51 protein-coding genes, 1 tRNA gene and 1 pseudogene (2 of these 53 running past the window's edge) are annotated in these 57,355 nt (G+C 64.2%); 28 read left to right on the forward strand and 25 right to left on the reverse strand.

Translation table 11 applies throughout. The features are described 5' to 3' along the window. The 7 genes from PZ895_RS17365 to PZ895_RS17395 form a co-directional block, all read left to right on the forward strand. Positions 1–857, forward strand: partial view of a glutaminase gene (locus tag PZ895_RS17365; RefSeq protein ID WP_275840236.1) — the 3' portion only. The gene continues 115 nt to the left of window position 1, outside the view; only the last 857 of its 972 coding nucleotides appear in the window; the start codon falls outside the window, past its left edge; the stop codon is at positions 855–857. A gap of 6 nt (positions 858–863) precedes the next feature. Next, positions 864–1,610 carry a class I SAM-dependent methyltransferase gene (locus tag PZ895_RS17370; RefSeq protein ID WP_275840237.1) on the forward strand — a complete coding sequence of 249 codons (747 nt, stop codon included), beginning with the start codon at positions 864–866 and terminating at the stop codon, positions 1,608–1,610. 113 nt (positions 1,611–1,723) lie between these two features. Then, positions 1,724–3,184, forward strand: a complete 1,461-nt coding sequence (locus PZ895_RS17375) for a deoxyribodipyrimidine photo-lyase (RefSeq protein ID WP_275840238.1) — start codon at positions 1,724–1,726, stop codon at positions 3,182–3,184. Beyond that, entirely contained in the window at positions 3,181–4,521 is a 1,341-nt protein-coding gene (locus PZ895_RS17380; protein ID WP_275840239.1) for an FAD-dependent oxidoreductase, read from the forward strand. Before PZ895_RS17375 ends, PZ895_RS17380 begins: the two co-directional genes overlap by 4 nt. A 9-nt stretch (positions 4,522–4,530) precedes the next feature. Beyond that, entirely contained in the window at positions 4,531–5,379 is an 849-nt protein-coding gene (locus PZ895_RS17385) for a DUF1365 domain-containing protein (RefSeq protein WP_275840240.1), read from the forward strand. Positions 5,380–5,405: 26 nt separating this feature from the next. Continuing rightward, a complete protein-coding gene (locus PZ895_RS17390; RefSeq protein WP_275840241.1) occupies positions 5,406–6,659 on the forward strand; it encodes a cyclopropane-fatty-acyl-phospholipid synthase family protein in 1,254 nt (417 codons plus the stop codon). 72 nt (positions 6,660–6,731) lie between these two features. Further along, positions 6,732–8,117, forward strand: a complete 1,386-nt coding sequence (locus PZ895_RS17395) for a cytochrome P450 (protein WP_275840242.1) — start codon at positions 6,732–6,734, stop codon at positions 8,115–8,117. Between the two features lie 12 nt (positions 8,118–8,129). Here the strand turns inward: PZ895_RS17395 and PZ895_RS17400 are convergent, their stop codons facing one another. After that, positions 8,130–10,106, reverse strand: a complete 1,977-nt coding sequence (locus PZ895_RS17400) for a bifunctional 2',3'-cyclic-nucleotide 2'-phosphodiesterase/3'-nucleotidase (RefSeq protein ID WP_275840243.1) — start codon at positions 10,104–10,106, stop codon at positions 8,130–8,132. 120 nt (positions 10,107–10,226) lie between these two features. Continuing rightward, entirely contained in the window at positions 10,227–10,700 is a 474-nt protein-coding gene (locus PZ895_RS17405; protein WP_275840290.1) for an Lrp/AsnC family transcriptional regulator, read from the reverse strand. 142 nt (positions 10,701–10,842) lie between these two features. On the opposite strand from PZ895_RS17405, the gene ald reads away from it, so the two are divergent. Continuing rightward, entirely contained in the window at positions 10,843–11,958 is a 1,116-nt protein-coding gene (gene ald / locus PZ895_RS17410) for an alanine dehydrogenase (RefSeq protein ID WP_275840244.1), read from the forward strand. A 130-nt stretch (positions 11,959–12,088) separates the two neighbouring features. Here the strand turns inward: ald and PZ895_RS17415 are convergent, their stop codons facing one another. From PZ895_RS17415 to PZ895_RS17435, 5 genes are all read right to left on the reverse strand, one after another. Then, on the reverse strand, positions 12,089–12,655 hold the full coding sequence (locus tag PZ895_RS17415; protein ID WP_275840245.1) for an OmpA family protein: 567 nt from the start codon (positions 12,653–12,655) through the stop codon (positions 12,089–12,091). A gap of 109 nt (positions 12,656–12,764) precedes the next feature. After that, positions 12,765–13,286 (reverse strand): GNAT family N-acetyltransferase, encoded by a 522-nt coding sequence (locus PZ895_RS17420; RefSeq protein ID WP_275840246.1) that lies wholly within the window; start codon positions 13,284–13,286, stop codon positions 12,765–12,767. Further along, complete coding sequence (gene sseA / locus PZ895_RS17425; protein ID WP_275840291.1) at positions 13,283–14,125, reverse strand: 3-mercaptopyruvate sulfurtransferase; 843 nt, start codon at positions 14,123–14,125, stop codon at positions 13,283–13,285. Before sseA ends, PZ895_RS17420 begins: the two co-directional genes overlap by 4 nt. 12 nt (positions 14,126–14,137) lie before the next feature. After that, a complete protein-coding gene (locus tag PZ895_RS17430) occupies positions 14,138–14,878 on the reverse strand; it encodes an alanyl-tRNA editing protein (protein WP_275840292.1) in 741 nt (246 codons plus the stop codon). Beyond that, on the reverse strand, positions 14,875–15,909 hold the full coding sequence (locus tag PZ895_RS17435; RefSeq protein WP_275840247.1) for a cysteine synthase A: 1,035 nt from the start codon (positions 15,907–15,909) through the stop codon (positions 14,875–14,877). The genes PZ895_RS17430 and PZ895_RS17435 overlap by 4 nt, the downstream gene beginning before the upstream one ends. Before the next feature lie 236 nt (positions 15,910–16,145). Between PZ895_RS17435 and PZ895_RS17440 the strand changes: the two genes are divergently transcribed. Further along, on the forward strand, positions 16,146–16,784 hold the full coding sequence (locus PZ895_RS17440) for a ChrR family anti-sigma-E factor (RefSeq protein WP_275840248.1): 639 nt from the start codon (positions 16,146–16,148) through the stop codon (positions 16,782–16,784). Positions 16,785–16,809: 25 nt separating this feature from the next. Next, the gene (locus tag PZ895_RS17445) at positions 16,810–17,640 is read left to right on the forward strand and encodes an SDR family NAD(P)-dependent oxidoreductase (protein ID WP_275840249.1); all 831 of its coding nucleotides are present in this window, start codon (positions 16,810–16,812) and stop codon (positions 17,638–17,640) included. Here the strand turns inward: PZ895_RS17445 and PZ895_RS17450 are convergent. Beyond that, positions 17,630–18,940, reverse strand: a complete 1,311-nt coding sequence (locus PZ895_RS17450; protein WP_275840250.1) for an MFS transporter — start codon at positions 18,938–18,940, stop codon at positions 17,630–17,632. The two genes, PZ895_RS17445 and PZ895_RS17450, sit on opposite strands and share 11 nt — an antisense overlap. 80 nt (positions 18,941–19,020) lie before the next feature. Between PZ895_RS17450 and PZ895_RS17455 the strand changes: the two genes are divergently transcribed. Next, positions 19,021–20,028 (forward strand): alpha/beta fold hydrolase, encoded by a 1,008-nt coding sequence (locus tag PZ895_RS17455; RefSeq protein WP_275840251.1) that lies wholly within the window; start codon positions 19,021–19,023, stop codon positions 20,026–20,028. Here the strand turns inward: PZ895_RS17455 and PZ895_RS17460 are convergent. From PZ895_RS17460 to ilvA, 3 genes are all read right to left on the reverse strand, one after another. Beyond that, positions 20,025–21,233 (reverse strand): MFS transporter, encoded by a 1,209-nt coding sequence (locus PZ895_RS17460; protein ID WP_275840252.1) that lies wholly within the window; start codon positions 21,231–21,233, stop codon positions 20,025–20,027. The two genes, PZ895_RS17455 and PZ895_RS17460, sit on opposite strands and share 4 nt — an antisense overlap. A gap of 80 nt (positions 21,234–21,313) precedes the next feature. Continuing rightward, positions 21,314–22,678: a DEAD/DEAH box helicase gene (locus tag PZ895_RS17465; protein WP_275840253.1), complete on the reverse strand. Its 1,365-nt coding sequence runs from the start codon at positions 22,676–22,678 to the stop codon at positions 21,314–21,316. A gap of 292 nt (positions 22,679–22,970) precedes the next feature. After that, positions 22,971–24,224, reverse strand: coding sequence for a threonine ammonia-lyase IlvA (gene ilvA, locus PZ895_RS17470; protein WP_275840254.1), 1,254 nt, complete (start codon positions 24,222–24,224; stop codon positions 22,971–22,973). Positions 24,225–24,337: 113 nt separating this feature from the next. Between ilvA and PZ895_RS17475 the strand changes: the two genes are divergently transcribed. Next, on the forward strand, positions 24,338–25,795 hold the full coding sequence (locus PZ895_RS17475; protein WP_275840255.1) for a TrkH family potassium uptake protein: 1,458 nt from the start codon (positions 24,338–24,340) through the stop codon (positions 25,793–25,795). A gap of 5 nt (positions 25,796–25,800) precedes the next feature. Here PZ895_RS17475 and PZ895_RS17480 read toward each other — a convergent pair whose 3' ends face one another. Both PZ895_RS17480 and PZ895_RS17485 read right to left on the reverse strand, forming a co-directional pair. Next, the gene (locus PZ895_RS17480) at positions 25,801–26,511 is read right to left on the reverse strand and encodes a hypothetical protein (protein WP_345803535.1); all 711 of its coding nucleotides are present in this window, start codon (positions 26,509–26,511) and stop codon (positions 25,801–25,803) included. Positions 26,512–26,603: 92 nt separating this feature from the next. After that, a complete protein-coding gene (locus PZ895_RS17485) occupies positions 26,604–28,178 on the reverse strand; it encodes a trimethylamine methyltransferase family protein (protein WP_275840256.1) in 1,575 nt (524 codons plus the stop codon). Between the two features lie 268 nt (positions 28,179–28,446). On the opposite strand from PZ895_RS17485, the gene PZ895_RS17490 reads away from it, so the two are divergent. Further along, entirely contained in the window at positions 28,447–29,145 is a 699-nt protein-coding gene (locus tag PZ895_RS17490; RefSeq protein ID WP_275840257.1) for a B12-binding domain-containing protein, read from the forward strand. Positions 29,146–29,195: 50 nt separating this feature from the next. Here the strand turns inward: PZ895_RS17490 and PZ895_RS17495 are convergent, their stop codons facing one another. Then, positions 29,196–29,351: an entericidin gene (locus PZ895_RS17495; RefSeq protein ID WP_275840258.1), complete on the reverse strand. Its 156-nt coding sequence runs from the start codon at positions 29,349–29,351 to the stop codon at positions 29,196–29,198. A gap of 26 nt (positions 29,352–29,377) precedes the next feature. Here PZ895_RS17495 and PZ895_RS17500 point away from each other — a divergent pair, with 26 nt between their 5' ends. The 7 genes and pseudogenes from PZ895_RS17500 to PZ895_RS17530 all read left to right on the forward strand — a co-directional run bounded on the left by PZ895_RS17500 (position 29,378) and on the right by PZ895_RS17530 (position 35,810). Further along, positions 29,378–30,022, forward strand: coding sequence for a DUF1638 domain-containing protein (locus tag PZ895_RS17500; RefSeq protein ID WP_275840259.1), 645 nt, complete (start codon positions 29,378–29,380; stop codon positions 30,020–30,022). Between the two features lie 19 nt (positions 30,023–30,041). Continuing rightward, on the forward strand, positions 30,042–30,620 hold the full coding sequence (locus tag PZ895_RS17505) for a DUF4893 domain-containing protein (protein ID WP_275840260.1): 579 nt from the start codon (positions 30,042–30,044) through the stop codon (positions 30,618–30,620). 97 nt (positions 30,621–30,717) lie between these two features. Then, on the forward strand, positions 30,718–31,365 hold the full coding sequence (locus PZ895_RS17510) for an exopolysaccharide biosynthesis protein (RefSeq protein WP_275840261.1): 648 nt from the start codon (positions 30,718–30,720) through the stop codon (positions 31,363–31,365). A 108-nt stretch (positions 31,366–31,473) separates the two neighbouring features. After that, positions 31,474–31,767: pseudogene (locus PZ895_RS17515) on the forward strand (virulence factor); the annotation flags it as partial. Positions 31,768–31,845: 78 nt separating this feature from the next. Further along, positions 31,846–32,712: a methylenetetrahydrofolate reductase gene (locus tag PZ895_RS17520; protein ID WP_275840262.1), complete on the forward strand. Its 867-nt coding sequence runs from the start codon at positions 31,846–31,848 to the stop codon at positions 32,710–32,712. A gap of 24 nt (positions 32,713–32,736) precedes the next feature. Next, a complete protein-coding gene (locus PZ895_RS17525; protein ID WP_275840263.1) occupies positions 32,737–33,705 on the forward strand; it encodes a methyltetrahydrofolate cobalamin methyltransferase in 969 nt (322 codons plus the stop codon). An 83-nt stretch (positions 33,706–33,788) separates the two neighbouring features. Beyond that, positions 33,789–35,810 (forward strand): ASKHA domain-containing protein, encoded by a 2,022-nt coding sequence (locus PZ895_RS17530; protein WP_275840294.1) that lies wholly within the window; start codon positions 33,789–33,791, stop codon positions 35,808–35,810. Between the two features lie 9 nt (positions 35,811–35,819). Here PZ895_RS17530 and ade read toward each other — a convergent pair whose 3' ends face one another. The 4 genes from ade to PZ895_RS17550 form a co-directional block, all read right to left on the reverse strand. Beyond that, entirely contained in the window at positions 35,820–37,640 is a 1,821-nt protein-coding gene (ade, locus tag PZ895_RS17535) for an adenine deaminase (RefSeq protein WP_275840264.1), read from the reverse strand. A 91-nt stretch (positions 37,641–37,731) separates the two neighbouring features. Then, positions 37,732–39,900: a TRAP transporter permease gene (locus PZ895_RS17540; protein WP_275840265.1), complete on the reverse strand. Its 2,169-nt coding sequence runs from the start codon at positions 39,898–39,900 to the stop codon at positions 37,732–37,734. A gap of 86 nt (positions 39,901–39,986) precedes the next feature. Further along, positions 39,987–40,967, reverse strand: coding sequence for a TAXI family TRAP transporter solute-binding subunit (locus PZ895_RS17545; protein WP_275840266.1), 981 nt, complete (start codon positions 40,965–40,967; stop codon positions 39,987–39,989). Positions 40,968–41,065: 98 nt separating this feature from the next. Then, positions 41,066–41,150: transfer RNA gene (locus PZ895_RS17550), tRNA-Leu, on the reverse strand. A gap of 105 nt (positions 41,151–41,255) precedes the next feature. On the opposite strand from PZ895_RS17550, the gene PZ895_RS17555 reads away from it, so the two are divergent. Next, positions 41,256–41,423, forward strand: a complete 168-nt coding sequence (locus PZ895_RS17555; RefSeq protein WP_275840267.1) for a hypothetical protein — start codon at positions 41,256–41,258, stop codon at positions 41,421–41,423. 6 nt (positions 41,424–41,429) lie between these two features. On the opposite strand, the gene PZ895_RS17560 is transcribed toward PZ895_RS17555, so the two are convergent. Both PZ895_RS17560 and PZ895_RS17565 read right to left on the reverse strand, forming a co-directional pair. Beyond that, positions 41,430–42,515 (reverse strand): histidine kinase dimerization/phosphoacceptor domain -containing protein, encoded by a 1,086-nt coding sequence (locus PZ895_RS17560; RefSeq protein ID WP_275840268.1) that lies wholly within the window; start codon positions 42,513–42,515, stop codon positions 41,430–41,432. 27 nt (positions 42,516–42,542) lie between these two features. After that, positions 42,543–43,535 carry an alpha/beta fold hydrolase gene (locus PZ895_RS17565; protein WP_275840269.1) on the reverse strand — a complete coding sequence of 331 codons (993 nt, stop codon included), beginning with the start codon at positions 43,533–43,535 and terminating at the stop codon, positions 42,543–42,545. Between the two features lie 138 nt (positions 43,536–43,673). Here PZ895_RS17565 and PZ895_RS17570 point away from each other — a divergent pair, with 138 nt between their 5' ends. Beyond that, positions 43,674–44,414, forward strand: a complete 741-nt coding sequence (locus tag PZ895_RS17570; protein WP_275840270.1) for a competence/damage-inducible protein A — start codon at positions 43,674–43,676, stop codon at positions 44,412–44,414. A 67-nt stretch (positions 44,415–44,481) separates the two neighbouring features. Next, positions 44,482–45,318 carry a universal stress protein gene (locus PZ895_RS17575; RefSeq protein ID WP_275840271.1) on the forward strand — a complete coding sequence of 279 codons (837 nt, stop codon included), beginning with the start codon at positions 44,482–44,484 and terminating at the stop codon, positions 45,316–45,318. Positions 45,319–45,327: 9 nt separating this feature from the next. Here PZ895_RS17575 and PZ895_RS17580 read toward each other — a convergent pair whose 3' ends face one another. Next, a complete protein-coding gene (locus PZ895_RS17580; protein WP_275840272.1) occupies positions 45,328–46,365 on the reverse strand; it encodes a phosphatidylglycerol lysyltransferase domain-containing protein in 1,038 nt (345 codons plus the stop codon). After that, a complete protein-coding gene (locus PZ895_RS17585) occupies positions 46,362–47,042 on the reverse strand; it encodes a class I SAM-dependent methyltransferase (RefSeq protein WP_275840273.1) in 681 nt (226 codons plus the stop codon). The genes PZ895_RS17580 and PZ895_RS17585 overlap by 4 nt, the downstream gene beginning before the upstream one ends. 241 nt (positions 47,043–47,283) lie before the next feature. On the opposite strand from PZ895_RS17585, the gene gpt reads away from it, so the two are divergent. The 5 genes from gpt (at position 47,284) to PZ895_RS17610 (ending at position 55,108) form a co-directional block, all read left to right on the forward strand. Continuing rightward, positions 47,284–47,781, forward strand: coding sequence for a xanthine phosphoribosyltransferase (gene gpt, locus PZ895_RS17590; RefSeq protein WP_275840274.1), 498 nt, complete (start codon positions 47,284–47,286; stop codon positions 47,779–47,781). Positions 47,782–47,947: 166 nt separating this feature from the next. Next, complete coding sequence (locus tag PZ895_RS17595) at positions 47,948–48,439, forward strand: NUDIX domain-containing protein (protein ID WP_275840275.1); 492 nt, start codon at positions 47,948–47,950, stop codon at positions 48,437–48,439. Positions 48,440–48,516: 77 nt separating this feature from the next. Continuing rightward, the gene (locus PZ895_RS17600) at positions 48,517–50,094 is read left to right on the forward strand and encodes an inorganic phosphate transporter (RefSeq protein WP_275840295.1); all 1,578 of its coding nucleotides are present in this window, start codon (positions 48,517–48,519) and stop codon (positions 50,092–50,094) included. Positions 50,095–50,653: 559 nt separating this feature from the next. Beyond that, positions 50,654–54,430: a vitamin B12-dependent ribonucleotide reductase gene (locus PZ895_RS17605; RefSeq protein ID WP_275840276.1), complete on the forward strand. Its 3,777-nt coding sequence runs from the start codon at positions 50,654–50,656 to the stop codon at positions 54,428–54,430. 66 nt (positions 54,431–54,496) lie between these two features. Next, positions 54,497–55,108, forward strand: coding sequence for an ImmA/IrrE family metallo-endopeptidase (locus tag PZ895_RS17610; RefSeq protein ID WP_275840277.1), 612 nt, complete (start codon positions 54,497–54,499; stop codon positions 55,106–55,108). A 225-nt stretch (positions 55,109–55,333) separates the two neighbouring features. Here PZ895_RS17610 and PZ895_RS17615 read toward each other — a convergent pair whose 3' ends face one another. The 3 genes from PZ895_RS17615 to PZ895_RS17625 all read right to left on the reverse strand — a co-directional run. Then, on the reverse strand, positions 55,334–55,705 hold the full coding sequence (locus PZ895_RS17615; RefSeq protein ID WP_275840278.1) for an endonuclease domain-containing protein: 372 nt from the start codon (positions 55,703–55,705) through the stop codon (positions 55,334–55,336). Positions 55,706–56,267: 562 nt separating this feature from the next. Beyond that, a complete protein-coding gene (locus tag PZ895_RS17620; protein WP_275840279.1) occupies positions 56,268–56,516 on the reverse strand; it encodes a ParB N-terminal domain-containing protein in 249 nt (82 codons plus the stop codon). Positions 56,517–56,624: 108 nt separating this feature from the next. Continuing rightward, positions 56,625–57,355: the 3' portion of an SDR family oxidoreductase gene (locus tag PZ895_RS17625; protein WP_275840280.1), read on the reverse strand. The gene runs 49 nt beyond the window's last position; only the last 731 of its 780 coding nucleotides appear in the window; its start codon lies off the right edge, out of view — the gene reads right to left on this strand; it ends in the stop codon at positions 56,625–56,627.

Raw genomic sequence — 57,355 nt, forward strand, 5'->3', positions numbered from 1 at the left:
CCGAACTCGCCAAGGTCGACATCAAGCAGTTCGGCATCGCCGTCCTGACGCGCGACGGCCAGATGATCGACGGAGGCGCGTCCGGGACGCAGTTCTCGATCCAGAGCATTTCCAAAGTCTTCGCGCTGACGCTTGCGCTGAAGCTTCATGGCGACAAGGTGTGGAAGCGCGTCGGCAAGGAGCCCTCGGGCGACCCCTACAACTCCATCGTCGACATGGAGCGCCACAAAGGCATCCCGCGCAATCCCTTCATCAATCCCGGCGCTCTGGTCGTCGACGACATGCTGCTCGACGGCCAGACCGGCGACGGCATTCCAGATACGGTGCGCGACTTCATCGCCGAGATGATCGGCGATGGCGAGATCGGCATCGACGAGGACGTCGTCAGATCCGAGCACACATCCGGCTATACCAACAGGGCGCTCGCCAATCTGGCGAAGTCCTTCGGCAATCTGCACCACGAAGTCGATGACGTGATGCACATCTATGTGCGCCAGTGCGCCGTTGCACTTTCCTGCCGGCAACTCGCGCGTGCCGGACGCTATCTGATGCTCGATCGCGAGGACATGGATTCCAGGGTCTCGAAGGCAGACGCCGAGCGCGCGCGCCGGATCAATGCGATCATGCTGACCTGCGGCCAGTATGACGGGTCGGGAGATTTCGCCTACCGCGTCGGCCTGCCCGCGAAAAGCGGCGTCGGCGGCGGCATTCTGGCGATCGTGCCGAACACGGCGTCGATTGCGGTCTGGTCGCCCGGCCTGGACGAGAACGGCAATTCGCTTCTCGGCACGCTGGCACTGGAACGCCTGTCGCAGCGCATGGACTGGTCCATCTTCGGCGCCATCCGCCGCGTCTGACCGGCCATGTCGCTGATCTTCGATCATATCGCCGGATTGAACTCGGCGCGCCCTTGGGGACGGGTGCTCGACGCGGGGACCGGCATCAACTCGCTGCGCTGGCTACGCGGCCTGCCCGCCGACGAACTGACAGCCGTCACCGGCGCCGATCTGATGGTCCGGCGCATTCGCGATGCGCTAGGTCCCTCGCCTGCCAACGAAAAGATCGTGACGGGCAACTGGGCCGATCCGGACTTCCTTTCAGGCAAGCGTTTCGACACGGTCGTCGCCGATTATCTCATCGGCGCCATCGACGGCTTCGCGCCCTATTTCCAGGACGAGATGATCGGGCGGCTGCGCCAGCTCACCGCCGGCCGTCTCTATCTCGTCGGGCTCGAACCCTATGTGGTGGAAAAACCGGGGACGCCGGCCGGCGAGATCGTGTTCAGGATCGGCCGCCTGCGCGACACGTTCCTGCTCTTGTCGGGTCAAAAGCCCTATCGCGAGTTTCCTCTGGTATGGGTGGAAAAGCAGCTTGCCGCCGCAGGCTTTTCCATCGTTGCGACGAAAAGATTTCCGATCCGCTACCGCGCCCGTTTCGTCAATGCCCAGCTCGACATGTGCGTGAACCGGCTGCACCTCGTGCCGGACGATCTGCGTTCCGCCCTCGCCGCTCATGTCGAGACCCTTCGCGCGCAGGCGCTGGCGCTCGAAACGCGGCTCGACGGGCTGCGTTGCGGTTTCGACTATGTCATCACCGCCGAACCTTGCTGATCCGCACATTTTCGTGAGTGGAAACGACGACTTGCACCGATCCGGTCTGCACGCTTCCGCGTAAAGGAAGGCATTGATCCGCAACGGTTCGCACAGGACACGCTTCCCGACAGATGGCATCCACAGACCGCACGCGCACAAGACCCGCGCTCGTCCTCTTCCGTCACGATCTTCGGCTGGCCGACAATGGCGCGCTCCGCGCCGCCGTCGACAGCGGCAGGCCGGTCGTGCCCGTCTTCGTCTTCGACGAGATGAGCGAGGGCGTGCGCAAGATTGGCGGCGCGCGCCGCTGGTGGCTGCATCACTCGCTGGAGGCCCTCGCCGCCTCGCTGAAGAAGGCCGGCGCCGAACTCGTCCTGCGCGCCGGACCGATGGCGGATGTGGCCGCCGATCTGGTGAAGGAAACCGGAGCCGGGGCGGTCTATTGGAACCGGCGCTACGATCCGCCGGCCATCGCCGCCGACAAGGAGATGAAGTCCCGCCTGGGCGAGGGCGGCATCGAGGCGCAAAGCTTCGACGGCCATCTCCTCCACGAGCCCTGGCAGGTGAAGACCGGAACCGGCGGCTATTACAAGGTCTATACGCCGTTCTGGCGCGCGCTGACGGCGGAGATCGATCCCCGCGCGCCGGTCGCGCGCCCGCGCGAGATCGCGCCGTTCGCCGGAAAGGTGAAATCAGAGAAGCTTGCCGGCTGGAAGCTGCTGCCGACGAAGCCCGACTGGGCCGGCGGCCTTCGCGAGACCTGGCAGCCCGGCGAGGACGGCGCGCATCAGGCGCTCGACGCATTCCTGTCTGGCCCGATCAAGGGCTATGGCGAAAACCGCGACCGGCCCGATTTCCACTCCACCTCGCGCCTGTCGCCTTATCTGGCCCATGGCGAGATCACGCCGTTCCAGATCTGGCACGCACTCGAAACCCGCAGGATCGACGCTGCGTCCGGCGACGTGGAAAAATTCCGCAAGGAGGTCGCCTGGCGCGAATTCTCCTATCACCTTCTCTTCCACAACCCCGATCTGGGCGCGACCAACTTCAACCGCGACTTCGATGCCTTCGCCTGGAAGAAGGACGCGAACGCGCTTCACGCATGGCAGCGCGGCCAGACCGGCTATCCGCTGGTCGATGCCGGGATGCGGCAATTGTGGCAGACGGGCTGGGTTCACAACCGGGTCCGCATGGTCGTCGCGTCCTTCCTGGTCAAGCATCTGTTGCAGGACTGGCGCGCCGGCGAAGCCTGGTTCTGGGACACGCTGGTCGATGCGGACCCCGCCAACAACACGGCGAGTTGGCAGTGGGTCGCCGGCTCGGGCGCCGACGCCGCCCCCTATTTCCGCGTCTTCAACCCCACGCTCCAGGGCGAAAAGTTCGATCCGCACGGCAAATATGTTCATGAGTTCGTGCCAGAACTGGCAAGACTCAAGTCAGGCGATCTCCACGCCCCCTGGACCGCCTCGAAGGACGCACTATCCGCTGCCGGTCTGAAACTCGGAACCGATTATCCCGTAGCTATCGTCGACCATTCCAGCGCCCGCGACCGGGCGCTTCAGGCCTACCAGCAGATGCGAGGGAATTCATGAATATTGTTCCGATCAGCCGAACTGTCGACGGCCGCAAGAAGATCGCCGTCATCGGCTCCGGAATTTCGGGCGCGTCCGCCGCCTGGGCCTTGCGCGAAGTCGCGGACGTGACGTTGTTCGAATCCGATCACCGCCCCGGCGGTCACACGGCCACGGTCGACATCGACTACGACGGAACCCCGGTCGCGGTGGATACCGGCTTCATCGTCTACAACGAGCACAACTACCCGGACCTGACCGCCCTCTTTGCGCATCTCGATGTCGCAACACATGAAAGCGACATGGGCTTCTCGCTTTCGCTTGACGGCGGCAAGCTCGAATGGAGCGGCCAGAGCTACGCGTCCATCTTCGCCCAGCGCCGCAATCTTTTCTCGCCGCGCTTTTTGAAGATGCTCGGCGAAATCCTGCGCTTCAACAAGCAGTGCGTCGCCGACCGCGACGGCGGCCGCCTCGCCGGCATGACCATCGGCGACTACCTCGTCGAGCGTCGCTTCTCGCCGGGTTTCCGAGACAATTACCTCATCCCCATGGCCGCCGCCATCTGGTCCACCCCGCGCATCAAGATGCTAGACTACCCGGCCGCGACCTTCGTCAATTTCTTCCAGAACCACCGTCTCATCCATCACGAGCGCCCGATGTGGCGCACGGTGACCGGTGGTTCCAGGACCTATCTGGAAAAACTGCTTGCCCCCCTGACCGGCCATGTCCGGCTTTCCAGCCCCGTCGAAACGATCATCCGCGACGCGCTCGGCGTCACCATCTGGACCGGGGATGCCGCTCCTCAACGCTTCGACGCGATCATCGTCGCCACCCATTCCGATCAGGCACTGAAGCTTCTCGGCGACCCCTCGCCGCTCGAACGAGCGATCCTCGGCGACGTCCATTACCGGTCGAACCGCGTCATCCTTCATCGCGACCAGAGCCTGATGCCGCGCCGCCGCATCGCCTGGTCGGCCTGGAATTACCTGCGCGCGAGCGGCGACGAGGAGGAGCGCGATGTATCGGTCACCTATTGGATGAACCGCTTGCAGGGCATCGATCAGAGCAAGCCGCTTTTCGTTTCGCTCAATCCCGCCATAGACCCCGCCCCCGACACCGTCTTCGGCGAATGGTCCTACGAGCACCCGCAATTCGACGCCCGCGCGTTGACCGCGCAATCGCGGCTCGACGAGATCCAGGGTGTGCGCCACACCTGGTTCGCAGGCGCCTGGACCGGCTACGGCTTTCACGAGGACGGCCTTCGCTCGGGTCTTGACGCGGCCGTCGCTCTCGGTGCGGCCATTCCATGGTCGCGCGGAGAAACCGGCTCCGCCGAACTCCCGCTGGCGGCCGAATAGGCACCGATCATGATCCGCAAGGAGCGCATTACCACCATCGAAGCGAACGGCGCAGCACCCGCCGCCGCCGCTTCGCTCTATGCCGGCGAGGTGATGCACGCGCGCATGAAGCCCTTCGTGCACCGCTTCACCTACCGCGTCTTTTCGCTTCTCGTCGATCTCGATAGGCTTGCGGAGGCCGGTCGGCAATCGGCGCTCTTTTCGGTCGACCGGCCGGGCATCGTCTCCTTCCATCAGAAGGATCATTGCGGCCATGAGGGCGAGACGCTCCGTGAGAAGGCTGACCGCCTGCTGGCCGAGGCCGGCCTTGCGCAGCCTGCAAGCCGAATACTGCTTCTCGCCTATCCGCGCATCCTCGGCTACGTCTTCAATCCGATCTCAGTCTATTTCGCCTATGGCGCGACGGGCGAACTCGTCGCTCTCATCTACGCCGTGCGCAACACCTTCGGCGAAAGCCACACCTATGTCGCGCTGGTCGAGGACGGCAATTTGACTCCGGCGGGCATCCGGCAGGAGCGCACCAAGATCTTCCACGTCTCGCCCTTCATCGACATGGCCGCGCGCTACCATTTCCGCGTCCTGCCGCCGGGCGAAGTCGTGCGCCTGCGTATCCACGAAACCGAGGCCGACGAAGCGCTTCTTTCCGCAACATTCGCCGGCACGCATCATAAACTGACGACGCGCGCCCTCGCGCGCATCCTCTTGCGCACACCGCTGATGACATGGAAAGTGATCGCGGGGATACATTACGAAGCGCTGAAGCTCTGCCTCAAGGGCGCGCGCTTTCACAAGAGCCCGCCGCCGCCGAAGCCGGTCAGTTTCCGCGACGAAGCACGGACTTTGCCGGCCGGCAAATAGCGGCCGACAGCATGAGGTTGGAGGGAATGGAAGACAGCGCGACATTGCAGCCGAACACCGCGGCGGTGACATTGACGGAGGCGAACTTCGCCACGGCCGCGCGCGGCCTGCCGACGCGCGCCCGCATGGCGCTCAAGGTCGGCATGTCGATGCCGCACGGCTCGCTCACCGTCGAGCTTCCCGACGGCCGCGCCCTCAAGGTCGGCGGCAATGGCGCCGGCCCCGACGCCCATGTGAGGCTCAACAACTGGAATCTCGTCGGCCGCGCCTTTTCCGGCGCCACGATCGGCGTCGCCGAATCCTATGTCGACGGCGACTGGGAAAGCGCCGACGTCACCGCCTTCCTCGAACTCTTCGTCATCAACGAGGAAGCGGGCGAGAAGGTCGCGGGCGGGGCGAGTTTCATGCTGACCCTGTTCCAGCGCCTGCGCCACTGGTTCCACCAGAACTCGAAAGCCGGCTCGAAGCGCAACATCTCGGCCCATTACGACCTCGGCAACGCCTTCTATCGGGAATGGCTCGACCCCTCGATGACCTATTCCTCGGCGCTCTACACCTCCGGCGCGAACGATCTGGAAGGCGCGCAGGCGGAAAAATACCGGGCGCTCGCCCGCGATACCGGCATCGGCCCGAGCGACCATGTGCTGGAGATCGGCTGCGGCTGGGGCGGCTTTGCCGAATTCGCCGCCCGCGAGATCGGCTGCAAGGTAACCGGCCTGACGATCAGCCGCGAACAGCACGATTTCGCCACCGCCCGCATCGCCAAGGCGGGACTTTCCGACAAGGTCGAGATCAAATTCCAGGACTATCGCGACGAAGCCGGCCGCTATGACCGCATCGCCTCGATCGAGATGTTCGAGGCCGTCGGCGAAAAATACTGGCCCGTCTTTTTCTCCAAGATGCGCGATTGTCTGAAGCCGGGCGGCGCGGCCGGCTTGCAGATCATCACGATCAAGGACGAGGTTTTTCCGGCCTACCGTGCCCGCCCGGATTTCATCCAGCGTTACGTCTTCCCTGGCGGAATGCTTCCGTCTCCGCGGATCCTGCGTGCGCTCGGCGCCGATCATGGCCTGAACCTCGCCGCCGAGCGCGTCTTCCCGCAGGACTACGCCCGAACGCTCGCGGAATGGCGCGACCGCTTCCACGCCTCATGGCACAAGATCATGCCGCTCGGCTTCGACGACCGCTTCAAGCGGCTCTGGGAGTTTTACCTTCACTATTGCGAAGCCGGCTTCCGCGCCGAATATATCGACGTCCGCCAGATCATTTACCGGAACTAGTAGCCCTTATGGGCGATAGGCAAATCGTTGCGTCTGCGTCACCCTTTCTGGTTGTCGTCAGGGAGAGGATTCATGGCCGATATCGCTCCACAATACGTCGCGCCCGTTACCAGCCATGAAGCTGGTCCCCGTGGCTTGCCCCTTCTCGGCAGCGCGCTGGATTTCGGTCGCGATCAGCTTGGCTTTCTCGAAGCCTTGTCGCGCACCTATGGCGATGTCGTGCCGTTCCGCATAGGCGGCTGGCCTTGCCTGCTCATCGGCGACATGGCCGCAATCGAGAACATTCTCGTCAAGGACCATCAGAACTTCATCAAGAACCGGATAATCTGGCGGCATGTCCGCGCATTGTTCGGTCAGGGTCTCTTGACCAGCGAAGGCGAGTTCTGGCATCGGCAGCGCCGTCTTGCCGCTCCGCCATTCGCCGCGCGTCAGATTGCCGACTATGGGCCGGACATGGTGAGAATTACGCGCCGGATCGCGTCCCGCTGGACAGATGATGAAATCGTCGACTTCCATCCCGCGATGATGGAGCTCAGCCTGCGGATCGCCGCCAAGACCCTGTTCGACACCGAAATCGCCAGCGACATCGAGACAATGGAATTTGCCACCGACGATTTGGTGGCGGAGATGGCGGCGCGCTTCAGGCGACCATTCCTGATTCCCGACTGGGTCCCGCTGCCCGGCCATCTGCGGTATCGCCGCGCAATACGCGAGGTGGAAGACGTAGTCGCGCGGATCATCTTCGAGCGCAGTCTTGACGCTGATCTGGAGAATCGCAGGGATTTTCTGTCGCGCATGATGCTGGCGCGAGGTGACGATGGACACCCCATGTCCGAAACGCAATTGCGCGACGAAGCATTGACGATGCTGCTGGCCGGTCATGAGACGACCGCGCTCGCCCTGTCATGGACGATCGAACTGCTGGGCCGCAACCCTGTCTCCTGGCAATTGCTCGTCAACGAAGTGGACGATGTTCTGGAAAATCGTGATGTGACGACGGAGGATGTCGAGCGGCTCGAATATGCCGAAGCCGTCGTCAAGGAAGCGATGCGCCTTTATCCGCCCGCCTGGGCCATCGGACGAGAGGCAAAACAAACGTTCACGATCCGCGGCAAACGCTGGCCGGCTGGTACGACGATATTCATCAGTCAATGGGTGCTGCATCGCGACGCCCGTCACTTCGAGGACCCGCTGGCTTTCCACCCGGAACGATGGATCGACGGAACGCTCGAGAAGCGCCTGCCCCGCTTTGCCTACATGCCGTTCGGCGGTGGTCCGAGAATTTGCATCGGCAACCGGTTCGCCATGATCGAGGCGGTGATGGCTCTGGCGACGGTGGCGCAGATGCTGACGACCACGCCCGTCGAAGGACGTGCTCCAACGCCGTTTCCATCGATCACCCTGCGTCCGCAAGGCGGCGTGTGGGCGCGTGTCGCCACGCGCCCGAAACGTCACTGACTTGGGTGCCCCCTAAAGCGTGATGCGATACCGCGCGAACCCGTTCTCGCCCTCGCCCGCCTCCTCGATCGTCACGCCCTCGACCTCGGCCATGAACTCGCGCGCCTTCGGGCCGGTGTCGAATACGACGGTCGTGCCTTCCATCGGCGCAAACGACCAGTTGGCGTCGGCGGCCGGGTTGATCGTGCCTTCCTCGACAATGTAGCGCACGATGACGTCGCGGTTGGTGTCCGGCGCCTCGTAGACGACCTTGTCGGCCGCGATGTCGGGGAAGTTCCCGCCGCCGCCGGCGCGGTAATTGTTGGTCGCGACGACGAAACGCGCTTCCGGGTCGATCGGCTGGCCGTCGAAGGACAGGTCGACGATGCGGCTCGCCTCGGGATTCACCGCCTCGCCGTCCTTGTTGTATTTCGCCGGCTGCGACAGGTCGATCCTGTAGGTCACCCCGTCGATCACGTCGAAATTGTACGACGGGAAGTCCGGGTTGATCAGCGGAGCATCGCTCGCCCCTGCCTCGACCTGGTTGAACATGCCGGCCGACATTTCCAACCACTCCTTCACCTGCGCGCCGGTGATCACCACCGCCTGCACCGTGTTGGGGTAGAGGTAGAGATCCGCCACGTTGCGGATCGCCACGTCGCCGGGCGGAACGTCGGTATAGTAGTCCGGCCCGCCGCGACCGCCCGCCTTGAAGGGCGCCGCCGCCGAAAGCACCGGCAGGTCCGCATATTCGGTCGCCGACAGCATGTCGGTGATGTACCAGATCTGTGCCTGGCTCACGATCTGCACCGACGGGTCGTCGGCGACGAGCGCGAAATAGGAATGGAGCGGCGCCGAGGTCTGCCCCACCGGCGTGCGCACATATTCGATCGTCGCGTCGTGGTCTTCCTGAACCGCCGCCTCGACTTCTGCATCGCTTTCGACCAGCGGCTTCACCTCGCGTTCCACGCGCTCGAAGATCGGCCGCGCCTCGGAGGTCGAGGCGACCACCTTCCAGGCTTCGCCGTCGCGCTCCAGCATCAGGTCGATGAGCCCCAGATGCGAGCCCCAGAACCCGCCCATCACGCCCGGCTTGCCGCCGATCAGTCCGGCGGCATTGTCGACGCCGTCGACATCGTCGAAATCGGTGCCGGGGAAGGCCAGATGCGAATGTCCGGTGACGATCGCATCGATCCCCTCGATACCGGCGATCAGGATCGAGGCGTTTTCGAGATTCTCGGCATATTCCGTCGGTCCCATGCCCGAATGCGAGAGCGCGATGACGATGTCTGCGCCTTCCTCGCGGATTTTCGGCACCCACGCTTCGGCCGCCTTCACCATGTCGCGAGCCTCGACATTGCCGACGAGATGACGCGAATCCCACGTCATGATCTGCGGCGGCACGAATCCGATCAGTCCGACCTTGATCGGATGCTCCTCGCCCGCGCCGTCGACCACCGTCCTTTCGAGAATGACGTAGGGCTCGACCAGCAGGTCGTCGTCGAGCGGGCTGTCGGCCAGCGTCCCCTTGGCGACGTTCGCGCACACGAACGGGAAATCGGCCCCGTCGAGCACCTTCTGCATGTAGTCGAGCCCGTAATTGAACTCGTGATTGCCCAGCGTCGAGCAGTCATAGCCGAGCACGTTCATCGCCTTGATGATGGGATGCACGTCGCCATCGTTCATGCCCCGCTCATAGGCGTAGTAGTCGCCCATCGGGTTACCCTGGAGGAAATCGCCATTGTCGAGCAGCATCGAGTTCGTCGCCTCGGCGCGAATCTCGTCGATGATCGTCGCGGTTCGGGCAACGCCCATCGTGTCGTTCGGCCGGTCGCCGTAATAATCGTAGGGGAAGACGTGAACGTGGAGGTCGGTTGTCTCCATGATGCGCAGATGCGCCTGGTTGGCCTGCGCGCGCGCCGAGAACGGATGCAGCGCGATCAGCGCGCCTGCGGCAGCCGAACCGGCGAGAAAAGCGCGGCGCGACAGCGGATGAAGCGTAGCGGGCATGGGGTTCTCCGTCTGAAGGATTTTCGTTGGTCTATCGAGACGCCGCGATTTGAGCGCCTGAAAGAGCGCCAGTCCAGCAATTTTTGGTGACGCGTGGATGACGCGGCGCCCGACGTTGCGTCACGCCAGTTCCGGATCGATGCCCATATTCGTCCGGTCGATCACCTCACGCAGCGCGAAGGACGAGTTGATCTTGGTGACGTGCGGCATCGCCGTCAGCCAGTCGCGGTGGATGCGCTCGTAGTCGGCGAGGTCCTTCGCCGCTATGCGCAGAATGTAGTCGTATTCGCCCGACATCAGATGACAGGAGAGCACATTCGGGCAGCGCTTCACCGCTGCCTCGAAATCCGCCAGCGTCTTCTCGAACTGGCCCGACAGAGAAACATGGACGATCGCCGTCATCTTGTGGCCGAGCGCGGCATTGGAAAGCCGCGCGTGATAGCCGCGGACCACGCCGTTCTTCTCCAGAATGTCGAGCCGGCGCGAACACGCCGACTGCGACAGACCGACCCGATCGGCAAGCGCGGCATTCGAAATCCGCCCTTCCGCCTGAAGCGTCTCCAGAATGGCGACATCCGTCTTGTCGAGCTGCATCATTCGCAGAATTCACCGCTATTTGAACTTTGGACGCAACGATACGCCATTCGTGCCGCGATCCGCAATCGTCGCCGCAAGCCCGTTCGACGATCCGGGCGCTAGAATCGCGCGAAATTCAGGGACAAGAGGAGAACACCCCATGCGCGTCGGTTGCCCGAAGGAAATCAAGAACCACGAATATCGCGTCGGGCTCACCCCCGGTTCTGTTCGCGAATATATCGCGCATGGCCATGACGTGATCGTGGAAACCGGCGCGGGCGCCGGCATCGGCGCCGACGACAACGCCTACCGTTCCGCCGGTGCGACGATCGTGAAGACCGCGGCCGAGGTCTTTGCCAAGGCCGACATGATCGTCAAGGTGAAGGAGCCGCAGCCCTCCGAATGGGTGCAGCTTCGCGAAGACCAGCTTCTCTACACCTATCTCCACCTCGCCCCCGACCCGGAGCAGACGAAGGGCCTGGTAGAATCCGGCGTCACCGCGATCGCATACGAGACCGTGACGGATGATCGCGGCGGTCTGCCGCTGCTGGCGCCGATGTCCGAAGTCGCCGGCCGCCTGTCGATCCAGGCCGGCGCCACCGCGTTGCAGAAGGCCAATGGCGGCCGCGGCGTGTTGCTCGGCGGCGTTCCGGGTGTGCTGCCAGGCAAGGTCGCGGTCATCGGCGGCGGCGTCGTCGGCCTCCATGCGGCCAAGATGGCGGTAGGCTTGGGCGCCGACGTGACGATCCTCGACCGTTCGATCCCGCGCCTGCGCCAGCTCGACGACATCTTCAACGGCCGCGTCCACACGCGTTATTCCACCGTTGAGGCGCTCGAGGAAGAGTGCTTCTCGGCCGACATCGTCGTCGGCGCCGTGCTGATCCCCGGCGCCGCCGCGCCCAAGCTCGTCACCCGCGAGATGCTGTCGGGCATGAAGAAGGGTGCGGTCCTCGTCGATGTCGCCATCGACCAGGGCGGCTGCTTCGAGACCTCCCACGCCACAACCCATGCCGATCCGACCTACGAGGTCGACGGCATCATCCATTATTGCGTTGCCAACATGCCGGGCGCCGTGCCGGTCACCTCGGCCCATGCGCTCAACAACGCGACGCTGCACTACGGCCTGCAACTGGCGGACCGCGGTCTCAAGGCCATCCTCGACGACAAGCACCTGCGCAACGGCCTCAACGTCCACAAGGGCCGTATCACCAACGCGCCGGTCGCCGAGGCGCTCGGCTACGAGATGGTCGACGTGCAGAAGGCGCTCGCCGCCTGATCCGTTTCGCTGCGGTCTCTCCTCCTCCCCCGCAGCGACGCATCGGGCCGAAACCTGGTATTCGGTATTCGGCAATCCGATGTCCTCGAAGCCCGTCGATCTCTGGATCGGCGGGCTTTCGCTTTAGGGGCTAGCGAACGAACTCGTCGATCCGGCGGATCGTGACGCGACGATTGCGCCAGTCTTCCAACGGAGTATCGACAAGCAGGAAGTCCTCGCCGTAACCGACGGTTTCAAGAATTCGCGGCTGCACCCCAAACTCGTTGACGAGCACGCGCTTCAAGGATTCGGCGCGACGTTCGGACAAGATCTGGTTGGACCCGCGCGATCCCACCGCATCCGTATGGCCTTCGATCAGAAAGCGCGCGCCGCGCCGGCGCCGGCCAAGTTGGTCGAACGCCGTCGCGATCTCGCGAACCTTGCGAAACTCCGAGCGAGGAATTTCGGCCGAGCCGAACGCGAAATTGATGGCTTGAATGTCAATGGACGGCGCTTGCCGGCGAAGCTCGGGCCTGCGCCGGAATTCCTGGATCGTCACGCGCTCCTCCGGCCGCACGCGTCGACGTGGTGCCGCATCGAGCTGGCGCATGATCTGGCCCGAGGATGGCCCGCCACGATCCTGCGTGAAAGCAATTGATGGCAGAGCCAATGCACCAGTGGCGGCGGCGGCGCTGGCAAGGAAGAATCTGCGGTTCATGGTTCGTCTCTTTCTCGTATGTCGACCAGGAGCCGAAATTGGCAACGGATGGGTGAAGCTAACGTGAACGCCCTCGTTGGCAGGCATTCAGCATCGTTAATGCGCGACCTCAGACCCAGGGCTCGACCTCTTCCTCATCGAATCCGACGGGGCGAAATCCCATGCGCTGGTAGAGTTGCAGCGCGCGCGGGCTGTCCAGCGTATTGGTGTGGATCGTCACCCTGGCAGGTTCATGGTCCCACGCGGCATGAATGCCCTCCGACAGGAAGAATTTCGCCAGCCCCCGCCCTTGGAAATCCGGCATCAGGCCAAAATAGAGGATCTCGGCCTCGTCGGGCCTGCGCGAAAGGTCGAGTTCGCAGAACCCTGCCGGGCATCCGTCGACATAGAGCACCTCGATCTGCGTTGCCGGCGACCGGATCATCTCCATGAGTTCGCCATCGGGCGTGTCGCGGCGCAGCATCCAGTGGTGTGGCTTGCCGATCTCGCGATAGAGATAGCGATAGAACGAGACAGGCATGTCGCGTGCGCGCATCAGCGCGACGCGCTGGCCGAGCGGCATCGGTATTCGCGCCGCCGGCCGCTCCGTCATTTCCAGATGCGTGATCCGCGCCTTGAGCGGGCGGGTCACGAGCCGGTTTCCACCGGCGTGTCGGAGCGCCCGCCCCATTCGGTCCAGGACCCGTCATAAAGCCGGTTGTCCGTGTGACCCACCGATTCGAGCGCCAATGTGATGACGGCGGCCGTCACGCCCGACCCGCAACTCGTCACGACCGGCTTGTCGAGATCGACGCCACGTTCCTGAAGAAGGTCGCGCAACGCGTTGACAGGAAGAAGCTTCCCGTCCTTCGACAACCCGCTGATCGGCACGTTGACGGCACCCGGCATATGGCCGCCGCGCACGCCCGCGCGCGGTTCGGGATCGGTTCCGGCAAAGCGCCCGGCCGGCCGTGCGTCGGCAACCTGCCCCTTGCCGACGATGGCGCGCATGTCGTCCAGCCGCGCCACGCGCGCCTCGTCGAAATCGGCCTCGAAGAAGCTCGGCGCGATCTTCGTCAGCTTGTCCGTCACCGGCCGGCCGTCCGCCTTCCAGCGGTCGAAACCGCCATCCAGAACAAAGACTTGTTTCGCTCCCATGATTCGAAACATCCACCAGACGCGCGGCGCCGAAAACATGCCGGGTCCGTCATAAACGACGATCGTGTCTCCGGCGGAAATCCCCATCGATCCGGCGAATTCCGCGAAGATCCCCGGCGAGGGCAGCGTATGCGGCAGGTCGCTGTCCGGCTCGACCACGAGGTCCTGGTCGAAGAACACGGCGCCCGGAATATGGGCCGCGTCATACTCCGCCTTGGCGTCCCGTTTTTGCGCCGGCAGATACCAGGAGGCGTCGATGATCACGATGCCGGGTGTCCCGATCCTGCCTTCAAGCCAGTCGAAATCGACGACAAACGGGCTGGTTTCCATCAGTTTTGACCTTTTTCAAGCTGGAAGTGGCCCGAAACGCAGCCGAAACCTGCGGTTTTCGCGGCCCTTTTTCTCGATCTTCCCGACATGTATCGCACCGATCTCGCCCAATGAGCGCACATGCGTCCCGCCGCAGGGCTGGCTGTCGATCGTGCCGTTTTCGCCGATCAGCACCAGCCGGATTCGCCCCGATCCGGTCGGCGGGCGCACGTTCTTGGATTTGACGAGTGACGGATTGGCCGCCAGTTCGTCATCGCCGATCCAGCGCGTCGAGACAGGATGATCCGCCGCGATCAGTTCCCGCAATCTCGCCGTCACCTCTTCCTTGGTGAACCCCGCATCAGGCAGGTCGAAATCGACGCGGCTGTCCTCTTCGGAAACCGCCGCGCCGGTAATCGGATAGGGGCAGATGACGGTCAGCAGATGGCAGGCCGTGTGCATCCGCATCAGATTGAAACGCCGGTCCCAGTCGATCCGAAGCGTCACCGTCTCGCCCGCCTCAAAGACCGGCTGGTTTGGCGCCGGCAAGTGGATGATCTCGTCCTTGGTTTCGCCGGTGATCGTTCCGGCGATTTCGACCGTCTCGCCATTTGCCCGGACGATGCGGCCGGTGTCGCCGGGCTGGCCGCCCGATGTCGCGTAGAAGATCGTCCGGTCGAACAGAACGCCGCCGCGGTCATTGACGCCGAGAACCTTCGCCTCGGTCTCGCGCAGATAGGCATCCTCGCGGAAAAGCGCTTCCGTCACCGCCATCAGGCGACATCCTCGAACGGCACGGAGATGGTGGATTTCTCCTCCATCCAGCCCGGCACCGGCAGGTTCTTGGAGCGCAGGAAATCCGGATTGAACATCTTCGACTGGTAGCGCGTGCCGTAGTCGCAGAGGATGGTCACGATCGTATGGCCCGGCCCCATTTCTCTGGCGAGCCAGATCGCGCCGGCAATGTTGATGCCGGACGAGCCGCCGAGGCACATGCCCTCTTCCTGCACGAGATCGAAAACGATCGGCAGCGCCTCGTCATCGGGAACCTGGAACGAGAAATCGGGCTGGAAGCCTTCGAGGTTGGCGGTGACGCGCCCCTGTCCGATACCCTCGGTGATCGACGAGCCTTCGGATTTCAACTCGCCGTTCGTGTAATAAGAATGAAGCGCCGCACCGAGCGGGTCGGCAAGCGCGATCTTGACGCCGTTGGACTTCATGCGCAGCCCCGCCGCGACGCCCGCAAGCGTGCCGCCTGTCCCGACCGCCGAGACGAAGCCGTCGACCTTGCCCTCGGTCTGGTCCCAGATTTCCATCGCCGTCGTTTCGATATGGCCTTCGCGATTGGCAATGTTGTCGAACTGGTTGGCCCAGATCGCGCCGTTCGGCTCGGTCTTCGCAAGCTGCTCGGCAAGCCGGCCCGAGACTTTCACGTAGTTGTTCGGGTTCTTGTAGGGCACCGCCGGAACCTCGATCAGTTCGGCGCCGAGCACCCGCAGCGCGTCCTTCTTCTCCTGGCTTTGCGTGTCGGGAATGACGATGACGGTGCGGTAGCCGAGCGCCTTGGCGACGACCGTCAGCCCGATGCCGGTATTGCCCGCCGTGCCCTCGACGATGACGCCGCCCGGCCGCAGCAGGCCCTTCTTCTCCGCATCGCGGATGATGAAGAGCCCGGCGCGATCCTTGACCGATTGGCCCGGATTCATGAACTCGGCCTTGCCCAGAATGGTGCAGCCGGTTTCCTCCGACGCGCGCTTGAGCTTGATCAGCGGCGTGTTGCCGATGACGTCGATGACTGAACGGTCCATGGATTGATCCTTAGAATTGCTGCCCGCGAAACTAGAAACCCTGCGGAAAGCTTTCAAGGACGGAATTTCGCGCTCGGTGCCGCGCGATGAAAAACTGTTCGCCACGGCCGCATTGTCGACCCGAAACAGTGATCCGGATTGCGCTTAGGGCCGTATCTTGGGAAAACAAGCGGAAAATCCGCAATCTGAAGAGTCGGGAGCCGAATTGAACCAGGGCAACGCAGTCGGGGCTTGAAATGACCGCAGAAACCATCGAGACGATCGACGCGCTGATGGCGCGTTACGCGGCGGGCACGCTTCCCTACCCCGCTCACATCCTCGTCCAGTCGCATCTCGAAATAACGAGCACCAATCGCAACCTCGTCGCCGGCCTCGAAGAACTCGCCGCCGAAACATTGCAGGACGCCGAGCCGCAGCCGATGACCGACCGCGCGCAGCGCCTGTCGTCGATCTTCGGCAGCACGCCGCCGACCGAAGCGATCCGCCGGCCCTCGACGAGTATCTTCCCGACCGCCTTGCGCGATTTCGTCGGTTTCGACGCCGACGAGGTGCCATGGCGCACCAAGATGCCCGGCTTTCGCGAATATGAGATGGATGTCGATGGTTGTCATGCCAGCCTGTTCTGGATCAAGCCGGGCCGCAAGATTCCCGCCCACACCCATGAAGGACAGGAACTGACGCTGGTTCTCGACGGCGCCTTCATCGACATTTTCGGCCGTTATGGCCGTGGCGACATCTCGATCGCCAACGAGGCCGTCGACCATCGACCGATCGCGGAAAAGGAAAGTCCCTGCATCGGCTTTGCGATCACCGACGCCCCGCTGCGCTTCACCGGGCCGCTCGGCCAGAGGCTGACCGACATTCTCGGCGCCTGATCCCATCAATCGAAGGTTCTCACCGATGACGCTCTACCGCGCCCGCCCCGAAGACGGCGTCGCCTGGATCACCGGCGCCTCGACCGGCATCGGCCGCCAGGTCGCGATCGACCTCGCGCGGGACGGCTATGTCGTCGCCATCACCGCGCGCGATGACGACAAGCTGGAAGAAGTGTCGCAGGCTGCAAGCGGGCTCAAGGGACGGGTCGTGCCGATGGCCTGCGACGTCACCGATGCAGACGCCATGGAACGGACCGTCCAGCGTATCGAGCGCGAACTCGGGCCCATCGTGCTCGCCATCTTCAATGCCGGCACCTATTCGCCGACGATCGGCGAGCGGCTGGAATTGGCGAACTTCCACGGCACTTTCACCGTCAACCTGTTCGGCGTCGTCAACGGCCTCGTGCCGGTGGCCGACCGGATGCGTGACCGCGGCTTCGGCCAGATCGCGATAACCGGCTCGGTCACGGCCTATTTCGGCCTGCCCTCCGCCGCCGCCTACGGCGCCACCAAGGCGGCGCTGAACAGCATGGCGCGCAGCCTGAAATACGATTTCGACAAGCAGAACATCCGCATCCAGATGTTCAATCCCGGCTTCGTCGACACGCCACTGACCGCCAAGAACAAGTTCCCTATGCCTGCTTTGATGAAAGTCGAGGATGCCGGCGCGCGCTATGTCGAGGGCCTGAAGACAGGTGGTTTCGAGGTCTCCTTCCCGCGTCGATTGTCCTATGTTCTCAAGGTGTTCGGCTACCTTCCGGATTCGCTTTATTATCGCCTCGTCAAGCGCGTGACCGGCTGGGACAAGCGTCGCGTCGCTTCCGGCAAGGACAAGCGCAAGATGGTCAGCCGGTAGCCTCGATCCGCGACCTCAAATCGCGTTGCGCCGTCTCGTCGAGCGGGAAGTTCCACATCAGGCCGATCGCCCCGAGCTTGAGCGCCACCGGCACCCAGGCGTAGGTCACGGCAAGGGCCGTCAGCGCCCGCGCATCATTGTCGCCGCCTGCCTCGAACCCGAACGATTGCAGCAGAGGAAAGGCAAGGCCGACGGCGAGCGCCAGCGACAGCTTGGTCGCCAGACTCCAGGCCGCGAAATAGAGCCCCGACCGCTGCTCGCCCGATGATGCCGTGTCGACGTCGATGACATCCGCCTGGATCGCCGCCGGCAGCGCGAGATCGAAGCCGAGCATTAGCCCCGTCGCGACCGACAGCGCGGCGAAGGCCGGCCAGTTGCCCTCCCCGATCAGCGGCGCGAAGGCGAAGACGGCGCAGGTGAAGAGCATCGCCACGCACCAGGCGCGATGCTTGCCTAGCCTTCGCGCAGCCATAAGCGCCAGCGGCATTCCGGCAATGCCGGCAAGGAAATAGATGAACAGCAGCGGCCCGCGCAACTCCGGCAGGCCGAGCCGGTCCGAAACGAAATAGAGGAAGAGCGTCGCGGGAATGCCGTTGGCGAGCCCGTTGATGAGGAACGCCGCGATCAGACGGACGAAGGGCCGATTGCGCGTCATATGGCCAAGGCCGTCGCGCAGATCGAGCCGCGTGCGCGAATATTCGCGCGGCTCGGGAACCCGCCAGACGGTGAGCCCGCCAAGAAGCACAAGCAGGATGGCGACGGCGATCCCCAGCCCGGCAAGGCCGTGCAGGCCCTCCACGGTTTCCATGCCGATGGCGAAGGGCAGCGCGATGGCGATGAGCGTGCCGCCAAGCGTAAACCCCTCGCGAAAGCCCGCCACCCGCGCCCGCTCGCGGTAGTCCCCCGCCATCTCCGCCCCCCAGGAGGTGAGCGGAATGATCGCGGCCGTATAGCCGAGTGAAAGAACCGCGCCCCAGAAGACCAGATGGCCCGGCCCCGCATCGACGGGCGGCCAGAACAGCATCAGTGCAGCGAGCGCTGCAATCGGCAGCGAGACAAGGAATGTCGCGCGCCGCCGACCCATGCCGGGGCGCCAGCGATCCGCCGCCCATCCCACGAGCGGATCGTTGAACGCATCGAACAGGCGCACGACGAGCAACGCAGTCCCCACAGCGGCAAGCGACAGGCCCAAGGTCTCCGAATAGAAGGTCGGCACGATGATGTAGAGCGGCAGCGTCAGCGCCGCGAGCGGGACCGCCGGCAGCGCGTAGAGGACGAGGCGGGACGCCGGAAGGGACATGCAGAACTTTCGGACGATGCGGGACTGTTGATGTTTACGCCGAAAAGGCACATTCGGTTTCGATCAATGAGGCAAGTGGCATGGCGACGAAAGCGGCTTCGGGAAAAGGCAGGCGTTGGATGTGGGCGATCGTCGCGGTTCTTCTTGCGGCCGCAATCGGCGCGGTCGCATTTTTTGCAGGTCCGCGCGTTGCCGTCGACACAGCTTTGAGCTTCGATCCCGCGATTATGGGCGAAGATGTCGAAGCCTATCTGGCGGGTCGCGAGCGCGAAGTCCCGAACCTGCGTCCCGATCTCGCCAAGGAAATCGTCTGGGCGTTCCCGATGTCGAAGGCGCGCACGCCGCTCGCCATCGTCTATGTCCACGGCTTTTCCGCATCGAGCGGCGAGATCCGGCCCGTCCCCGACGAGATCGCGTCGCGTCTCGATGCCAATCTCTTCTTCACCCGCCTGACCGGCCACGGACAGGACGGCGCCGCGATGGCGACGGCCAGCGTCAATGCCTGGATCAACGACTATGCCGAGGCGATCGAGATCGGTCGCAGGCTGGGCGAACGGGTCGTCGTCGTCGCCACCTCGACGGGCGCCGGCCTTGCGACCTGGGCGGCAACGCGCGCCGAACTGTCGGAGGATGTCGCAGCGCTGGTCCTGGTCTCGCCGAACTACCGCGTCCGCGCGGCCGGCACCCGGCTTCTCACCGGCCCCTGGGGCGGCCGGATCGCGCGCCTTGCCAGTGGCCCCGAACGCCAGTTCACGCCGCGCAACGAGGCACATGGCCGCCTGTGGACCCCGCGCTACCCGACCGAAGCGATCCTGCCGATGGCCGCACTGACCAAACTTGCGCATGATGCGCCCGTCGAGGAAATAGGCATCCCCGCCTTCTTCATCTATTCGGCGGCCGACCGGATCGTCGACGCCGATGTGACGGCGGATATCGCCGCGCGCTGGGGGGCTCTTGCCGACAGCCTGCTCATCGAAAGCTCCGGCGATCCGCAGAACCACGTCATCGCCGGCGACGCGCTCTCACCGCAGACTAACGAACTGATCATCGAAACGACCGTCAACTGGCTGCGCGAGAACGCGCTTTAAGCCGTCGTGAGCTTTGCCCGTTCCGGTTTCGCGTCGCGCACGAACAGATAGATGAAAAGCGAGATCGCCAGCATCGCGGCATAGAAGGCGAAGAGCGCCGCATAGCCCGCCTCCGGCTGGCCCGCGACGGCATTGGCCGAGACGATGGGCCCGGTCGCGAACTGCATGACGCCGACCCCGCCGATCGAGAAGAAGTTGAGGAGCGTCACGCCGCGCCCGGTCAGGTGCGCCGGCAGGAAAGCGCGGCCATGCGCCATCAGGAGCCCGTAGGCGGCCCCGGTCACGCCGATCATGACGAAGATGAGCGTCGTCTGGGCGATGCTGGTGACCGGATTGAGTGCGAGATAGACGAGGACGGCAAGGCTCAGCGAATTGCCGACGATCGCCACCCATTTGCGCGTGCGGAAGATCGTGTCGAGCGGCCCGTAGATGAACCCGCCGGCCACCATCGCAAGCGCCATGAACAGCGTGACCTGCCCGATCATCAGCGCATCGGCGCCATAGACGTCGGCCAGATAGGGGCCGGCCCAAAGGCCGCGGATGCCCGCGGCCGCGGCGTAGTTGATAGCGGTGAGCGGAAAGAGCGCCCACAGAACGCGAATCTTGAAGAGTTCGAGATAGCCGGAAAAACCGACGCCCGCGGACGAGCCCGCGTCGCGGTGCGGATCGCGCAGGAACACCATGATGGAAGCGGCGGTGAGAAGCGTGACGACGCCGAGCCCCATCATCACCGGGCGCCAGCCGAACGCATCGGCGGCAGCGGCCAGCGGCGAGGCGCCGACGACATTACCGAGCGAACCGAAGGCGACGAGCCAGGAGGTGAGGATCGCCAGTCGCGCGGCCGAATAGGTGTGGGCGAAAATGAAGACCGAGGCCATCAGCACCGGCGCGCAGCCCACGCCGATCAGCGCCATCGCCGTGATCACCATCCAGGGCTGGGTGGCGAAGGCGAAGAGAAACGCCCCGCCCCCGCCGCCGATGGCGAGCAGGACGGCGGCCGTGCGCTTGGGGCCGTATTTGTCGAGGCACACGCCGACGACGAACTGCATCGCCGAGAACGATGCGAACCACGCGCCCGACGCGAGCGAAAGGTCGGTATTGCTCGCCCCGAGTTCGGAACCCAGAACCGGGGTGAGGACCGCCAGAAACGAGCGGTAGAATTGCGACAGCACATAGGCGATCGCAAGAGCGGCCAAGCCAGCCATGAAGCGTTTCCCGTCGACTTTCATTGGTGCGGCCACCGGCCGACGGGAAACCGATTAGTTGATTAACCCGTTAGGCGCAATCAGGCAGCGCGGCGCGAACCACCGCCATTGCTTGGGCCACGGCGCTTGGCGCGGAAGGGCCGCTTCTGGCCCTCTGCCGGCTTGCCCGCACCCTGGCCGAAGCCGGGATTGCGGCCCTGGCGCGGCTTGCCATTGGCATTTGCCGGACGGCGATTTTCGCGCTCCTCGGCCAGCGGCTCGGACTTGCGCTGCACCGGGTCGGCCAGGCCGAGATGATCGGCCGCGATCGGCAGCTTCATGCGGATGATCTTCTCGACCTGACGCAGCTTGGAGCCCTCGGACGGATCGCAAAGCGTGATCGCGATGCCGTCCGCGCCGTTGCGGCCGGTCCGGCCGATGCGGTGGACATAGCTTTCCGCCTCGTCCGGTAGGTCGAAATTCACCACATGGGTGATGTTCGGAACGTCGATGCCGCGCGCGGCGATGTCGGTCGCCACCAGAATGCGGACCTCACCATCGCGGAAGCCGTTGAGCGCTCGCTGGCGGGCGTTCTGCGACTTGTTGCCGTGGATGACGGCCGCCTCGAACCCGTCGCGCACGAGATCGCGGGTGACGCGGTCGGCGCCGTGCTTGGTGCGCGCGAAGATGATGACGCGCGACATCGCCTCGTCCTTCAGCATGGTCGACAGCACGTCGCGCTTCTGCTTCAAGCGCGCCATCACGACGCTCTGGTGGATTTCGGCCGCCGTCGTGCCCTGCGGCGCGACCTCGACATGGACCGGGTCCTTGAGGATGCCGCGGGCGAGCTGCTCGATCTCATTCGGCATGGTGGCCGAGAAGAGCGCGGTCTGGCGCTTCGGGTGCGTCGCACGGGCGATTTTCTTCACGTCGTTGATGAAGCCCATGTCGAGCATCCGGTCGGCCTCGTCGAGAACGAGCCAGCGGGTTTCAGCAAGCACGATCTCGTTCTGGCGAACGAGGTCGGTCAGGCGGCCGGGCGTGGCGACGAGAATGTCGATGCCCTGCGCCATGCGCTTGACCTGGCTGCCGCGCGACACGCCGCCGAGCACCAGGCCCGTCGAGATGTGGAGGCCCTTGGAGATGGCGCGGACCGTCTCTTCGATCTGCACGGCGAGTTCGCGCGTCGGCGCGAGGATGAGCGCACGGCAGGTCTTGGGCTTGCGCTTGTCGCCGAGCGCAGCGATGTGCTTGAGGATCGGCAGCGCGAACGCGGCCGTCTTGCCGGAACCGGTCTGGGCGACGCCCAGAATGTCCTTGCCCGCGATCTGCGCGGGAATGGCCGCGACCTGGATCGGCTTGGGCTCGACGAACCCGGCGCGGGCAGCGCTTTCGAGCAGCTTGCCTTCGATGCCGAGGGGGCCGAAACCGCTGGTCGCGGCGATGGTTTGGTTTTCAGTCGTCAAAACAGTCTTCTTTCTGGCGCGCGGAACGTTCCGGGCGCAAAATTCAATGCCGCAGGGCGCAACCTGCGTGCGATATGTCAAAATGGGATCGACAAGGCGGCAGACCCTGCGGGCCCGCGCGACTGCGCTGTCGTCGCCGCGGTCATCCGCGGGCTTGCCTTGAAAATGAGACAAGGCAAAGACGCAACCAGTCCGTATTCGGGAAAGCCGGAAAGTCCGGCCCAAGCGCCTCGTGAGGCTCATATGGCCCTGTTCGCTGCCAAATGCAACCGAAACTTGCTGCGGTGCAAAATCAGATCACCAGACCGGCGATCGTCTCATTGTCCGTGATGTCCTGATAGGTCCATCCTGCCGCCTCGAATTTTTCGGCGAGAACCGCAAAATTGGCCGGGTTCTTCGTCTCGATGCCGATCAGCACGGAGCCGAAATTGCGCGCGGATTTTTTCAGATACTCGAACCGGGCGATGTCGTCCTCCGGGCCGAGCAGGTCGAGGAAATCGCGCAGCGCGCCGGGACGCTGGGGAAAGCGGAAGACGAAATATTTCTTCAAGCCTTCGAAGCGCAGCGCCCGTTCCTTGACGTCCGGCAGGCGCTCGAAATCGAAATTGCCGCCCGAGACGACGAGGACGATCGTCTTCCCGGCGATTTCGTCAGGCCGCAGATCCTTCAGCGCGTCGATCGCCAGCGCGCCGGCCGGCTCCAGCACGACGCCCTCGACATTCAGCATCTCGATGATCGTCGCGCAGACGCGGTTTTCCGGAATGCGCGTCACATCGACCGGCGAAAAATGCGACAGCGCCGCGAAATTCGCCTCGCCGATCTCCGCCACCGACGCCCCGTCGACGAAATTGTCGACCTGGGGCAACCGCACGCGCCGACCTTCGCTCAGGCTCGAATGCAGGCTCGACGCGCCGACCGGCTCGGCAAAGAGAAACTGTGTCCCGGCATCGGCGAGATAGTGCGTGACACCTGCCGCGAGCCCGCCGCCGCCGACCGGCAGCACGATCAGGTCGGCGCGAACGTCGCCGGGAAGCTGCGCCTCGATCTCCTGCGCGACGCTCGCCTGTCCTTCGATGATGTCTTCATGGTCGAAGGGCGGCACCATCAGCCCGCCCGTCCCGGCGGCGAAAGCCTGCGCGGCGCGGTAGCAGGCGTCGAAATAGTCTCCGGTCAGGCGAATTTCGACGAACTCGCCGCCGAAGAGGCGCGTCTTGTCGATCTTCTGCTGCGGCGTCGTCACCGGCATGAAGATGACGCCGCGCTTGGAAAGATGCCGGCACACATAGGCAAAGCCCTGCGCGTGGTTGCCCGCCGAAGCGCAGACGAACACCTCCGGTCCCGAACCCGCTTCCAGAACCTTGCGGAAGAAGTTGAATGCACCGCGGATCTTGTAGGAGCGCACCGGCGACAGATCTTCGCGCTTGAGGAAGATGCGCGCGCCGGTCTTTTTCGACAGATACGCATTCTCCTGCAACGGCGTCTCGGGAAAGAGCGCGCGCATGGCCTCGGTTGCCTGGCGAACGGCGTCCTTGAAGTCACGGTGCAAGGGCTTCAGCCTTCCTGCGGGTCTTTGTCTGTTGGCGCGTCAGCCGCGCTATTGCATATTCGGTGCGCGGAAGCCACTGTCGCGCCGCTTCAAGGGGTCAAGACGGGGAAGACGTGCAGTATCTCGCCATTCGCACCGCGATCCACATCGCGGCGATCTTCGCCATCTATCTGTCCCTCGCCATGTTCATCCCGGCTGGCGTGGACCTTTATTTCGGCAATGAGGATTGGCAGGTCTTCGCATTCTCCGCGGTCCTGACCGGCGGGCTGGCGCTGGCCGTGGCGGCGGCGACGCAGGGGCGCCCCCCGGTTCTTTCGGCGCGCTTCGGCTTCTTCGTCGTCAATCTTCTCTGGCTGACGACATGCATCGTCGGCGCCATTCCTTTCCTCACCTCGTCGCTGGAAATATCGCTCACCGATGCCGTGTTCGAATCGGTTTCCGGCATCACTACAACGGGCGCAACTGTCCTGACGGGCCTTGATTCCCTGCCGCCCGGCATCCTGATCTGGCGCTCGCTCCTGCAATGGATCGGCGGGCTCGGCGTCATCGCGCTCGGCCTTTTCGTCCTGCCCTTCCTCAATGTCGGCGGCGTCTCCTATTTCAAAATCGAATCCTCCGACATTTCGGACCGGCCCTTCGAGCGGTTCTCGACCTATACGGCGAACCTGATCGCGATCTATGTCGCGCTCACGGTCATCTGCGCCATCTGCTATGCGGCCGCCGGCATGACCGGCTTCAATGCCGTCAACCACGCGCTGACGACCATATCGACCGCCGGCTTCTCGACCCATGATTCATCCATGGCCTTCTACGACGACAATTTGCCGGTGCTGTGGATCGCCACCGTCTTCATGTTCATCGGCGCCCTGCCCTTCGCCATCGTCATCCTGCTCCTGACGCGCGGGCGCATCGATTCCCTGCGCGATCCGCAATTGCGAGTCTTTGCAGGCTATGTGCTGATCTTCATTCTGGCCGTGACGATCTATGTGCGCCTGTCGAGCGACATCGCCTTCATCGACGCGCTGACGCATTCGGCCTTCAATTTCATGTCGATCATCACGACGACGGGCTACGCAAGTTCGGACTATACGGCCTGGGGTCCGTTCGCCTTCGCCTGCGCCTTCGTCGCCATGTTCCTCGGCGGCTGCTCGGGCTCGACCACCGGCGGCATCAAGGCTTACCGCTTCCTGATCCTGTTCGAACTGGTGCTGAACGGCCTGCGCCGCCTCGTCTATCCCAACACGGTGCAAAGCGTGCGCTATGGCGACCGCCCTGTCGACGACGCCATGCAGCGCGCCGTCGTCCTCTTCATCGCCTCGTTCTTCATCCTGTGGCTGATCACGACGATCCTCCTGTCGGCGACGGGGCTCGATTTCATCAGCGCCATGTCGGGTGCCCTGACGGCACTCACCAACGTCGGCCCCGGCCTTGGCGACGTCATTGGACCGGTCGGCAATTTCGCGACGGTCCCCGAGACGGCCAAATGGATTCTCGCCCTCGCCATGCTGATGGGCCGGCTCGAAATCCTGGCCGTCCTAGTGATCTTCACGCCGATCTTCTGGAACCGTTGAAAAACTCAAGCCCGCAAGAACGCATCCATGTGAAACGCCTGCACCACAGCGGGATAGCGATACGCATCGTGCGGGCAGGCATTGCGCGCGATGCAGCCCTGCCCGCGACAGGTCGCACCGTCCGCGCGGACATGGCCCCGGCACGCCCCGACATCATATCCGTCCGCGTCGAACGCCCCCACCGGGCAAACCGCCAAACACGGCTTCTTCCGGCATTCATCACAAAGATGCCGCGCCCTCGGCGCCTCCCCGAACGCCAGCGCGCGATCGAGCAGCAGCGCCCCGCGATAGGCGTGCCACAATCCGAACTCCGGGTGCATCAATATGCCGAGCGGCGACGGTTTCAATCCTTCCGCCCGCATCGCCCATTGCTGGAACGGCAGGTATGGCCAGTCGCTGGGATAGACCGCCCGCGCGCCGAGCGCATTTGCAGCTTCATCGATGACATGGCGCGACCAGGAGTCGAGCGGATCGGCAACGCCTTCGTTCCGAGCCTGCCACGCCTGAAAGTGCGTCCAATACTCCGCTCCGCCGTGGCCGATGAGCAGAACCGCCTGCGCCGGCGCATCCTCGCCGGTCTCGAAGTTGAATCCGCCACGCAAGATGAGACCTGAGGACGATAATAAGGTGGAAATGCTCTCGGTCATCACGTGGCTGAGCCGCGAAAAACCTGCACCCTGCGTCGTCGCTCCCGTTCCAGCCACGACACCAAGCATCACCCCTTCCCGTCCGGCCCTCGCATCGCCGAGCGCCAGACTTCCTTGTGAATGATGTCGGCCACTTTAGCCCGGCCTGTCACGGGCTCCTTTCAAGTGAAGGCGTCGGGCATGGACTCCTTCTTCTTTCCCATGAAGTCCTTCAGCCCGTCCTCGATGCCAGGATCGAGAAATGGCGCCTCATAGGTGTCGAGCCAGCGGCGCGCGAGGTCGTTCGCGCGCTGCGGCGCGGTCTTCTCGCCCTCGGCCAGCCATTGTTCGTAGGAATTGTTGTCGGCGATCGACGAGCGGTAGAACGCGGACTGGAAATTCGCCTGCGTATGCGCGCAGCCGAGATAATGGCTGCCGGGACCGACTTCGCGGATCGCATCCAGTGCCTGTCCGTTTTCCGAAAGATCGACGCCGGCGGCGAACTTCTGCTGCATTCCAAGCTGGTCGACATCCATCATGAACTTCTCGTAGCAGGAGGCGAGCCCGCCTTCGAGCCAGCCGGCGGCGTGCAGCACGAAATTCGTGCCGGCCAGAACGGTCGAGTTCAGCGTGTTGGCGCTCTCATACGCCGCCTGCGCATCCGGCACCTTGGAGGCGCAGAGCGATCCGCCGGTGCGGAAGGGCAGGCCGAGCCGGCGCGCGAGCTGGCCCGCGCCGTATGAAACCAGCGTCGGCTCCGGCGTGCCGAAGGTCGGCGCGCCGGACTGCATCGAGATCGACGAGGCGAAGGTGCCGAAAAGCACCGGCGCGCCCGGCCGCACCAATTGCGTAAAGGAGGCGCCGGCGAGCACCTCGGCCAGAACCTGCGTCAGCGTGCCGGCCACCGTCACCGGGCTCATCGCGCCGGCCAGGATGAAGGGTGTGATGATCGTCGCCTGGTTGGCGCGCGCATAGACCTTTGCCGCGCCCAGCATGGTTTCGTCGAAGACCATCGGCGAGTTGGCGTTGATCAGGTTGATGATGACCGTGTTCTCGTCGACGAATTTATCGCCGAACAGGATCTTCGCCATCGCCACCGTGTCCTCGGCGCGCTCCGGCGCGGTGACGGAGCCCATGAAGGGCTTGTCGGAGAACTTCATGTGGCTGAACACCATGTCGAGATGGCGCTTGTTGACCGGAATGTCGACCGGCTCGCACACCGTTCCGCCCGAATGATGGATCGACGGCGCCATATAGGCGAGCTTCACGAAATTGCGGAAATCCTCGATCGTCGCATAGCGGCGGTTGCCGTCGAGGTCGCGCACGAAGGGCGGGCCGTAGACCGGCGCGAAGACCGTCGCATCGCCGCCGATCTGGACGGAGCGCTCGGGATTGCGCGCGTGCTGGGTGAAGACGGACGGCGCGGTCTTCAAGAGCTCGCGGCACAGCCCCTTGGGAAAATGCACGCGCTCGCCGTGCACGTCGGCCCCCGCCTCTCTCCACAGTTCCAGCGCCTCGGCATCGTCGCGGAACTCGATCCCGATTTCTTCGAGAACCGTGTCGGCATTGGCCTCGATCAGCGCCAGCCCTTCCTCGTTCAGCACTTCATAGAGCGGGACCTGGCGCTTGATGTAGGTCAGCGTCTTGCCCGGACCGCCGCCCGAACGCGCCGCGCGCCGTGCCGACGCGCCGCCGCCGGCACCGCGCCCGCGCCGTCCCGTGCCCGCCTCTTCCGCGTGAGCGAGATTTTCGTCCATGTCCAACCCGTCCTTATTCCGTTCGCCGCCGGTCGCGACGTTTTCCCGCCAATCTAGTGGAGGGCGGTTTGCGAACGGGCTTGGCCGCGCCAAACCGTGTCGCAAAATCGACACGGAATCCTGCGTGTTTTCGGCTGAGTTTCACGGTCGTTTTCGTTTCCGCCGACGTCGCATTCCGACTATGGGAAATCGCCGCCGTCAGAATATGAATTGGGCACGACAAATCAGGCGTGTAGTCGCGCTTGCCCGAGCCTTTCAGGAGTACCCGATGTCCGACGACGAAATCATCCTGTCCGAACTGTCCGACGACGAACTCGTTCAGCAGATGCACGACGATCTCTATGACGGGCTGAAGGAAGAGATCGAGGAAGGAACCAACATCCTGCTCGAGCGCGGCTGGGAACCCTACCGGGTGCTCACCGAGGCGCTGGTCGAGGGAATGCGCATCGTCGGCGAGGATTTTCGCGACGGCATCCTGTTCGTTCCCGAAGTGCTCCTCTCCGCCAATGCGATGAAGGCCGGCATGGCGATCCTGCGCCCGCTGCTCGCCGCCACCAATGCGCCCAAGCAGGGCAAGCTGGTCATTGGCACGGTCAAGGGCGACATCCACGATATCGGCAAGAACCTCGTCGGCATGATGATGGAGGGCGCCGGCTTCGACGTGGTCGACCTCGGCATCAACAATCCAGTCGAGAACTATCTGAATGCGATCGAGGAACACCAGCCGGACATCATCGGCATGTCGGCGCTGCTCACGACCACCATGCCCTACATGAAGGTCGTCATCGACACGATGAAGGAGAAGGGCATTCGCGACGATTTCGTCGTGCTCGTCGGCGGCGCGCCGCTCAACGAGGAGTTCGGCAAGGCCGTTGGTGCCGATGCCTATTGCCGCGACGCTGCGGTGGCGGTCGAAACAGCCAAGGACTTCATGAAGCGCAAGCACAACGTCCGCGCTTCGGTCTGAAACGAGAAAGGGCGCCAGTGGCGCCCTTCGCTGTTCCGATTGGCGGCGGCTCAGTTCGCCGCGCGCGAGACGTTGCGGCCGGCAGACTGCGTCGCCTCGACCGTGTTGGCAGCATCCGCACCCACGCCGCGGATGGTGTTTGCACAGCCGCTTGCCATCACCGCGACAGCGAAGACGATTGCGATGCTCGAAATTGCCTTGGACATTTGATCTGCTCCCGGAATGATGTGGCATGGAAAAATCTGGTTCCATCCGTGAACGCGCCAGACCGCAAAAGGTTCTCGTCATCGCCTGCGGGATGATCGCGCGCGAGGTCATTGCGGTTAAGGAAGCCTTGCGCCTCGATCACCTGGATCTGACCTGCCTGCCCGCCGAGTTCCACTATCGTCCTGATCGCATCGCCCCCGCCCTCGACATCGCGATCGGCAAGGCGCGCGCGGAAGGCATCGAGAACATCTTCGTCGGCTATGCCGACTGCGGCACGGGCGGCGACATAGACAAGGTCTGCGCGACCCATGGCGTCGAGCGCATCGACGGTCCGCATTGCTTTGCCTTCTACCAGGGACTTTCCGCCTTCGAGGCAATCGCCGACGCGGACATGACTTCGTTCTACATGACCGATTTCCTCTGCCGGCATTTCGACGCCTTCTTCATGAAGCCGATGGGTCTCGACCGGCATCCCGAACTGATCCGCGACTTCTTCGGCAATTACGAGAAAGTCGTTTATCTGGCGCAAACCGACGATCCGGCGCTCGAGGCCGTGGCGATCCGCGCGGCGAAGATGCTCCGCCTCGCCTATGAGCGCCGCCATACCGGCTATGGCGATCTGACCCCCGCCCTCAAAAAGGCACATGGCATGGTCAATCAGGGCGCCTGACACGCCAATTGGACCGCCCATGCTTCGCCGCCCCGTCCTTGCGCTTCTCGCGCTCTTCTCCTCCATCACCGCCTCGCTCGCCACCGGCGAAATCGAGAACCTGATCACCGATGCCGACCGCGAGCGCCTTGCCGCCTTTGATGGCGCCAAGCAGCGGGCTCTCGACGAGGCCGGGGATGCCGACAGCCAGACGGCCCTTGCCGCGTTCCGCAAGGCGGCGACGGCCGAAACGTTTCCCTTCGCCGATTTCGACCTCACCGGCGACTGGCAGTGCCGCACGCTGAAGGCCGGCGGTCTCGCCAGCCTCGTCGTCTATGGCTGGTTCGACTGCCGCGTCACCGATGACGGTTCGGGCTGGCGGCTGGAAAAGCTCACCGGCTCGCAGCGCACGGTCGGCCGCTTCTTCACGCAAAGCGACACGCGCCTGACCTATCTTGGCGCCTTCTTCGTCGCCGGCGACGCCGCGCCCGAATACGGTGCCGGGGTCGACAGCGATCAGGTCGGCTATGCCGTGCGCACCGGGCCGGAAAGCTGGCAGATCGAGTTTCCGCTGCCGCGCTACGAATCGACCTTCGACATTCTCGAATTCAGGCGTTAGGGCGCAATCCCCACGCAACAAATCTGTGGCATTGCTATTGTAGTGCATCCAGGGCTGCCCATCTTGGCGAGCGAATGCGAATGATCATCAGGACGACATGACCGACGAACTCGCCCGTCCCGCGATGCTGCCCGTGCCCGCCATGGCCGCCGGCAAGGCGCGCCTGTCGCAGATATTCCGGCGACTCGCGGCCGAATCGGAACACTCGGTTTCGATCGAGGAATTGCGCGATTCGATGGGCGACCGCGGCTTTGCAATGCTGCTCGTCCTGTTCGCCGCGCTCAATCTCCTGCCGCTGCCTCCCGGATCGACGCTGATCCTCGGCATACCGCTGATGCTGGTTTCCGCGCAGATGATGCTGGGCTATCCGTCCGCATGGCTGCCGCGCTTCCTGCTCGCCAAGTCGATCGGCGCGGATCGCTTCCGCCATGCCGTCACCTATGTCATTCCGCGCCTCGAATGGCTGGAAAGGCTTGTCCGTCCACGCAACTGGCCGTTCGAGGCGGCCGATGCCGACCGCTATCTCGGGCTAGCGACCTTCGTCCTTGCGGTCGCCGTCTTCCTGCCGATTCCGCTCGGCAACTGGCTGCCGGCCTTTTCGGTCGCGGTGATCGGGCTGGCTCTGTCCGAGCGGGACGGCGTCTTCCTCGCCATCGGGCTCGGCCTCGGCGCGCTTTCGCTCGCTATCATCGCCGCGGTCGTCGGGGCCGGCGCGTTCCTAGCGAGCGCCGTGTTCGGCATCTGATCGCGACATGCCGGTGCGTCGCTTTTGAAGGCACCCGCGTCGTCCGGCAACAAGCGGCGCTCATCGCCATGCGGCAATGCTCCGGCAGGTTGATTTCACGGAGCCTTCATGGCCGATCTCATCATCGTTTACTGGCGCGACATCCCCGCCCAGGTGATCGTGCGCAAGGGGCGGCAGAACGCCAAGCGCGAACTGCCGCTGCGCTTCACCGAGGCGATCGACATGTGCGCCATGCGCACTGGCGCCGGCGAAACCGATGCGTATCTTGCCGAATGGCGCAAGGCCGATCCGGTGCCGGTGGGAGACGATCTCGAAACCGAGGCCGACAAGGCGCTGGCCGAATTCGACGCCGCCTATGATCGCGAGCGCCTCGTCGCGCTCGTCAAGGCCGGAGGTCGCGAGACCGACAGGGCAACAAACGGTCGCGAGACCGACCGGGGATCAGCCGGTCTGGAAAAGAACATGGCGGAGGAGCGCTGAATGACGAAGATTGCCGCATCGATCGAGGTTGCGCCCACGCAAGCCGTCGAATCCAACGACCTGCCGGGTCTCTTCCCGGAAGGCTCGCGCGTCTACATCACCGATATCGGAAACGATTCGACCGACACGCTGGTCGCCGCCGCAAGGCGCGTGCGCGATCTGGGCTACCGGCCCGTCCCGCATTTCGCCTCGCGCCGCCTGACGACCCGCGCGGCACTCGAAGACCGCATCCGCCGCTCGGCCCAGGAGGCCGGCATCACCGACGCGCTTGTCATCGGCGGCGGTCTCGACAAGCCGGCCGGCGAGTTCGCCTCGACCATGGACGTGCTCGAAACCGGCTTCTTCGAGAAATACGGCATCACGCATCTCGGCGTCGCCGGTCATCCCGAGGGCAGCCCCGATTTCACCGAGGCTGAGGCCATCGAGGCGCTTCGCCAGAAGCAGGATTTCGCCAAGCGTTCGGGCATCGAATTGCGTATCGTCACCCAGTTCGGCTTCGACCCGCAGAAATTCATCTCGTGGGCCGAGGACCTGAAGGCGCAAGGGATCGACCTGCCCGTCCATCTTGGCGTCGCCGGGCCCGCCAAGATCACGACGCTGATCAAGTTCGCAGCCATGTGCGGCGTCGGCAACTCGATCTCCTTCCTGAAGAAGAACGCCCTCTCGCTCACCGCGCTCGCCACCAGCCATTCGCCCGAAGGCATGGTCGGGCCGATCGAGAAGCACTGGCAGGCAACGCCCGGCAGCGCCATCGCGCAGATCCACGTCTTTCCCTTCGGCGGCCTGAAGAAGAGCACCGAATGGCTCGGCGAGCGCGGCTCGTGGCCATCGCCCGCCGCCGCATCAGTCGCCCATGCATCCCGTTAAATCCTCGCGCCCAAGGATCTTGAAATGACCCGCACGATCGTCGCCTCCGCGACCAGGGAAATCATCATCGGCTTCGATCAGCCCTTTTGCGTCATCGGCGAGCGGATCAATCCGACCGGCCGCAAGAAGCTCGCGGCCGAAATGGTCGCCGGCAATTTCGACACGGTGACGAAGGACGCGCTCGAACAGGTCGCTGCCGGCGCCACCATGCTCGACGTCAATGCCGGCGTCACCGCCGTCGACCCGAACGCGACCGAACCCGCGCTTCTCGTCCAGACGCTGGAGATCGTGCAGAACCTCGTCGACGTGCCGCTTTCGATCGACAGTTCCGTCTCCGCCGCCATCGAGGCTGCGCTCAAGGTCGCCAAGGGCCGCCCGCTGGTCAATTCGGTGACCGGCGAGGAGGAAAAGCTCGAGGCGATCCTGCCTCTGGTCAAGAAATACGACGTCCCCGTCGTCGCCATCTCCAATGACGAGACCGGCATTTCGATGGACCCGGACGTGCGTTTCGCCGTGGCGAAGAAGATCGTCGAACGCTGCGCCGATTTCGGCATTCCCGCCCATGACGTCGTGGTCGACCCGCTGGTCATGCCGATCGGCGCGCTGGGCGACGCCGGCCGCCAGGTCTTCGCGCTCCTGCGGCGCCTGCGCGAGGAACTGAAGGTCAACACCACCTGCGGCCTCTCCAACATCTCCTTCGGCCTGCCGCACCGCCACGGCATCAATGCCGGCTTCATCCCGATGGTCATCGGCGCCGGCATGACGAGCGCGATCATGAACCCCTGCCGCCCGCAGGAGATGGAGGCCGTGCGCGCCGCCAACGTCCTCAACGGCACCGACCGCGACTGCACCACCTGGATTCGCACCTACAAGGACTACAAACCAGCCGAAGGCGGCCACGCGGTCGCCGCGCCGGTTCCCGTCAGCGCACCAGGCGAAGGCAGCAACGGCCGCCGCCGCGGCGGACGCGAAGCGCGGATGGCGCGGGGATAGGCTTTCGTGCCTGAGAGAGTGTTTCGTTTGAAAGAACTCGATTGAACGCCCCCTCCAACATCAAGGACCCGCTGGTCCTGTTCATGCCCTCCGGCAAGCGCGGGCGGTTTCCCGTCGGGACCACCGTGCTCGACGCCGCGCGCGATCTCGGCGTCTATGTCGAAAGCGTCTGCGGCGGCCGGGCGACCTGTGGGCGCTGCCAGATCGAGGTGCAGCAAGGCCATTTCGCCAAGCACAAGATATCGTCCGCCGCCGACCACATCTCCCCCTTCGGCGCCAAGGAAGAGCGCTACGCCAGGGTGCGCGACCTCAAGGAAGGCCGGCGCCTGTCCTGCTCCGCCACCATTCAGGGCGATCTCGTCATCGACGTGCCACAGGACGTGCAGATCAATGCGCAGGTCGTGCGCAAGTCGCCGATCGACCGCGTCATCGAGCGCAATCCGGCCGTCCAGCTTTGCTATGTCGAGGTCGACGAGCCCGACATGCACAAGCCGCTCGGCGATCTCGACCGACTGAAGGTCATGCTCGAAAGGGATTGGGGCTGGCAGGATCTGCTCGTCTCCCAGCATCTCCTGCCGCAGGTCCAGTCGATCCTGCGCAAGGGCAACTGGGGCGTCACCGCCGCCATTCACCGCGACCTCGATTCCTCGCGGCCGACCCTTATCGCGCTGTGGCCGGGCCTCAAGAACGAGGCCTATGGCATCGCCTGCGACATCGGCTCGACCACCATCGCGATGCACCTCGTCTCGCTGCTCTCGGGCCGCATCGCCGCGACTTCCGGCACGCAGAACCCGCAGATCCGCTTCGGCGAAGACCTGATGAGCCGCGTCTCCTACGTGATGATGAACCCGGACGGGCGCGAGGCGATGACCAAGGCCGTGCGCGGCGCGGTCAATGACCTCATCGACAAGGTTTGCGCGGAAGCCGAAGTGGAGCACGACACGCTGCTCGACGCCGTCTTCGTCGGCAATCCGATCATGCACCACCTCTTTCTCGGCATCGATCCGACCGAACTCGGCCAGGCGCCCTTCGCGCTCGCCGTCTCGGGCGCGGTGCATACGTGGGGAAGCGAGATCGGACTGAAGATCAACCACGGCGCGCGCGTCTACGTGCTCCCATGCATCGCCGGCCATGTCGGCGCGGATGCCGCCGGCGCAACGCTGTCGGAAGGCCCGCACCGGCAGGACCGCATGATGCTGCTGGTCGATGTCGGCACCAACGCCGAGATCGTGCTCGGCAACCGACAGCGCCTCCTCGCTGCCTCCTCCCCCACCGGTCCCGCCTTCGAGGGCGCGGAGATTTCGTCCGGCCAGCGCGCCGCGCCGGGCGCGATCGAGCGCGTGCGCATCGATCCCGACACGCTGGAGCCGAAGTTCCGCGTCATCGGCGTCGACAAATGGTCGGACGAACCGGGCTTCTTCGAGGATGCCGAGGCCGTCGGCATTACCGGCATCTGCGGCTCGGCGATCATCGAGGTCGTCGCGGAGATGTATCTTGCCGGCATCATCACCGAGGACGGTGTGGTCGACGGCTCGCTCGCCGCCAGATCCCCGCGCATCGAAGCCTCGGGCCGCACCGCGACCTATGTGCTTCACGAAGGCAAGCAGCGCATCACCGTCACGCAGAACGACGTGCGCGCGATCCAGCTTGCCAAGTCGGCGCTTTATGCCGGCATCAAGCTCCTGATGGAGAAGCAGGGCGTCGAGACCGTCGAAACGATCTGCTTCGCCGGAGCCTTCGGTTCGTTCATCGACCCGAAATATGCGATGGTCCTCGGCCTGATCCCCGATTGCGAGTTGTCCGACGTCAAGGCCGTCGGCAATGCCGCCGGCACCGGCGCGCTGATGGCGCTTCTCAACCGCGACCATCGCCGCGAAATCGAGGACACCGTTCAGCGCATCGACAAGATCGAGACCGCCTTGGAACCGAATTTCCAGCAACTCTTCATCAACGCCATGGCACTGCCGAACAAGGTCGACCCGTTCCCGAAGCTGGCAGCGCAGGTGAAGCTGCCCGAGCGCAAGGCGACCCCCGCCGCCGAAGGCGATGCCGTCCCCCGCCGCCGCTCGCGAGAGGAACGCGCCGCAAGACGCAGCCGGGATTGACCAACCGCCCTATTCGACGAACAGATCCACCTTCTGAAACGTCCGCACGTCGACCAGCCCCTGATCCGAAATCCGCAATTCGGGGATGACCACGAGCGCCAGAAGGGAGTGCTGCATGTAGGCGTTGTTGAGGTCGCAGCCGACCGCGCGCATCGCCGCCGTCAGCTTCTCGGCCTTCTGCGCGACGGTCTCCGCCCGCTCGTCCGACATCAGCCCTGCGATCGGCAGTTCGACCAGAGCCAGTTCCCGGCCTTCCGAGATCAGCACGACCCCGCCGCCGACCTCGCCGAGACGATTGGCCGCCTGCGCCATGTCGGCCTTGTTGGTGCCGACGACGATCATGTGATGGCTGTCATGGGCGACCGTCGAGGCCATCGCGCAGGGCTTCGTGTATCCGAAACCGGAGACGAGCGCGTTGACGACGCTGCCCGTCGCCCTGTGCCTCTCGACCAACGCGATCTGGCAGACGTCGTTCGCGCCGTCCATCGCCACCAGCCCGTTCTCGACGGCTAAATCCATCTCGAGCGCGCGCGTCGGCGCCTGGTTCTCGATCACGCCGATCACCCGCGCCCGGACCGAATTCGCGCCCTCCGGCGCCCTAATGTCGAAATCGGCCGCCGTCAGCGTCTTGCCGAGCCTCACCGTCTGCTTGGCCCTGGCCGGATAGGGATAGGGCTCGATCTCCGCGACGAGCCGGCCGCTCTCGGCCAGCAGGCGGCCATGCGCATAAACCTCGTCGATCTTCAGCGCCGCCAGATCCGAAACGAGGAGGAAGTCGGCCATGCGCCCCGGCGAAATCGAGCCGATCTCGCGCTCCAGCCGGAAATGCTGCGCCGTGTTGAGCGTCGCCATCTGGATCGCCGTGACCGGCTTCAGCCCCTGCGCGATCGCGTGGCGCACGACGCGGTCCATGTGGCCGTCCTCGACCAGGGTGCCCGAATGGCAGTCATCGGTGCAAAGGATGAAATTGCGCGGGTCGAGCCCCGATTCCGTCACCGCCTTGACCTGTTCGGCCACGTCGTACCAGGCCGAGCCGAGCCGCAGCATGGCGCGCATTCCCTGCCGCACGCGGGCGATGGCATCTTCCGCGCGCGTGCCTTCGTGGTCGTCCTCCGGCCCGCCGGCGACATAGCCGTGGAAGGCGGGACCGAGGTCCGGCGAGGCATAATGTCCGCCGACGGTGCGTCCGGCCTTCATCGTCTCGGCGATCTCCGCGACCATCTTCGGATCGTTCGCCGAGACGCCCGGAAAGTTCATCATCTCGCCGAGCCCGATGATGTTTTCCCAGGTCATCGCCTCGGCAACGTCGGCCTCATCGAGCGTCGCGCCCGGCGTCTCCAGCCCCGGCGCGGACGGCACGCAGGACGGCATCTGGACATGGACGTTGACCGGCATCGCCATCGCCTCGTCATGCATCAGCCTGACGCCGTCGAGCCCGAGAACATTGGCAATCTCGTGCGGATCGATGAACATCGAGGTCGTGCCGTGCGGAATGACGGCGCGGCAGAACTCGGTGACCGTCACCATGCCGCTCTCGACATGCATGTGCGCGTCGCACAGGCCCGGTACGAGATAGCGCCCGCCGGCGTCGATCACCTCGGTCCCCTCGCCGATTGCGTGGCTGGCATCCGGCCCGCAATAGGCAAACCGGCCACCGGACACGGCAAGATCGGTCCCCGCGATGATCTCGCCGGAATAGACATTGACCCAGCGTCCGTTACGGATGACGAGATCGGCCGGCTTGCGGCCGGTCGCGACATCGACGAGCGTGGACGCCATCTCGTGCCAGGGGGCTGGCCTGCGGCGCGGGCGATTGAATTTTTCTGACATCTTCGATGACACTCCGTTTGAACCGAATGTGCCAAGCCGTTGGACGGAAAGCCAGATTGCTTTCCGTCCGATCCCGCGAAAACTGTTTCGCCTAATCCGCGCCGCGCGCCAGGGTCCGCGGCTCCACCACCCGCTTCTGATATGCGAACAGCGCACCGCCGACCGCAAGGCCGATCAGGTCGGAGGTCCATCCGCCCTTGATCATCGCAAGCGCTGCGAAAAGAAGCAGGATGCGCAGGACGGCATTCAACGGCCCGAAGAACCAGCCGATGACGGAGGACGACAGGAGGTAGATGCCGATCGTCGCCGTCACGAAGACGTGGATGATGTCGAGCCACTCGCCCTGCATCAGCATTTCCGCCGAATAGAAGAACATGAACGGCACGACGAAGGCCGCGAGCCCGATCTTGAAGCTCTCCACCGACGTTTTCATCGGGTCGGACCGGGCGAGCGCCGCCCCCGCATAGGCGGCCAGCGCCACGGGCGGCGTGATCGCGGACATCACCGCGTAGTAGAAGATGAAGAAATGCGCCACGAGCGGCTGGATGCCGAGTTGGATCAGTCCCGGCGCCAGCACGGATGCCGCAACGGCATAGGCGGCCGTCGTCGGCATTCCCATGCCCAGGATGATGGAGACGCACATGGCGAAGAACAGCGCGATGAGTTGGTTCTGCTCGGCAAGTGCAAGAAGCACCGCCGAAAAGCGCGTGCCGACGCCCGTCAGCGCGATCACGCCGACGATGATGCCCGCCGCCGCGCACACCGCGACGAGCTGGAGCGACATCTTGGCGGCGAGTTCGAAGGCGTAGAGGATCGCGCGCGGCCCCATTCTGTTGGGCGTCAGCCAGGAGACGACGGCCGCCGCAATCATCGCCAGCGTGCCGGCGCGGATGACCGAATAGCCGGCGAAGAGCGCATAGATCAGGATGACGATCGGAACGAACAGATAGACCTGCATCAAGAGCTTGCCAAATTTCGGCAGTTCCGAACGCGGAAGCCCCTTCATGCCCTTCTTGGTCGCCTCGAGATCGACCATGAAATAGACCGAGGCGAAATAGAGGATGGACGGGATGATCGCGGCGACCACGATCTCCGTATAGGGAATGCCGGTGATCTCGGCCATGATGAAGGCGCCGGCGCCCATGATCGGCGGCATGATCTGGCCGCCCGAGGATGCGGCCGCTTCGACGGCCGCCGCTGTCTGCGGCTTGTAGCCGACCTTGCGCATCAGTGGGATGGTCAGTGATCCGGTCGAGACGACATTGCCGGCGGATGTGCCGTTGATCGTGCCCATCAGGCCCGAGGCGAAGACGGCGACCTTGGCCGGTCCGCCGCGCGCCTGCCCGGCGGCTGCAAAGGCGAAATTGACGAAATACTCGCCCACTTTCGAGGCTTGCAGAAACGCCGCGAAGGTGACGAACAGGATGATGTAGGTCGACGAGATGGCCGTCGTCGGCCCCAGAATCCCCTGGTCGGTATAGACATAGGTGAAGAAGCGCGACACCGAATAGCCGCGATGCTGGAGGAAGCCCGGCAGCCACGGCCCGACGAAACTGTAGAGGATGAAGACGCCGGCGATGATGACCAGAGCCAGTCCGGCAAGGCGGCGGGTCAGTTCCAGGATCAGGATGACGCCGGCGATCGAGGCCCACATGTCGCCCGGCTGCGCCATGCCGGTGCCGGCGCGAAGGCGCAGCGCGCCCGCATTGTAGATGATGTAGAGGCAGACTGCCCCGGCGGCGACCGCCAGCAGAACGTCCGCGAGATTGATCCGGTCCTCGGCCGGGTCGGCGAAGAACCAGCCATGGACGACGGCAAGGACCGTGCCCGCAAGCAAGGGGATGCCGAAGGTCTGGAACGCGAAGGCAGGCGGCGCGGCCTGGCCCGTCGTCCACCAGTTGCCCCAGGCGACGAGCATACAGAACGCTCCGTAGAGAATGCCGGCTGCGGCGCCGAAAAGCACGATGAGGCCAAGCGGGTTGCGTTTGGCCTCCCCGGCCTCCTTGGTGACGCCATGCGCGGAATAGAGCAGGAAGCCGATCGCAAGACCGCCCGCGATGTGGATCAGCCGATAGGTCCACGTCTCCAGCGGGTAGAGGTTCATCACCGCGATGTGGAAGACGGTGTAGGCGATGCAGGCGACGACGACCAGCCAGTGCATCGGCCCGCGGAAAAGCCGCTGGTTGTAGCCCTGCGGCTCGATGTCCACGCCTTCGGCGAGATTGATCGTATCTGGCGATGCCGTGCTGGTTTGCGTCATGATATCCCTCCCCGAGGACACCGGTCAGATGGCAAAAGCCCCGGCGGCGCGGGTGCGCAACCGGGGCGTGAGAGGCGCGAAGGCGATCAGTCCTTCAGATTGTCGGGCACGGTGATGCCCTGCTCTTCCAGATACCGCACGGCGCCCGGATGATAGGGCATGAACGAGTTCTTGTCCCAGTTCTCCGTCAGCGTCTCGGCCGAGGTGGCGTGGATCTGCATCATCCGGTCGTTGTTCTCGAGTACCAGTTTGGTGATCTCGTAGGCCAGGCTCTCGGGCATGTCCTTGTGGGCGATGGCGAAGTTCCACAGACCGACCGTCGGCTGGTCGTAGTCGTGACCCTGATACGTGCCGCTCGGGATTGTGAACGCCGCCATTTCCGGATGCGCCTCGAGGATCTGCGCCAGTTCTTCCTCGCTGAATCCGAACATTTTTACGTCGTTCTCGGCGGCGAGCTGGGCGAAGGCCGAGATCGGCACGCCGGCAGCGAACGCGAAAGCGTCGATCAACCCGTCCTTCAACTGGCCGCCGGCATCCGAAGCACCGGCGAAGGACACGTTGGCGTTGACGCCGAGGGTCTCCATGAAGCGCGGCCAGTAGGTGCCTGGCGTCCCGCCGGCCGGACCGACGCCGACGCGCTTGCCCTCCAGATCGGACACCGATTCGATGCCGGAATTGGCCAGAACCACGACCTGGAACGGCGTCTGATACATCGGGAACAGGGCGCGGATGTCCTTGTGCTCGACGCCGGGCGCCAGCTCGCTCTCGCCATTCCAGGCTTCGAGCGCCGGCCCCATCGTCACGAGACCGATCTGATGATCGCCGGTCTGCACCAGGGTCACGTTCTGCACCGGCCCGCCGGTCACTTCGCCCGACGCGTTGATGCCGAGGCTTTCGGAGATGAAGCTCGCCATGCCGTTGCCGTAGATGAAGTAGGTTCCGCCCTGGCTCGCGGTGCCGATCGTCAGATCGTTCGGCCAGTCGGCGCGGTCGTCCTGCGCATGAGCGAGCGAGCCCGCGAATGCGACCGAAACGGCCAATGCGATGGAACGTGTGAGTGTGAGCATGGATCATCCTCCCTGATTTTTCTTGATCGCTTCGTTTGTAACGATTGAAACCCGTGCGGCAACCGATTTGGACTAAGACTAAAGTCTAATTTGTGGATTGGTGCGGGCGGCGGGACTCGAACCCGCACGGCCATGGCCTCCGGATTTTAAGTCCGGTGTGTCTACCGGTTCCACCACGCCCGCGCGTCTTGCTTCTGTCCCGCTTGGGGCGAAGCGTCAAGCGCCGGGCTTGCAGCGGCCTGCCGGCTCGGCTATCGCCACACACATGCGATCGAAACGAGGCTGACGATGACGAAGCTGATTGCCGCCATCCTGGCAACCACCCTTCTGGCCGCCTGCGGGGCCGGCACCCCGATGCGTGTGGAGTCGCGCTCCGCCCAGAGCGACGAGGTGCGCGCGGCGGAAATGCGCGCCGCCTCGATCAGGTTGACGCAGCGCTCGCGCGGCGGCGACTGACCGGCGTCAGGCGCGCAGGGCATCCTTGCGCCGGAACTGCATTGTGACCTTCATCCCCTCGCCTGCAACCGACTGCACCTCGACATCGGCGTGCGCGTTCTCGCGCAGCGACTTGACGATCAGGCTGCCGAGTTTGCCCCGTGCCGGCCATTCGACGCCTTCCGGCAGGCCGATGCCGTCATCGGCGACCGTCACCGTGCAGTGGCCGTCCTCGGTCAGGCTGTGAAGCAGGATCGTGCCCCCCTTGCCGTCGGGAAAGGCATATTTCAGGGCGTTTGTGAAAAGCTCGTTGACCACCAGCCCGGCCGGCATCGCGACATTGATCGAGACCGGATAGGAATCGAGCTTCATGTCGAGTCTGACGCCCTCGACGGCATGGCTGCGCATGACGGCGGACGCGATGTCGCCGAGATAGAGGCCGAGATCGACGGTTTCGCTGTCCCTGCCCGCCTCCAGGGCCTGATAGAGCAAATGCAGGGAATCGATTCGCCCGGCGAGGCGGCTGAACGGCTCCTTGCCCGCGCCCGGCCCGGCATTCTTCGCCTCGATGCGGATGAGCGCGGCGACCATCTGGAGATTGTTCTTCACCCGATGCTGGATTTCCTTGAGAAGAACGTCGCGCTCGGCGATCTGCTGGATCAGGGCCTCCCGGTCGTCGCCTTCGGCCTGGGGCAATTCGACGATGGCGACGACGCGGAAGACGGCATCCGACTCCTCATTCTCGATGATGCTTGCATAAAGCCCGACGCGGCGTCGTTCACCGTCCGTCCCGATGGCACATTCGAGCGGCTCGTCGCTCGGCTCCCGGATGAACGCGCTGACCGCGCCGACCTCGTCCGCGCATGGCGTCAGCGCCGCATCGACCTTGTTCCAGGGATGTCCATCGAGTTCATCTTCCGTCAGCCCGACGCAATCGTGGAAAGCCGGGTTCGCATAGACGATGCATTCGTCGCCTTCACATTCCGACACAGCGATGGCGATCGGGATGTGATCGAGAAACTGGCGGAAATGATCGCTCTCAAGGGCTTCGGCGAGATGTTCGGTGGCGAGCAGGTCTTCCACCTGCTCGACCGCACGGTCGTCGGCAGTCATGATTGTTTCGTTCTCCCCTGAAGCGCTTCAGCGTGCCGCGTTCGCCACCGCTATCGGATGGAATGCGCGTTCGGCAATGCGGCGGATGAACGCCACGACCTGGCCCGTCACGGCATATTGCGGCATGTGGCCTACGCCTTCGGCGATTTCAAGGTCCAGATCGGCGATCTTGTCGCGCATCGACAGGCCGTGCCGCCGGTAGTTGAGAACCCGGTCCTTGTCGCCGAAGAGGATGCCGACAGGCAGGTCGATCTCGCCATAGCGCGTCTCGAAATCTTGGAGATCGTGCCGCAGCGCGACGAGATCCGTCGAGGTCGCATAGATGTGGCTCGGCCGCATTCCGGCCAGCGCGCCGCCCGCGACGGCGAAATCGGCCGGCGGCTTTTGCGGGCCGAAGACGAAATCGAGCGTGCGCGGCGCATTGCGCGCCGAGGCCGGCACCGCGACGGTGTTTGCAATCAGCCGGCGCAGCAGGGGATTGGGAATGTGCAGCGGCGCGAATTCCGGCGGCACCTCGGCATAATGATGCGTCAGCGGCGAGATCAGCGCCAGCCCGCTGATCTTGCCGGGATGGCGCAGCGCAACGGCGAGCGCGATCGCCCCGCCCAGCGAGTGACCGACGACCAGCGGCCGGTCGAGCCCCATCGCGTCGATGAAGTGAGCGATGAAATCGGCCTGTTGCGACAGGCGACCGTCGCCGCGCGGCCGCGTCGAATATCCCGAACCCGGACGGTCGATCGCGATCAGGCGATAGTCGTCGCCGAACTGTTCCATCAGGGGCCGGCGCATGTGGTGCAGATGCCCGCCGAGGCCATGAATCATCAGGATCGGCCGACCCTGCCCGCTCTCGACATAATGAACGTCGTGTCCGTCGATGGTGATGCGTTTGCCGGCCGCCGGAACGAGTTTTTCCGCCTGGCGGGAGATGCGCCGCGTGACATGCATGAAAAAGCCGGTGACCAGAAGAAGAACGACGACGGCCGTCACGACCAGCCAGAACAATACCGAAATGAAACTCATGCGCGTCTCCTGAACCCGGCCGCATTTAGGGCGTCGCGTCCTGGACGGCAAAGAAAAAAGCGGGACGCCGCAAGGCCGGTCGATTGCCTGTAAGCGGCCTTGGCCTTAAGCGATAGGAAAAACAGGATCGGGACCGACATGACCGAAATCGTCACCGCCGCCATGATCGTCATCGGAGACGAGATCCTCTCGGGCCGCACCAAGGACCGCAATATCGGCCACCTCGCCGACGTTCTCACTGCAATCGGCATCGACCTGAAGGAAGTGCGCATCGTCGCGGACGACGAGGCCGCGATCGTCGAGGCGGTCAATGCGCTGCGCGCGCGGTACACCTACGTCTTCACCACCGGCGGCATCGGCCCGACGCATGACGACATCACGGCCGATTCCATCTCGGCCGCCTTCGCCGTTCCCTGCGGCTATGACGACCGCGCCTTCGCGATGCTCGAGGCGCATTATGCGGCGCGCGGCATGGAGTTCACCGAGGCGCGCCGGCGCATGGCGCGGATGCCGCAGGGCGCGACCCACATCGACAATCCGATCTCGATGGCGCCCGGCTTCGTCATCGGCAACGTGCATGTCATGGCCGGCGTGCCGGCGATCTTCCAGGCGATGCTCGACAATGTCGTGCCGACTTTGAAAGGCGGAGCGAAGCTCCTTTCCGGCGCGGTCCACTGCCCGCATGGCGAAGGCACGATCGGCGGCCCGCTCGGCGAAATCCAGAAGCGCCACCCCGAAACGATCATCGGTTCCTATCCCAAATACCAGGACGGCTCCTTCTGGACAGAACTGGTGGTGCGCGCACGCGATCAGGCGAAGCTCGACGCGGCGCTGGCGGAAGTTCGCGCGATGGTGGAAGCTATTTCAGCCAACGCTTGATCTCGATCGAGGCAAAGCGCATCATGAGTGGCCTATCGGTTTGCAATGCAACCCATGGGAGGCTTGGATGAGCTACAGGACGATTCTCGCCGTCCTTCAGGACGAAACCGACGCCCGCCGCGTGCTCGACTGCATCGCACCGCTCGCCGAACGTTTTTCGGCCCATGTCATCGGCGTCCACGCCGAACCGCTCCCCGTCCCCTATGCGACGCCGATGGGCTTTCCCGACGCCGACTTCATGGTCACCAGCAGCGAGACCAACAAGGAACGCTCCGAGGCGATGCGCCAGATGTTCGACGGGCGCATGTCGCGCTCCGGGCTTTCGGCCGAGTGGCGGGCGCTGGAAAGCTTTTCCGGCGACAGCGCGATCTCCTCGCTCGAAAGCGCCCGCGCCGTCGACCTGATCGTGGTCCAGCAGCGCGATCCCTCGTCCCATATGCCCGGCGCCAATGTCGATGCGCTGCTGCTGCAAACCGGCCGGCCGGTCCTGTTCGTTCCCTATGCGATGCCGGTCGACACCCGGTTCGAGACGATCCTGATCGGCTGGAACGGCACGCGCGAATCCACCCGTGCAGTGTTCGACGCCCTGCCCTTGCTCACCGCAGCGCGCCAGGTCGAAATCTTCACCGTCGATCCGGATCGCTATGGCGGGCACGATGCGATGACAGCCGGCGGGCAGATTGCGGCCGCCCTGTCGCGCCATGGCGTCCGTGTCACGGTCCAGAGCCAGCACAAATCGGAGCTGACGCATGGCCAGGCGATCCAGAACCGCGCCGTCGAGCTCGGCGCCGACCTGCTGGTCACCGGCGCCTACAGCCAGTCGAAGCTGAAGGAGTTCTTCTTCGGCGGCGTGACGAAGACCGTGCTGGATTCCATGCCGACCGCGACCTTCATGTCGCGTTGACGAAACCCGTCAGAACGCTTTGGAAAGCCGCATCAACGCGATGAAATGCACGAACGGGGACCCGGCGTTCCAGGCGAGGTAGCGCGGTTCCTCGCGACCGTGGAAACGGCGCTTGAAGGCGGCGTGACCTTGCAGGTTGAACACCTTGCGATTGACCGCGCCGGACCGGTAGAGCCGTTTCAGCATCGCCCGGAACGCCGCGCTTTCGGCAAAACCGCTCGGCTCGACGTCGCACAGCGGCGACAGGCCGAGCATGAGCATCTCTTTCCCTTCGGCCTTGAAGATGTCGGCGGCGCGCTTGGTCAGCCCGATCTCGGCGTGGGAGGTCGTGTCCGGCAGCTTGCGCTTGAAGGCGGTCAGGTAGCCGATCACGTCGCCGTCGCGGCAGATCGGATCGAAATAGACAAGGCAGCCGACGCGCCCGTCCGGTTCGATCAGCACGAAGCGGCGCATCATCGGCCCGCCCGCCTCCGGCAGCGGCCGGTTGAGAAACGCCATCTCGCGCTTCCTGACGATGCGCGAGGCGCGCCAGCGCTCCGAAAGGTCGCGGATCATCGCCTCCGCGCCGTCGACTTCCTCGGCTTCGGCGATGCGATAGCCCTTCTTGTCCAGCCAGCGCTCCGAATAGCGCACCGTCTCCTTGCGCTTGCCGGAAAAGTCGTAGGTCTGGAGATCGAGCGCGCTGTCGATACCCATCATCGCGACCCTGTAGCCGCGCGCGGCCAGGTGCTGTGCCGTCTCGCGGCGGATTTCGGCGAAGATCGGCGTTTTCGCGGCACCGACGAAAGCGTCGAGCAGCCGCGCCTTGTCGTCCGGCGCACAGACCGGATCGCCAAGCGCGATCAGCGACCCCATCTTGGCCGAATGCGCGACGTATCCCCGCGCGTCACCGAAATGACGCAGCCCAGTCTGCACAGCCGTCGAATAGGCGAGCGAGAAATCACCGTGGCGGGAGACGAGCGCAAGCCGTTCGTCTTCGCTCAAGGGCGCCTCGGGCAGGTCGGCGAGATTGCGGTCGAGAAAACGGTCGATCAGTTTGCGGCTCATGCCGACACCTCCGGCTTGGCGAAGACGAGCGTGCGGTAGAGCGCGGGACCGATCCCGAACAATTTGTGATCGTGAACGGCGCGCTCGACCAGCCCGAGCCGCGCGGCGTGCGGCCGGTAGTCGTAGATCGGGTGCTGCGAGGCCAGCCCGAGCAGCCAGAAGAAGGTCAGGCCGAATTTGAGATAGAGCCAGGCGAGCGGGCCGAGCAGTCCCGATGGTGGCGCCATGTCGGCGATCATCAGCTGGCCGCCCGGTCGCACATGGGTCGCCGCCTTGGCGAGCACGACCGGCATGTCGTCGGGGCCGAAGACATTGAAGAAATAGTTGCCGCAGACCGCATCGAAAAGCGTCTCGGGCGCGAGCGTGAGCGCATCGCCGGCGATCAGTTCGGCTTTCAGCCCCTTGCGCGCCATGCGCCGGCGCAGCCTTTCGATCATGCGCGCCGAAAGGTCGATGGCCGTGACGTCCACCCCTGCGCGAGCCGCCGCCACCGCGTCCTCGCCCGAGCCGGCACCCAGATAGAGCACTCTGTCCCCACGCTTGAAATGGATGAGTTCGGCCATCTTTGCGCGGCGGATCAGCCCGAACGAATAGATATTGGCAAGCGCCTCGTAGAAGCTCGCGACGGCGTCGTAATTGCGGCTCTTGACCTTCGTCCGCTCGTCGGATGACTGCACGCTGCTGCTGCCTTTCGGGTGGCTCGGTCCGGCGGTTCTAGAAGATCGGCGGATGGAACGGAATGCGGTATGTGCGCGCGCCGATTGTCGTCGATCCGGCTGACGGGCGGCCGTGTTTCGCGCGCCAGCATGGCAAGAAAGCGGTCGCGGGCGCAAACCGCTTGCCAAAAGCGCATGAATGCGGCTAGTTCCGCGCGCATTCCGCCTTTTTCAAGCCGCCGCGCCCGGAGTGCCCCGCAAAATGTCCCTGCCCGAAAAAGCCTTTCCCGTTTCCTGGGATCAATTCCACCGCGATTCACGCGCGCTCGCCTGGCGCCTGTCCGGCATCAACGGCAACTGGCGCGCGATCGTCTGCATCACGCGCGGCGGTCTCGTTCCCGCCGCCGTCATCTCGCGCGAACTCGGCGTGCGCCTGATCGAGACGGTCTGCGTCGCCTCCTATCACGACTACACCGAGCAGGGCGAACTGAAGGTCCTGAAGGAGATCAATCCCGCGCTGCTCGAGGACGAGGGCAAGGACGTGCTGATCATCGACGACCTGACCGACACCGGCAAGACCGCCGCCATCGTCCGCGCGATGATGCCGAAGGCCCATTTCGCCACCATCTACGCCAAGCCGAAGGGCCGCCCGCTCGTCGACACTTTCGTAACGGAAGTGTCGCAGGATACGTGGATCTATTTCCCTTGGGATCTGGGGTTCACCTATCAAAAGCCGATTGCCGAAGGCCATCTCGGTTAAGCCGAACCGAAAGCGAACCGAAACCGGTCGAAACTTGCGCGGGACTTGCGTTTTTGCGCAGGGGACCCCATTTCGGTGTGATCTCCACGGAGAAAATGCTTTGAAACTCTCGACTTGAGGAGGATACTCCTTGAGTTGGCAAACGAATCGGACTCGAAACAGGACCATGATCTTCAGCCACCAGACCCGCGCGCATGTCGCCGAACGGCTTCGCCGTCTGATCGGCGGGCTGCCCTGCCGCACGCAGGTCGCCGCGCTGCCTTTCCGGCAGTCGGATGCAGGCTATGAAGTCATGCTCATCACCAGCCGCGGCACCGGCCGGTGGGTGATCCCCAAGGGCTGGCCCGAGGGCGAGGAAGATCTGTGGCACGCCGCCGCGCGCGAGGCCGACGAGGAAGCGGGCGTCGCCGGCGAGATCGCGCAGGACGCGCTCGGCCGCTTCTACTACGCCAAGCAGCTTGCCCGCGGCCGCCAGTGGCGCTGCGAGGTTCTGGTCTATCCGCTGGAAGTCAAGGACGTTGCCGATAAGTGGCGCGAGAAGAAGAAGCGCCGCCGGCGCTGGTTCCCGGTTCAGGACGCCGCCCGTCTCGTCAACGAGCCCGATCTTGCCGAACTGATCGCCAAGTTCGGCGCTCATCCCCGAAAATCTGCCGCCTGACGGTCGCATTTCGTCTTCATATGGGCTAGCCGGCTAACCGAGGAACCAACCCGGTGGCGAAACCCTTTGGACTGACGATGGCCGACACGACGATACGCAAGGAAACGCTCGACAAGGACCTGGACAAGCTCGTCCATGTCGAGGAAGCCACGTCCGTCGTCGCCCGCGGGCTCGTCGCGCCGGGCCTGTCGCTATTGTTCCTGGCGCTCAGCGCCGTCTTTGCCTCGCTATATGTCTTCGACGAGCCGCGCGCGGTGCTGATCGTGGTTGCCGCCGTGCTCGGCGGCTATATGGCGCTGAACATCGGCGCCAACGACGTCGCCAACAATGTCGGCCCGGCCGTAGGCGCCAAGGCGCTGACCATGGGCGGCGCAATCGCGATCGCGGCCGTCTTCGAAAGCGCCGGCGCGCTGATAGGCGGCGGTGACGTCGTCAACACGATCTCGCGCGGCATCATCGACATCTCCTCGGTCGGCAGTCCCGATGTTTTCATCCGCGCCATGACGGCGGCTCTGATCTCGTCGGCGCTTTGGATCAACCTCGCGACCTGGATCGGCGCGCCCGTCTCGACGACGCATTCCGTCGTTGGCGGCGTCATGGGCGCGGGCATCGCGGCGGCCGGCCTTTCGGCGGTCAACTGGCCGATGATGAGCGGCATCGCCGCGAGTTGGGTCATTTCGCCCCTTCTGGGGGGCGTCATCGCCGCCCTCTTCCTCGCCTTCATCAAGGAGGCGATCATCTATCGCGAGGACAAGATCGGCGCCGCCCGTCGCTGGGTGCCGGTTCTGGTCGCGATCATGGCGGGCGCCTTCGCGATCTATCTCGGCATGAAGGGCTTGAGCCGCGTGATCGACCTGTCCGGCTCCGCGCTGCTGCTGATCGGCGCTGTCGTAGGGTTCGTGACCTGGCTCTGGTCGCGCGGCCATGTGCGCCGCCAGTCCGTCGGCATGGAAAACCGCAACCAGTCGCTGCGCAAGCTCTTCAACATCCCGCTGATCTGCTCGGCCTGCCTCCTGTCCTTCGCCCATGGCGCCAACGATGTCGCCAATGCCGTCGGCCCGCTCGCGGCGATCGTCTATACCGCCGAGGCCGACGCTATCGCGTCGAGTGTCTCGATCCCGCTCTGGGTCATGGTTATCGGCGCGTTCGGAATCTCGCTCGGCCTCGTCCTGTTCGGTCCCAAGCTGATCCGCATGGTCGGCGAGCAGATCACCAAGCTCAACCCGATGCGCGCCTTCTGCGTCTCCTTGTCGGCCGCGATCACCGTCATCGTCGCCTCCTGGTTCGGCCTGCCGGTCAGTTCCACCCACATCGCCGTCGGCGCGGTCTTCGGCGTCGGCTTCTTCCGCGAATGGTATACCGCCAATTCGCCGCGCCGCCGCCGCTACATGGAGCGCAAGAATGCACTTCATCGCGCCGCCCGCGGCCAGCTTGCCGAGGATCAGGCGAGCGAAGCGTCGATCCCCTTCGACGGCAATGGCACGGACGGCGACCGTGACATCGACGCCGCGCCGATCTCCACCGAGGAGGCCAGGCGCCGCCGGCTGGTTCGCCGCGCCCACGTCTCCACCATCGTCGCCGCCTGGATCACGACCGTCCCCGCCGCCGCCCTCCTGTCGGGGCTCATCTTCCTGGTGCTGAACGCGCTGGCGTGAACCGGGAAAGCACAGCCAAGCGCGGCTGATTCTTCTCCCCGTTATCCACATCGCTCCCAACAATATCTAGCGGTCGGCTAACGATCGTAAACGATCCCTTGACGCTCCGACCCGAGTCGCGTTGTTATGATCCTCGTGCGCTCTTTTGGGTTGCACCGAGGCGGGTTTCTTCGGGGTCGGGGTTTTCCGGTAATTGGATGGAGACAGGTCGGAACGGCGCAGTTAGCGCCGCGCCGAATGGGTTTCGACGCGCAATTTTTCTGCGTTCTGGGTTCGGAATTTTTGATCGTAAACACTATATTTAGTGTTGCAGCGTCAGAGTAACCCAAGATAGAGTTGGGTTCTGGTTTTCGGAATCGGGATACGGGGTAAGCCTCGCCGGTTCGCAGAGCGAGCATGAAGCCCGCGACGAGGATCGGCCAAGCGTAGGATTTTCAAGCGTTTTCGAGGGAACGGGCTTTGGCGCGCGGGGCGTCGGCCGGATGCGGAAATCGGTTCTTGCGGCAATCGCCCGGCGGCGAGGCAGGACCACAACATATAGACGGATGGGACAATCAAGATGCGTATCGAACGTCGCTTCACCAAGCCCGGCCAGTCGGCCTATGCGGAAGTCGAGTTCCGCAAGGCGGTCAGCGAAATCAAGAACCCGGACGGCTCCATCGTCTTCCGCCTTGCCGACATCGACGTGCCGGCGCAGTTCTCCCAGGTAGCCAGCGACATCCTCGCGCAGAAATATTTCCGCAAGGCCGGCGTGCCCGCGCGGCTCAAAAAGGTCGAGGAAAACGACGTCCCGTCCTTCCTGTGGCGCTCCGTCGCCGACGAAGCGGCACTTGCCGCGCTGCCCGAAACCGAGCGCTACGGCTCCGAGACCGACGCGCGCCAGGTCTTCGATCGCCTTGCCGGTACCTGGACCTACTGGGGCTGGAAGGGCGGCTATTTCGCCTCCGAGGAAGATGCGTCCGCCTTCCGCGACGAACTCGCCTACATGCTCGCCACCCAGCGCGTCGCGCCGAACAGCCCGCAATGGTTCAACACCGGCCTCCACTGGGCCTATGGCATCGACGGTCCCGGCCAGGGCCACTATTACGTCGACCCCTTCACCGGCAAATTGACCAAGTCGAAGTCCTCCTACGAGCACCCGCAGCCCCATGCCTGCTTCATCCAGGGCGTCGAGGACGACCTCGTCAACGAGGGCGGCATAATGGACCTGTGGGTCCGCGAGGCACGCCTGTTCAAATACGGCTCGGGCACCGGTTCGAACTTCTCCTATCTGCGCGGCGAAGGCGAGAAGCTGTCGGGCGGCGGCCGCTCGTCCGGCCTGATGTCCTTCCTCAAGATCGGCGACCGCGCCGCCGGCGCCATCAAGTCGGGCGGAACCACCCGCCGCGCGGCGAAGATGGTCGTCGTCGACGTCGACCACCCGGACATCGAGGAATATATCGACTGGAAGGTGAAGGAAGAGCAGAAGGTCGCCTCCCTCGTCACCGGCTCGCGCATCGTCAAGCAACACCTCGCCGCCATCATGAAGGCCTGCGTCAATTGCGAGGCGGGCTCCGAAGATTCTTGGGGCGACTGCTTCGACCCGGCCAGGAACCCGGCGCTGAAGCGCGAGATCAAGGCGGCGAAGAAGAACTTCGTGCCCGAGAACTACGTCAAGCGCGTCATCCAGTTCGCCCGCCAGGGCTACACCGCGATCGAGTTCAAGACCTACGACACCGACTGGGATTCGGAAGCCTATCTCACCGTTTCGGGCCAGAACTCCAACAACTCCGTCTCGCTGAAGGACGACTTCCTGCGCGCGGTCGAGAATGACGGCGACTGGAACCTGACCGCCCGCAAGGACGGCAAGGTGATGAAGACGCTGAAGGCGCGCGATCTGTGGGAAAAGATCGGCCACGCTGCTTGGGCGTCCGCCGATCCGGGCCTGCACTTCAACACCACGATGAACGACTGGCACACCTCGCCGGCCGCGGGCCCGATCCGCGCCTCGAACCCGTGCTCGGAATACATGTTCCTCGACGACACGGCCTGCAATCTCGCCTCGATCAACCTCCTGCCCTACCGGAATCAGGACGGTTCCATCGACATCGCCGCCTATGAGCACACCGTCCGCCTGTGGACGATCGTCCTCGAAATCTCGGTGATGATGGCGCAGTTCCCGTCGAAGGAGATCGCGCGGCTGTCCTATGAATACCGCACGCTCGGCCTCGGCTACGCCAATATCGGCGGTCTCCTGATGACCTCCGGCATCCCCTACGATTCCAAGGAAGGCCGCGCCATCGGCGGCGCGCTGACCGCGATCATGACCGGCGTCTCCTACGCGACCTCGGCCGAAATGGCCGGCGAACTCGGCGCCTTTCCGGATTACGAGCGCAACGCGGCCAACATGCTGCGCGTCATCCGCAACCACCGCCGCGCCGCTCATGGCCTTGCGGATGGCTATGAGGGGCTGTCGGTCAACCCGGTTCCGCTCGTCGCCGAGGATTGCCCGCATTCCGACCTGATCGACCACGCCCGCCTCGCCTGGGACAACGCGCTCGTCCTTGGCGAAAAGCACGGCTACCGCAACGCCCAGGTCTCCGTCATCGCGCCCACCGGCACGATCGGCCTCGTCATGGATTGCGACACGACCGGCATCGAGCCCGATTTCGCGCTGGTCAAGTTCAAGAAGCTTGCCGGCGGCGGCTATTTCAAGATCATCAACCGCGCCGTGCCGGAGGCTCTCCGCACGCTCGGCTATTCGGAAAGCCAGATCGCCGAGATCGAGGCTTACGCGGTCGGCCACGGTAATCTGAACCAGGCGCCCGGCATCAATCCCGGCTCGCTCAAGGCCAAGGGCTTCACCGACGAGAAGATCGCCGCGCTCAACGCCGCGACAGCGCAGGCATTCGACATCAAGTTCATCTTCAACCAGTGGACGCTCGGCGCCGACTGGCTGAAGGAGACTTTCGGCTTCACCGACGAGCAGCTTTCCGACTTCTCCTTCGAACTCCTGCCCGCGCTCGGCTTCACCAAGAAGGACATCGAGGCCGCGAACATCCATGTCTGCGGTGCGATGACGCTGGAAGGAGCACCGTTCCTGAAAGACGAGCATCTGCCCGTCTTCGACTGCGCCAATCCCTGCGGCAAGATCGGCAAGCGCTATCTGTCGGTCGAAAGCCACATCCGCATGATGGCGGCCGCCCAGCCCTTCATTTCGGGTGCGATCTCCAAGACCATCAACATGCCGAACGATGCGACGGTGGAGGACTGCAAGGAAGCCTACATGCTGTCGTGGAAGCTGGCGCTGAAGGCCAATGCGCTCTACCGCGACGGCTCCAAGCTCTCCCAGCCGCTCAACGCCTCCCTCATCGCCGATGACGAGGACGAGGCAGACGATCTGATCGAGGAACTGGTCGCCGCCCCGACGGCGCAGCAGGCGCAGATCGTTACCGAGCGCATCGTCGAGAAGATCGTCGAGCGCGTGGTGCGCGAGCAGGAAAAGCTGCCCTCGCGCCGCAAGGGCTACACGCAGAAGGCCAAGATAGGCGGCAACACCGTCTTCCTGCGCACCGGCGAATATGACGATGGCCGCCTCGGCGAGATCTTCATCGACATGAACAAGGAAGGCGCGACCTTGCGCGCACTCCTGAACAATTTCGCCATCGCGATCTCGCTCGGCCTGCAATATGGCGTGCCGCTCGAGGAATATGTCCACGCCTTCACCTTCACCAAGTTCGAGCCGGCCGGCATGGTCCAGGGCAATGACGCGATCAAGAGCGCGACGTCGATCCTCGATTACGTCTTCCGCGAACTGGCGATCTCCTATCTCGACCGCGGCGACCTCGCCCATGTCGACACGTCCGACTTCTCCAGCACGGCGCTTGGACGCGGCATCACCGAAGGCAAGTCGACGGCGTTCTCCAAGGGCCTGACCCGCGGCGCCTCGCCCCTGAAGGTTGTCTCCGGCGCGTCCGAACCCAAGGGCTCGGCCGCTGGCACGCCAGCCCCTGCCCGTCCGGCAACGGCCGCCTACACCTCAAACGTCCGCTCGATCTCCTCGGGCAACGCCACCCTCGCCCTCAGGACCGATGGCGCGACCGCCTTCAAGCGCGACTACGAGGAACGCGCGGCCGAACTCGCCGAAGAAGTCGCCGAAGACGCCACCGCCCTCTTCACCGACGCGGCCGCCGAAGAAGCCACCGAAGCCAAAGCCCTCGCCGCCCAACGCCGCGCCAAGTCCATCATGCAGGGCTACACCGGCAACATGTGCACCGAGTGCCAGAACTTCACGATGGTCAGGAATGGAACGTGCGAGAAGTGCGACACGTGCGGGGCGACGAGCGGGTGTAGCTGAGCGCAACGATTCCGATTTAACTTAACTTAATGGACAATTTCAAAAACTGATTAGGAAGGCCGTAGAATGCCCATATCCGAAGCAGCAATTGAAGATCAGGCAAAATTTGTCCGGGATCGAATTGGCATTAGTAGAACGTGTGCGCCGAATATGTATTGGGTACTTGAGCAGCTATCCAAAAATATAGCGCGGTTCAGTTTTCGACCAGAATTCGCATCTCGGATGGGCGACGACGAGGCGATAATGAATAGCGACACGCACACTTTGATGGTGCGCGAGGCTGTTCTTGAATCAGCTAAGGCGGGCCATACACGCGCGCGCTTTACAATCGCCCACGAGATTGGGCACTATTTTCTCGGTCATGACGGCGAGCGTCGCAGAAACCCTGACAAGAAAATATACATTAAATCAAAAGAAATTATTGAAGAACGAGAAGCCGACATGTTTGCGTCGTACTTTCTCGTTCCGACAGAAATGGCTCTTGATTGTCAAAATTCCGAAGAAGTCGCATCCAGATTTGAGATTAGCACCCAAGCTGCCGAAATCGCCTTTCAACGGGTGGAGCGCGCCCAGAGGAAAGTGGCAGGAAAAGAAAGGATTCTGCCGCGGGGCGTTATTGACCTTCTTCAAGAGCTAAAGCGTCAAGGACGCACTCTAAAGTCTACAATATCAGACTGACCTCTCCCGCCTCTCATATGGGAGAAGGGCTGTGGCAACGCCAGGATTCCAATCGATCAACGTAAAGATTAGCAATAACGTTGTCGTCGCCCTCCCTTCTCCCCTTGTGGGAGAAGGTGGCTGAGCGAAGCGAAGTCGGATGAGGGGTGTTCCAGCATGGCACCGCCGCATACCCCTCATCCGCCCCTTCGGGGCACCTTCCCCAACAAGGGGAGAAGTGAACGCTTACCGCCACGGCTGCAAGGATACGTCGCGCACATAGGCGATGATGGTGTCGCAGACGCCGTTCATATCCTTCAGAACATCGTCGTTCCAGAACCGCAGAACGCGAAATCCGCGTGCCTTCAATTCCGCATCACGCACCATATCATGCGCCGATTCCGCGTGCTGGCTGCCGTCAAGCTCGACGACGAGCATGGCCTCTAGACAGACGAAATCCACCACATAGCGTCCGACAGGAACCTGACGTCGGAACTTGATCCGGTCCAGCCGACGGCCCCGCAATTCATGCCAAAGCCTGTTCTCCGCCTCGGTCGGCTCACGCCGCATCGAACGGGCGAAACTTCGCTTGGCAGGAGGAACTGCTTGGTGCGGCATGTCGGGACGCTAACGGCATGTTCGTGTTTGTCAAATACCCCTCATCCGACCCTTCGGGTCACCTTCTCCCACAAGGGGAGAAGGAAGGGCGCTTTTCCTTCTCCCCTTGTGGGAGAAGGTGGCCGAGCGAAGCGAGGTCGGATGAGGGGTGTTCCAGCTTGGCGCCGCGGCAAATCCCGCGGATTGCGGCGTGAAGGGAGAGCGCAAAAAACTTATCCCCCTCCCTTTAGTCTCCCCCATAATCCCCCACATCGCCCTCATGGGAACCGGTGCGCACCGGGTGTCGGGAGGGCGGCGATGACCTCCCCCCGATGGCGTCGGACACCATCGGGCACGTGAGGGCTGGGAACAGGCCGGCGTGGTCGCACGACCATGCGGAAAAGCCGCTGGGGGCAAACGTCTTTCGGGACAAAGCCCGCCGTGACCGGTCGAGAGCCAGACAGCCATCGGCGGGGTGCGCGGGTTCGCGCCACACACATACCATTCGGAAGGCACGGCCCGCGCGCCCCGCTTCCCGTTCTTTGACAATGGCCGGATGCCGAAAAGGCAGGCGCGGCGAGCGCTAATGCCTGCGCGCCTGCACGAGATAGGCGCTGATCGTGGTCTCGCCGAGAAACTTCATCGCTTCGAGCCGATGCAACCCTTCGACCAGAACGTAGCGCGCGCCGTCCTCGCGCACCTGGATCGGCATCTTGAGGCCGTTCTCCAGGATGTCCTCCGCAAGCAGGCGCGCCGTTTCGGGATGAAGCGTCTTCTTGCGCGCCGTCGGCACGTAGACTGCATCGATCGGGACGGGCTTGGAACGCAGCATGACGAGTTCCTCGGCGGCGGGTGGGACGTTACAACCAGATCAGTTCCAGCCGGTCCCGGCAAGAGCGCCAAGGCGGATGCGGCCGTCGCCGGCCGTATCCGGATGCCGTCAGAGCGTCGCGTTGATGGCGCCGCCGTCGAGCAGGATGTTCTGGCCGACGATGTAGCCGGCATAGGCGCTGCACAGGAACGCGCAGGCCGCGCCGAACTCCTCCGTCGTGCCGAACCGCCCGGCCGGATTGGCCGCATAGGCCGCCGCGCGCGCCTCGTCCACCGTGATGCCCTTCTGCTTCGCCGTGTTGTTCATCAGCGATTCGATGCGGGCCGTCTCATGCTGGCCCGGCAGCAGATTGTTGATCGTCACGCCGTGCCGCGCGACCTGGCGCGAGGTGCCGGCGACGAAGCCGGTCAGGCCGCTGCGCGCGGCACCGGAAAGGCCGAGCGCCGGGATCGGCGCCTTGACGGAGCCGGAGGTGATGTTGACGATCCGGCCCCACTTGCGCTCGATCATGCCCGGCAGGACGGCGGTGATGAGATGGATCGGCGTCAGCATGTTGGCGCGAATGGCGTTTTGCCATTCGTCCTCGCCCCACTCGCTCCAAAGGCCGGGCGGCGGCCCGCCCGCATTGTTGACGAGGATGTCCGGCGCCGGCGCCGCCTCCAGCAGCCTGGTCCGGCCTTCGGGCGTCGTCACGTCGGCCGCGACCGTCGTCACCTTGACGCCGAACCGCTCCGCGATCTCGCCCGCCGTCTTCTCGAGCGCCTCGGCCGAACGCGCATTGAGCACGATGTCGACGCCCGCCTCCGCAAGCTTCTCCGCCGACCCGCGCCCGAGCCCCT

Source organism: Mesorhizobium sp. YIM 152430 (genome assembly GCF_029210365.1).
Lineage (GTDB): Bacteria > Pseudomonadota > Alphaproteobacteria > Rhizobiales > Rhizobiaceae > Aliihoeflea.

What these genes read in the sequence shown, in the direction of transcription:
- PZ895_RS17370 (WP_275840237.1), top strand. Translation starts at nt 864, where the DNA reads ATGTCGCTGATCTTCGATCATATCGCCGGATTGAACTCGGCGCGCCCT.
- PZ895_RS17375 (WP_275840238.1), top strand. Translation starts at nt 1,724, where the DNA reads ATGGCATCCACAGACCGCACGCGCACAAGACCCGCGCTCGTCCTCTTC.
- PZ895_RS17380 (WP_275840239.1), top strand. Translation starts at nt 3,181, where the DNA reads ATGAATATTGTTCCGATCAGCCGAACTGTCGACGGCCGCAAGAAGATC.
- PZ895_RS17385 (WP_275840240.1), top strand. Translation starts at nt 4,531, where the DNA reads ATGATCCGCAAGGAGCGCATTACCACCATCGAAGCGAACGGCGCAGCA.
- PZ895_RS17390 (WP_275840241.1), top strand. Translation starts at nt 5,406, where the DNA reads ATGGAAGACAGCGCGACATTGCAGCCGAACACCGCGGCGGTGACATTG.
- PZ895_RS17395 (WP_275840242.1), top strand. Translation starts at nt 6,732, where the DNA reads ATGGCCGATATCGCTCCACAATACGTCGCGCCCGTTACCAGCCATGAA.
- PZ895_RS17400 (WP_275840243.1), bottom strand. Translation starts at nt 10,106, where the DNA reads ATGCCCGCTACGCTTCATCCGCTGTCGCGCCGCGCTTTTCTCGCCGGT.
- PZ895_RS17405 (WP_275840290.1), bottom strand. Translation starts at nt 10,700, where the DNA reads ATGCAGCTCGACAAGACGGATGTCGCCATTCTGGAGACGCTTCAGGCG.
- ald (WP_275840244.1), top strand. Translation starts at nt 10,843, where the DNA reads ATGCGCGTCGGTTGCCCGAAGGAAATCAAGAACCACGAATATCGCGTC.
- PZ895_RS17415 (WP_275840245.1), bottom strand. Translation starts at nt 12,655, where the DNA reads ATGAACCGCAGATTCTTCCTTGCCAGCGCCGCCGCCGCCACTGGTGCA.
- PZ895_RS17435 (WP_275840247.1), bottom strand. Translation starts at nt 15,909, where the DNA reads ATGGACCGTTCAGTCATCGACGTCATCGGCAACACGCCGCTGATCAAG.
- PZ895_RS17440 (WP_275840248.1), top strand. Translation starts at nt 16,146, where the DNA reads ATGACCGCAGAAACCATCGAGACGATCGACGCGCTGATGGCGCGTTAC.
- PZ895_RS17445 (WP_275840249.1), top strand. Translation starts at nt 16,810, where the DNA reads ATGACGCTCTACCGCGCCCGCCCCGAAGACGGCGTCGCCTGGATCACC.
- PZ895_RS17450 (WP_275840250.1), bottom strand. Translation starts at nt 18,940, where the DNA reads ATGTCCCTTCCGGCGTCCCGCCTCGTCCTCTACGCGCTGCCGGCGGTC.
- PZ895_RS17455 (WP_275840251.1), top strand. Translation starts at nt 19,021, where the DNA reads ATGGCGACGAAAGCGGCTTCGGGAAAAGGCAGGCGTTGGATGTGGGCG.
- PZ895_RS17460 (WP_275840252.1), bottom strand. Translation starts at nt 21,233, where the DNA reads ATGGCTGGCTTGGCCGCTCTTGCGATCGCCTATGTGCTGTCGCAATTC.
- PZ895_RS17480 (WP_345803535.1), bottom strand. Translation starts at nt 26,511, where the DNA reads ATGCTTGGTGTCGTGGCTGGAACGGGAGCGACGACGCAGGGTGCAGGT.
- PZ895_RS17485 (WP_275840256.1), bottom strand. Translation starts at nt 28,178, where the DNA reads ATGGACGAAAATCTCGCTCACGCGGAAGAGGCGGGCACGGGACGGCGC.
- PZ895_RS17490 (WP_275840257.1), top strand. Translation starts at nt 28,447, where the DNA reads ATGTCCGACGACGAAATCATCCTGTCCGAACTGTCCGACGACGAACTC.
- PZ895_RS17495 (WP_275840258.1), bottom strand. Translation starts at nt 29,351, where the DNA reads ATGTCCAAGGCAATTTCGAGCATCGCAATCGTCTTCGCTGTCGCGGTG.
- PZ895_RS17500 (WP_275840259.1), top strand. Translation starts at nt 29,378, where the DNA reads ATGGAAAAATCTGGTTCCATCCGTGAACGCGCCAGACCGCAAAAGGTT.
- PZ895_RS17505 (WP_275840260.1), top strand. Translation starts at nt 30,042, where the DNA reads ATGCTTCGCCGCCCCGTCCTTGCGCTTCTCGCGCTCTTCTCCTCCATC.
- PZ895_RS17510 (WP_275840261.1), top strand. Translation starts at nt 30,718, where the DNA reads ATGACCGACGAACTCGCCCGTCCCGCGATGCTGCCCGTGCCCGCCATG.
- PZ895_RS17520 (WP_275840262.1), top strand. Translation starts at nt 31,846, where the DNA reads ATGACGAAGATTGCCGCATCGATCGAGGTTGCGCCCACGCAAGCCGTC.
- PZ895_RS17525 (WP_275840263.1), top strand. Translation starts at nt 32,737, where the DNA reads ATGACCCGCACGATCGTCGCCTCCGCGACCAGGGAAATCATCATCGGC.
- PZ895_RS17530 (WP_275840294.1), top strand. Translation starts at nt 33,789, where the DNA reads ATGCCCTCCGGCAAGCGCGGGCGGTTTCCCGTCGGGACCACCGTGCTC.
- ade (WP_275840264.1), bottom strand. Translation starts at nt 37,640, where the DNA reads ATGTCAGAAAAATTCAATCGCCCGCGCCGCAGGCCAGCCCCCTGGCAC.
- PZ895_RS17540 (WP_275840265.1), bottom strand. Translation starts at nt 39,900, where the DNA reads ATGACGCAAACCAGCACGGCATCGCCAGATACGATCAATCTCGCCGAA.
- PZ895_RS17545 (WP_275840266.1), bottom strand. Translation starts at nt 40,967, where the DNA reads ATGCTCACACTCACACGTTCCATCGCATTGGCCGTTTCGGTCGCATTC.
- PZ895_RS17555 (WP_275840267.1), top strand. Translation starts at nt 41,256, where the DNA reads ATGACGAAGCTGATTGCCGCCATCCTGGCAACCACCCTTCTGGCCGCC.
- PZ895_RS17560 (WP_275840268.1), bottom strand. Translation starts at nt 42,515, where the DNA reads ATGACTGCCGACGACCGTGCGGTCGAGCAGGTGGAAGACCTGCTCGCC.
- PZ895_RS17565 (WP_275840269.1), bottom strand. Translation starts at nt 43,535, where the DNA reads ATGAGTTTCATTTCGGTATTGTTCTGGCTGGTCGTGACGGCCGTCGTC.
- PZ895_RS17570 (WP_275840270.1), top strand. Translation starts at nt 43,674, where the DNA reads ATGACCGAAATCGTCACCGCCGCCATGATCGTCATCGGAGACGAGATC.
- PZ895_RS17575 (WP_275840271.1), top strand. Translation starts at nt 44,482, where the DNA reads ATGAGCTACAGGACGATTCTCGCCGTCCTTCAGGACGAAACCGACGCC.
- PZ895_RS17580 (WP_275840272.1), bottom strand. Translation starts at nt 46,365, where the DNA reads ATGAGCCGCAAACTGATCGACCGTTTTCTCGACCGCAATCTCGCCGAC.
- gpt (WP_275840274.1), top strand. Translation starts at nt 47,284, where the DNA reads ATGTCCCTGCCCGAAAAAGCCTTTCCCGTTTCCTGGGATCAATTCCAC.
- PZ895_RS17595 (WP_275840275.1), top strand. Translation starts at nt 47,948, where the DNA reads ATGATCTTCAGCCACCAGACCCGCGCGCATGTCGCCGAACGGCTTCGC.
- PZ895_RS17600 (WP_275840295.1), top strand. Translation starts at nt 48,517, where the DNA reads ATGGCCGACACGACGATACGCAAGGAAACGCTCGACAAGGACCTGGAC.
- PZ895_RS17605 (WP_275840276.1), top strand. Translation starts at nt 50,654, where the DNA reads ATGCGTATCGAACGTCGCTTCACCAAGCCCGGCCAGTCGGCCTATGCG.
- PZ895_RS17610 (WP_275840277.1), top strand. Translation starts at nt 54,497, where the DNA reads ATGCCCATATCCGAAGCAGCAATTGAAGATCAGGCAAAATTTGTCCGG.
- PZ895_RS17615 (WP_275840278.1), bottom strand. Translation starts at nt 55,705, where the DNA reads ATGCCGCACCAAGCAGTTCCTCCTGCCAAGCGAAGTTTCGCCCGTTCG.
- PZ895_RS17620 (WP_275840279.1), bottom strand. Translation starts at nt 56,516, where the DNA reads ATGCTGCGTTCCAAGCCCGTCCCGATCGATGCAGTCTACGTGCCGACG.